Raw genomic sequence first — 57,671 nt, 5'->3', positions numbered from 1 at the left:
GGTAAGGCTGTAACGCCCCGGCTTGGTTAAAAAAGGCTTTAACTCGACTTCCTCTATCCCCATATCCATTTCTACATGGCTAAAGCGCAACAATACGGCGGTGGTATTTTGAATCGGCTTATCGCTAGTATCCTTTAACTCTACTTCAAAGATATTATCCCCCACTTGGTTGGGGCTAATCGCCAGCACATATTTAATATCAGCCGCCTGACCGCGTAGGGTGAAAAGGTCTTTAGAGGAACTCATATCCTGAGAAGGCGGTCCGAAACTGGTCAAGAGCGCCACCCATACCAGCAGCACCAACGCTAACCCTGCTTCTATCATCACCGAACGGCGGAAGAACCGCTGTAAACTGCCCGCCTCTAACGAACCCGCTGCCCCTTCGCCATCCCCTTTACGGCGGGCGAATTTTTTCATTCGGGGGCTTACATTTAACAGGTTGTACGCCCCTATGAGTAAAAGAGGCGCGGAAAAACATAATTTGATGAATAGCGCGATGCCGTAGCCGCTACTAAAGAACCCATCCAGCGAACCGAGTTGAACGGCTGCCTGAATCGTGCCGCTGATGAGTAGAAATGCCACGCTCAGTATCGCCACAAAGGAAAATTGAGGGATTAAGGCTGCCAACAAGCGGGTGCGATCACCCGTACCGGGTACTAAAGCGCGTAATGCCACCGGAAGCCCCAAAACCATAAAAAATAAACCGCCAATCCAGAACCCGGTGCTGAGTAGGTGCAGCATATCATTTGGCACCAGCAATAAGGGGTAGCGGGTGGCAACCGCATGGGAATTGAGCGAAGTGGTGAGCATAATGCCCGCGCCGAGTAGCAGTATTACCCAAAGTATCCAGCCTCGCAACGGGCGGTTGCCTTCATCCGCTACGATTACAGAAGACTCGGTTTCAGGTACTAGATTGGCGCGTTTCATGCCCGGTATTTTCACGCGCCCCGAACCTCTCGCAAAAGCCCACAGCAAAAAAGCCACCAGTATCAAATCCAAGCGCACTAACCAGATATTGCCGAAGCGGCTTGAAAGCAGCAAATTGCCAAGCGTATTATTTTCAAATATCTGCCAAGGATAGACATTCCCTACTACAGTCGCTTGAAAAACCAGAAAGGCTATCCAGCCGATAAACAATAGACCAAGACTCCAACCTAGAAACTTATAGGCTAGGTTGTATAGCTTTGTAGAACTTTCCTTTAGCTCAGCACCAACCTTGCTGCTCAACTTTTGGACGGTGGGTTGCCACACCAACAATAGAAAAACAAGGCTACCGACTACGGCTGACATGGCGATATAATTCAGCCAGCGCAAAGGAACGCCCCACGGGTTAGCATCCATGTCATTGCTGCTTACCCCATCCAAAATACTCTCGGCGGTAGCAGGCAAAGCCCCCGCGCCTACCACAAAGCTAAAACTCCCCTTAACCGCATGCCCGTCCTCTCGCGAAACGTTCTGATAGCTAACGGTATATGCGCCGTCCGGTAGGTTGGGGGGAAGCGAAACCGCCATTGTAGTGTCATCGGCTTGGAAAAAGCGCAATTGGTTGGTATCCACGCGCGTGCCGCTTTTATCATAAACTCCCAAACTGCTGAATTTTGGCTCGATCCCTTCGCTGAACCAAACTTGTACCTGAGTGGGGGGGTTGCCGGAGGGGAAGGAAGAATTGGTAGGCGGGTTGCTATGCAAGTATTGGGCATGGGCAAAAACAGTGCCGGGTAAAATTGCCAGCACTATACCCAAGGCAAGCGCTATGATTAATCCTTTAAACAAGGTTTTATATTTGTGGTTAGGCATTGTTTTCTCGCAAAATATAGGAATCGCGGGTTTATTGTATATAAAAAAACTTCAGCAGGTCTTTCAACCTGCCTGAATAATACACCTTGCAAAAAACAATGGCTAGAGGAATTCGAAAAGATGATAGGACTAAAATCGCGCTATTTTAAGCTACCGCCGATACCCTTACGATAACCTTGAGACGTTCCTTAACATTACCCTTGTAAGTACCGCGCACCAGCGTTACATCCGAATAATCCCTGCCTGCGCCGATGCGGATATAGCGTTCATCCACGAACAGCGTGTCATGGGTAGGGTCAAATGCCGCCCAACCTATCTCCGCGCCACAATAAATCTCGCACCAAGCATGGCTTGCCATGTCGAATTGTTCGCGGGTTGCGCCCCCGTAATAATAGCCGCTAACATAACGCGCGGGTATTCCCAGATAGCGACAGGTGGCAATCATAATATGGGCAAAATCTTGGCAAACCCCTCGCCCCAGAGTCATTACCACCGCTGTGGTGCTATGCACATCGGTAACGCCCGGTTCATACACAAAGGTGCTATTGATGGTGCGGCACACCTTTTCACTAAGCTTGTAGGGGTCGTTGATGAGCGATTGAAATTCCGCCGCAAACTTCTGAATCTGAGGGTCAAAATGGATATACTTGCTCTCGTTCAGAAATTCATACAGCATTATTTCGTTTTCTTCCCCCGGATAGCAATGCTCAGAGGTTGTATCCACTACCGCTATAGATTTTATTTCCACTCTTTTATGGCTTTGGAGCAGGTTAAAATAATGGACAGTATTGCCATAAAAATCGGTATATTGGAAAAAATTAGCAGTTGGGTCAACTTTAAGCTCAAAGCTGAGAACTTGCTGTGGGATAGTAGGGTTTTCGCCGGGCTGTAGGCGCACTTCGGTAAGAGTTTCGTAAATCGGCGCGTCATATTCGAACAGCGTCGTATGTTCGACTTTAAGTTTCATATTCTATTTTCAGATAATTTCCTTGGTTCAATTCTCCAATGGTTAGATTGTAACACAATTGAACCGGAGCGTTTTATAAATTCCGATAGACAACCAACGAGGGTGTGTCGAACCTCTCACCCATTCCAAGAGAATTTACCAACCCCACGCGGGCGTGTCGAGCCACGCCCTTATTGCTGCTGCTGCTGCTGCGCCTGACTCCACTGCGCCCTACCGCCGGAAAGCCCGGTGAACGGTAAAGCGGGTTCAAGCTCGTCATCACTGGAAATCGGCACATGGTAGGCGAAATAGATTTGGTGAATTTGGTCGCCAACCCTCGCAAGGTTGAATTGCACATCCTCAAGGAAGCGATGCAAATCACGCTCATGAATATCTCCTAGCGTAGTATATGCCATCTCTGCTTCCATTTTACCGATTAAGCGGTCGGCATTATTGGTGTAATTGCGGCGAGAACTACCCGAAATACGCCAGAGCGCCTGTTCAAGCGCGACAATTGAGAAATAGAGGCTGCGCGGAAATTCTCTATCCAGCATCAGGAAGTGCAAGATAATGTCAGGTTCGATTTTGGCGGAATGGACTTTGCGGAAAGCTTCCAACGCGCTGCAACTTTTCAAAACCGCCATCCATTGGATTATGTCCACCGACTCGTAACGCTCGCCGCTACGGGGACGCAGCATATGGTATTTCACATCCAATATGCGGGAGGTATTGTCGGCACGTTCCACATACTTACCCGCTTGTACAAAGTTCCAAGCCTCGCTGCGCGACATAGTGCAATCGGTTATGCCCTGAAAGGTCTGTGAACCGGTCTTAATTACCTTATAGAAATTATAGGGGTCGCCCTTAACCTGCTGTGGAGTAGCGCGTAACAGAAAATGATGGAGGTCGTTAATCTGTTCCCACATTTCGCTGGAGATACTCTCAATAATACTGCGCGCATTCTCTCGCGCCAGATTAATGCAACTCAGGATAGAGTTGGGGTTATTGCGATTGAACACCAGAAAATCGGTTACGGTATCGGCGGTATAGCGGTCGTACAGCTTGTTATAACGCGCTTCATCGCTGGTCGCCATTATAAGCGCTTCCCAGTAGCGCCGATTATCTACCTGCGTAATCTGGTTCAGATCGAGCAACAGATGAAAATTGACATCAAGAAACCGTGCGGTATTTTCCGCCCGCTCAATATAGCGGCTCATCCAGAACATTGATTCAGCCACGCGGCTCAGCATGGTGTCTATTCCTTCCTTTAGTTATCGTACAAAACCCAAGTATCTTTACTGCCGCCGCCCTGTGAAGAGTTTACCACCAGCGAACCCTTCTTCAGCGCAACGCGGGTTAAGCCACCCGGTACAATAGTAATTTTTTTGCCGTACAGAATATAAGGGCGAAGGTCAATGTGGCATCCGGTCAGGTCGGTATCGTTAATATAGCTAGGATGCCTTGAAAGAGAGATGGTCGGTTGCGCGATATAGTTGCGAGGATTTGCCAGCACCTTAGCGGCAAATTCTTCGCGCTCTTCTACGGTAGCGTGCGGCCCGATTAGCATGCCATAGCCGCCCGATTCATTGGCAGCTTTTACCACTAACTTATCGAGATTTTCTAGAATATATTTACAATCAGTCGGGTCGCTGGCAAGGTAAGTTGGCACATTCTCGATAATGGGTTCTTGATCGAGATAGTATTTGATAATTTTAGGTACAAAGCTGTATATAACCTTGTCATCGGCTACGCCCGTACCGATAGCATTTGCCAACGCTACGTTACCCATGCGGTAGGCATTGACCACCCCCGCCACGCCTAGCATTGAATCGGGACGGAACACTAACGGGTCGAGAAAGTCGTCATCCACGCGCCGATAAATAACGTCCACCCGCTGTAAGCCTTTGGTAGTGCGGGTATAGACCTTGTTATCATTTACTACCAAATCGCGCCCTTCGGTGAGTTCGATACCCATTTGCCGCGCCAGAAAGCTATGTTCAAAATAAGCCGAGTTATAAATGCCGGGGGTAAGTACCGCCACGTTTGGCTCACGCTGCTTCACCGGGCTTATTTCCTGAAGAACTTTTAACAGTTCTTGGGGGTATTCTTCGATGGGGCGTACCTTGTAATGGTCGAACATGGTAGGGAAGGCGCGTTTCATTGCCTGACGATTTTGGAGCATATAGGAAACCCCGCTAGGGCTGCGCAGGTTATCCTCCAGCACCATATACTTGCCGTCTCTGTCGCGAATAATATCGGTGCCGGTTACGTGGATATAAACCCCTAACGGCGGGTTCACCCCGACAAATTCACGGCGGAAGTTTTTGCTACTCAATATTAGCTCAGTCGGAACAACCTTATCTTTCAAAATCTTCTGGTCGTGATAGATATCTTGAAGGAATAGGTTAAGGGCAGTTATACGCTGTTCCAGACCCTTTTCGATTTGCTGCCACTCGCTGTCAGGCACGATTCGGGGCAACAGGTCAAAGGGAAAGATACGTTCAATGCCTTCTTCCGCGCCATATACTGTAAAGGTTATACCTTGATTTAGAAAGAATACATTGGTAGTCTGACGGCGAGCGCGTAGCTCGGCATGGTTCAGATGGCTAAACCGTTCCACCAATTGCTTATAGTGTAGGCGAGGCTGGTTATTTTCATCGAACACTTCATCATAGAAACGCGATGAATCAATTTCATAACGAGAAAATGTCTGGGACATAAAGAAACCTTGTTTGATTAATGCTATTTAGCAATAGGGATAATTTAGAGAGGCTTTTCTTTGCTGGAAGTTAGGAGATAGAATAAAACAATTTCCCAAATTTTGCAAACTGGTTTAAAAACTACCAAAAAGATTCGTTTTGTAAGCAAAATAAAAGGGTATCTCGCAGGTTTGCTCGGCAAATTACCTTCGTACGAAATACCCGCACACAATTAAGTGTTATACCATTTGGATTTTATTTGAAACGGTACGTAATACGACCTCTGGTAAGATCATACGGGGAGAGTTCCAAAGTCACACGATCTCCCGGTAAGATTCGGATGAAGTTTTTGCGAATTTTACCGCTGATATGCCCTAAAACGCTATGTCCGTTATCCAATTCAACCTCAAACATTGCATTGGGAAGCGCTTTTACCACCTTACCATCCACCGCTACTGCATCTGGATTAGATTGAGGGGTTGAGGAGGTAGTTGGCGCGGGATTGGGTTTTTTGTTACGGTTATTATTATTATAGTTATTTCTCGGTTTGTTCAAAATTGAAATATATCCTTTCAAGAATATTTTTTACGGTTTTAAATAAACGAGCGGAACGGCAAAACGCCGCCCCGCCAGCATATTTCTACAAAATATTAGTAGCGATATCCACCGCGACCACCGCCGCCACCACCGCCGCGACGATCCTGCGAGAAACCACCACCACCGCCACCGCCACGAGATTCCTGCGGGCGGGCTTCGTTTACGATGATAGCGCGACCATCAAGTGAAAAACCGTTTAGCATGGTTATAGCCTGCTGCGCTTCTTCATTGGTGCTCATTTCGACGAAACCAAAACCCTTGGGGCGACCGGTATCGCGATCCATAATCAGACGTACGGATTCGACCCTGCCAGCCTGTGCGAATACTCGCTCAAGTGTTGCTTCACTGGTACTGTAGGAAAGGCTTCCTACATAAAGTTTCTTGCCCAAAATACTTTCCTTTCTTAATCCGGCGCACCGGAATGGAACATAAACCTGAAATCTGGTCTTAATTGCAGCAACTGTGCAATTAACAAGTGGCACTTGAAAAGGAGAGGAACTGACAGGAATAATTGAGGTCTGTTCACAAACACCAGTCTAAGTGGCTACATGTCGAATGAGTATGAATGTCTTTAAAAATACAAACTCATTTCAACCTTACAATTGTAATACATAACAAGATTTTATACAAGATTTTCTGTGTACAGAATTAGTGCAATAGTGCGTTTTCACTTTAATACTTATTTAAATCCTCTAGTTTTTGCCTGTATTTATAGCATGTCGTAGGTGGAACGTCTGTCGGGGTCGCAAGAGGTGTCCCCTTCCTACTCTCAGCAGATTATTGCCCTAAAAACGTTTCTTGCAACCGCCCTGTAGGTTATAGCGTTTTGGTAGCAACGATAATATAATATGCACCAAGAAAAGAATTAATTTTCACTTTAGTGGGGAGTTTCTTAGTATGGTAGAGCGGATTTTACTGGCAATAGGCTATGAAGCGGCTGCTATTATTTTTCTGCTCGGTATTTGTAAAAGAGTAGGTCATCATAAGTTTGAAGAAAAATATTACGACTGGCTCTATTTTCTGCGTATAACAATGGGGTGTGTGTTAGCCGTACAGCTTGGTTTTGTAATATTGGTTTCGGCTTTTTTCTGGAACCAACATTCAATGGCAGTAGGGTTAACTGCGCTCGTAGGTATTCCGATGGTCTTATTACTTACAATGCTAATGATGCGCAGTTTTGCCGACAGTTATCGTGCAATCCCCAATCTTATCCACCGCCTTGAGCAAATGACTCCAGAAGAGCGTGAACATGTGCTGGAATCTTTGCCCCCTCAAACTTTCCAGCAATTACCCGGTGACTATCGCTTTGTCAGCAAGAAGAGCGACAGATGAACGCCAAAATCCTATGGCTTGTACTAATCATCTGGCTTGGTTTGTTTTTGCTAATTCGAGAAACTTTCAAGATTGGGCTTAATCCCGCCTTTACTTTTATATTTCTGGTTATTTTATTTTTCATAGTCCTGTTTGCAGTTCGGATTAGCGTATTTAAATTGCGAATATGGTGGGAAAGGTTCAGGGTCAAATTCAAACGGCTTTTTCCGCCACGTTAATATTTTCTTGTTCGCGTTCAAGCAAGGTGCGCTTCCGCTCTAACCCCCACCGATAGCCGCCCAACTCACCGTTGCCGCGTACCACCCGATGGCAGGGAATGAGCAAGGCAACCGGATTTGAAGCGCAAGCCCGCGCCACTGCCCGCGCTGCTTTAGAATTACCCACTGCCCGCGCCACTTCGCGATATGAGCAAGAGCTTCCATAGGGAATTTCTCGCAACTTCTCCCAAACTTTTCCTTGAAAGGGCGTAAAGGAAACGGCAAGCGGTAGGTCGAGTTTGGGGGTTTTTCCTTTAAGATGCTCTAAGATCAATTTAATCCATTCGTGCAAATTAGCCTCATCGCGTTGTAAAATCGCGTTGGGATATTCTTTCCGCAAAGCTGCTTCCAAACTCTGTTCATCTTCCCCGAAGCTGGCTACGCAAATGCCCTGCGCAGTTGCTGCTAACAGCAATAACCCCAAAGGAGAATTTGCAATTGTGTAACTGATTTTTACCCCTTCGCCGCCTTTACGGTATCTGGCAGGGGTCATACCAAGCCGCATACCCGCATTTTCGTACACGCGACTGCTTGAACCGAAACCCGCTTCATAAGTAGCATCCGCCACCGCCTCGCCGAGCTTTAGATTACTCTTTAGTTTTTCATGCCTATAGATTTCAACATATTGGCGTGGGGTAATTCCCATTTCCCGCTTGAAAGCGCGCTGAAAATGGAAAGGGCTAACGTTTAAGTGGTTGCTCAACTGCGCCAGCGTAATGGGGCTATCGGCATTTTCTTCGATATATCGGCATGCTTCCCGAATCATCTCGGTTTGTTTAGCAAAAGTTTGTTCCACTTTTTTTCTCCTTATAATTTGTACCGAGAACCATCATATAACTAGCAGTTATTAAAATTCTATCCGTTTCTTGCTGTTTAGATTATAAAACTGTAATTACCTAAAGATAAACGTTTAACTAAAAAAATAACATATATGCTATATAATAAGCCTACTGAAATATATACGTGTTAAGCAAAGTTCTCACTTCTGGTGTTGGGTTTGGGTTAAAGAATAAAATTAGGGGTCAAGAGAAATATGAACCGAAATAATAAACAGCTAGATTTATCATCGCTGATAAATCAGGGCGTAACCGAAGCCTCCGCGGGAAATCACCAAAATGCTCAAAGCATATTTAAACAAGTTTTAAAAATAGAACCTAATAACGAAACAGCCCTATTGTGGATGGGTTGGCTCAATATCGGCAATGTTGAGGCAGTATCTTATCTAGAAAGATTGCTTGCCAACAACCCTAATCATGATGTTGCACGGGCTTACCTGACACAGGCAAGAGCGCGTTCTTTGGGAACTGGTTCGCTTACAAGCGGAAGCACTTTTTGGCAGCGGGCGTATAAGGGAGAAGCAGCTAAAGCGACCACAAACGCTTCAAGCGTTGTGCCTTTTCTGGGCGAATTTCTGATGCGTCAGGGCTTTATTACTTTCAAGCAACTCCAGCACGCTGTGAAATACCACGAAGAATGTTCTCTAGTGGGTGATGACAGACCGATAGGGCAAATTCTGGTGGCGTTGGGCTACCTAACACGGGAGCAGCTTGAGCAAGGTCTAAAGATGCAAAAAGAACAATATTACAGATATAAGGCTAGTTAGTTACTACCTAAATGACTGGCTTTCAAATGCCCCTTGCCGCAGTAATAGGCGAGGGGTTTTTGTTTAATATCTTCGATTGTTTAGAGCCTTTAATAAAACAATCAAGCCTACCGTGATAATGGTAATCGTCAGAAGCGCTGAAATAATCGCAAATACACCTTTAAATAGCTGAGCAAGTACCACCAGCGTTATTAGCGCAATCAAGCCCTTTACCACAAGCTCTACCGCTCGACTATTACGATAATTCATAGCTAACCCCTGAATCCCCTGATACAACCTTTACATAAGCAGTGTTTGTATATTTCATCCCTAAATCTACGCAAATTTGGCATGGATTGTTTCAGGTTCGCGTTTGGTCGGGATTCGTAAGGGCGTGGGGGTAGCAATAAATCTTATGGGATGGGGGGTTCGGGTTTGGTAGGGGCGTGGCTCGATACGCCCGCGTTGGGGTGGTAAATTCATTTGGGTTGTGGCAATAAAAGAAGGGCGTATTTGATTGAATACGCCCCTACGAGAACGGGTTCGGGTTGGTAGGGGCGTGGCTCGACACGCCCGCGAGGGTTTGGTAAATTCCTTTGGGTAGGGGCAACAAACGAAGGGGCTTAGCCTTTGACCGAACCCGCCAATGCGCCGCTAATAAATTCGCGTTGCATCAGCAAAAATACTACCATAATGGGCAGCACCGACAGGCTTGTAACCGTCATGATACCGCTATAATCAATCAGACTTGCGCCGGAAAGCGCCCCGATCCGAGTCGGAATGGTATCCACTTGCGCCACTAGGGGCCAGAAGAAATTGTTCCATTGGCTCATAAACATGAAAACTGCCAACGCTGCCAGCGAAGGACGCATTACCGGAAGCACCAATCGCCAGAAAATACCGAACTCCCCTGCGCCGTCAATCCGCCCGGCATCCATCAACTCATCGGGAAATTGCCCCATTGATTGGCGCATTAGGAAGATACCAAAGGGGCTTGCCAAACCGGGCAGAATTACCGCTTGGATAGTACCCAACCAAACCAAATCAAAGGGATTTCCCCCCGCAATAATCTTAAACAAAGGCACATAGGTAACTTGGCTTGGAATCATCAAGGTAGCCAAGAACAAGCCGAAAATAAGATCACGCCCACGCCATTTATATTTGGCAAAAGCATAGCCGGAAAGCGAGGCGATAAACACGCTCAGCACCATGTAAAGCACCGCGATTATCACCGAATTCCAGATGCCTTCTGCCAATTTAAGGGAAGAATCCGACATTAGGCGGTCTATATTTTCAAAGAGCTTATCTTGCGGTAAAAGCTTAGGTGGTTGCGCTAACACGTCCGATTTAGTCAGGGTCGAAGCCATGAACATATAATAGAACGGGAACAGCGATATAATTGCACCGATTATTAACACGGCATACATCAGAACCTTGCGCACTACCCATAAAGTGCCGCGCTGCCCAACCTCTCTGGGCATGGCGTTACTTCGCATATTGACTTCCGCTTCCATCTTAACTTGCCTCCTCTCGACCTCCGGTAAACCGGAATTGCAGGAATGATAGCACCGCGATAATCACCAGCAAGCCATAGGCGATAGTCGAAGCATAGGAGAAATCTGCCTGCCTGAAAGCGGTACGGTAAAGGTAAAATCCAACCGTCATTGTGGCATTTTGCGGACCACCATTGGTTAAGAGGTAGCTTTCATCGAAAATCTGGAGTGTGCCGATTGTTGATAAAATCGTGGTGAATAGAATTATCGGCTGCATCAACGGAATAGTGATGCGGAAGAAGCGGGTGCTACGGCTTGCGCCATCCACTGCCGCCGCTTCGTATAAATCTTCGGGGATACCCTGCAAACCCGATAGATATATAACCATGTTATAACCTGTCCAACGCCAAGTAATTGCCAAAATTAGCAATACCCGGTTCCAGGTTTCATCCAGCGTCCAGTGGATAGGCCCAAAGCCGAACACCGATACGAATGAGTTTACGAAACCGTCCGGGTCGGCGAACAAAATCCTAAAAATTACGGAGGCAGCCGCCAGCGAGGTAATCGCGGGTAAGAAATATACTGCCCGGAAGAAGGATTTCATTCGCAAAAACTTGGAATTAAGTCCAACAGCTAATAGCATTGCCAGAGAAAGCTGTATCGGAACTTGGATTATCAGTATTATGAAGGTATTGAAAAGGGCTTTGCGAAAAAGCTCATCCCCTAGCAAGCGGCTATAATTATCCAGCCCTACCCATTTTTGTTCTCCCGCTACGTTCTTTTGCAAACTTAGCAAAAAAGAGTAGATGATAGGGTAAATCATAAAAATAGAGAACAAAATTAAGGCAGGCGCGACAAATACATATGGCGCTACTTTCGGGCTAAGCCGGAAGCCTTTCCAACCTCCCGAACCTTGTTTCGGTCGGGTTGAAACGTTTTGCATGGGTTATCTCCTTCGCAGCGGGTACATTCCTCTTACGAAAGCTGCTCTATTTGGGAATTTTGCTTTGAAGTGGCGTATTTAATGAGTTTGAAAGAGCGCACCGCAATGGCACGCTCTCCCCTATGTGAGTAACTACTTCAGAATATCACGCCCGGTTTGTTGCTTGAGCGCGTCCGCCCCTTTCTGCAACGCCGCCGCCGGATCGGTTCCGCTCAATACCGCCGCTTGCGCATCCGCTCCCACCGACAAACCTTTGTCGTTGTCACCGGTGTAATACGCCGCTTTCAACTGAGGGATTTGATCGGCGAACATCTTCCAAATCGGCTTATTGTTGAAGTAAGGCTGATTGGCAGAATAGAACGGGTCACTATACGCCGGGATGTAGCTGGGCCAGATACCAAAATTCTTGATAATGTTATTCTGACCATCTTTGGTAGCCATGCTATATTCTACGAAAGCCCATGCCGCATCCAAGTTCTTGGTCTTGGCAGGAATAGCCAAAGTAGAACCACCCAAATTGCTGGCGCGAGAGCCGCCTTTGGTCAGCGCAGGAATAGGCATTACATCCCAAAGACCTTTTTGCTCAGGCGCTTCCGACATAATGGTACCACTCCACCATACGCCGAAGATTTGGGTAGCAACTTTGTTGTTCTTGTTGGCGGCAACCGTACCGTCCCAACCAGAGCTATTGAGCAACAAGCCCGCATCGTTCAACTTCTTGACAACGGTCATCGCGCTTACAGCTTCAGGAGAGGTCAAGGTAATCTTGCCGTCTTTATTGAAGTAATAGCCGCCCTGCTGTCCCAAAATCATGCGGAACAAGCCGTCATCTTTGGTGTAGTCGATAGTATTCATCTTCACGCCGGGGTTAGCCGCGACAACCTTCTTGCCAGCTTCGATATAATCATCCCAAGTTTCGATTTTGGTAGCGTCAACGCCCGCTTTCTGGAACATATCGGTGCGATAGAATACGCCTACCGGCCCCGAATCCCACGGGATTGAGCGAATCTTGCCGTTAATTTTGGATTGTGCCCACTTGGAAGGGTCAAAATCCTTCTCGTACTTGGTGGCTTTTTCGGTCAAATCGGCGAAGCCATCGGGGAATTTGGAAGTATAAACATCCATGTGATCGCTTTCTACCTGTACAACATCGGGCAAGCCTACGCCACCCGCTGCCAATCCGGTAGTCAGTTTATCGTAAACATCCAGACGACCAATGTCCTGAACGGTAACTTTGACGTTAGGATAAAGTTTGTTGAAGCCTTCTACGTCCGCTTGCAGCGATTTAGCCGCAACGTTCCAACCCCAAACAGTAACATCACCTTTCACGGTGGTATTTACTGTTCCGCCACCGGCAGCAGCAGCAGTTGTGGCAGCGCCAGCGGCAGTCGTAGCAGCAGCGGCGGTTGTAGCGGGTACCGGAGTAGCAGTGTTATCACCGCAAGCCGCCAGTATCGCCATTGATAACAAAGCAAGTACCACCAGTAGCGACAAACGTTTAGCCGCACTAATAGTTCTCATAAATTTTCCTCCTCTTTGAGTTGAGTATCTGGATTGATTGCCTAAAATTCAAACAATTTAGCCCAGAATCTGTCTTGTAACAAGAGAGACAAAACCTGTCGGTAGAGTTCAGCTATTTGCTCTACCCCAATGGGGCGCGGCGGCTGAACTTCTTATAATCAGTTCAGCCGGTAGCACTATAGACTCAAACTCTCGGACATCTGCATTGATCATTTCCAGTAGTTTCTGAGTAGCACACCGCCCCATTTCCACAGCAGGTTGCCTGACAGTGGTCAAGGGGGGTTCAACCAACACCGCCATCGGTATATCGTCGAACCCTACTAGAGACAGATCATGCGGTATATGTAGTTCATATTCTCTGGCACAGCGCATAGCGCCCATAGCCATTCGGTCATTCATTGCAAAAATAGCGGTGGGTCGATTCTCAGATGAAAGTAGCTCATTACAAGCTTTGTAGCCGCTATCTAAAGTAAAATCCCCGTAGGTGAGCAAACTGGAATCCAACTCAATCGCATGAGCTTGCAGCGCATCATTTATACCGCGCATCCGTTCTTCCAACGCGCTCATAAAATGGGAAGGCCCGCATATAATTCCGATACGGCTATGCCCTAGCTTTATCAGATAGGAAATTGCTTCATACGCGCCGGTGTAATCTGACGCGCTAACCGAATTATGGCGATTTGGAGCATCGCTATACCCGATTGAAACAAAGGGTATTCCTTGCTCTTCCAGCACTTTACTGGCAATGTTGCCCTCAAAGGTTTCAAGTGTAACTGCGCCATCCACATAGCCGGTACGCACCAACTTGGTATAGGCGCTGCGTTGGTCTGCGCTTTTTGCCATTGAGATTAATACGTTATAGTCATTATCGTTGGCGACACTCTCCACCCCCCGTATGACTTCCAAGAGAAAAGGGTCGCTAAAAAGGTAATCGGGGTCGTAGGGTACTACCAGACCGATTACATAGGTGCGACTTCCGGTTAAGCCTCGCGCTGCTAAGCTAGGGCTGTAATGAAGCTTCTCAATTGCTTCTAGAACACGTTTTTTGGTGTGTTGACTAACATATGGGGTGTTGGATAGAACTTTTGAGACGGTTGCAGTAGATACTTTAGCCAGACGAGCAACGTCGTAAATGTTCGCCATCGAACAATTTCCCCTGTTTTGACAAAATAGCTAACCAATAGACAAATATAAAACCTTGGCAGTTGGTGCAAATGCCTTATGGGTACGAGAAATTTAGATGCCAAAAATGTTGTGTGAAAAATAGTAAAGCGCTTAACTATTTTATACGCTACTTTTACGAGCTTGTCAATAGTGTTTTCCTTTTGGTTTTTATTTTGTAACGATTCAGATAAAAGAAGGGTGTTTTCCAATGCGCCCGCGAGGGTTGGTAAAAGGGTTTGGGGGTTCGGATTTGGTAGGGGCGCATCGGAATCATTTAGACCAACAAATACGAATGTTCTAAAAAGGAATGGATAAAGTCGTTGCAAGGGATGGGGAATTTTGGCATAATCTTTCCAATTTCTATGTTTTGCTTTAGAAAGAAAGGATTGTGCCTTGCCTAGCCTGCAATATCAAGGTTCAAAGCCCGACCCCGCGCTCGAACCACTCCTTACTGACATCGAGACTTTCCTCCAAACCGCACTCTGCTCATTTGCCCCTGAACCTCAGCGTAGCGAAAGAAGAGGACGTCCCGCCATCATACCCCATCTGTGCTTATGGTCTGGTTTGTTGGTGTGTGTCTTGCGGGGCTTTTCCCAACAATTATCTCTGTGGCGGATGTTGTATCTGGGTAAACTCTGGCATTATCCACGCTTTCCTATCAGCGATGAAGCGGTGTACAAACGGCTAGAACGTGCCGATATTAAACCCTTGCAAGCCTTGTTTCAACATATTTCCCAGTTGTTGCAGCAACGTCTTGAAGTCTGGTCAACTTGTGCGCTGGCACCTTTCGCCGCCGAAGTGCTGGCTTTGAATGAAACCACCCTCGACCAAGTAGCGCGCTATTTGCCCTCCCTGCGTCAAGTGCCCCAAGGAGATGAGCGCTTGCTGCCCGGCAAACTCAGCGCCCTGTTTGACCTCCGTCGGCAGCAATGGCGCACTATTGAGTACCAAGAAAAGCCTCACCAAAACAAAAAGGTGGCAGCCCGTCAAATGGTTTCAAACTTGCCCAAATACAGTTTGGTGCTGGCTGACTTGGGCTATTTTGGCTTTGAATGGTTCGATTGGCTGACCGAACAGTCCTATTGGTGGGTAAGTCGCTTGCGTGAGAAAACCAGTTATACCCTGCTGCATTCCTTCTTCGAAGAAGGCGATACTAAAGATCAGCTAATCTGGTTAGGGGCTTACAGAGCCGATCAAGCGGCGCACGCGGTACGCTTAGTTCAATTCCGAGTGGGAAAGCACTTACACCGCTATATTACCAATGTAACCGAACCGCAGCAGTTGCCGATAATCGAAATAGCCCGGCTCTATGCCAGACGCTGGGACATCGAACTCGCCTTCAAAACTCTCAAAGTGCATTTGAAACTGCACCTGTTATGGAGCGCTAAAAACCAGGTAATCTTGCAACAGGTCTGGGCGACTTTGATCATAGCGCAAATTCTGCAAGCTTTTCAAATGGAAATAGCGGGACGGGCTGGGGTAGATCCATTTGAGGTCTCGTTAGCCTTAATGATCGAATATTTACCTCAATTTGCCTATGACGGCAATGACCCCTTAGAAAGCTTCATAAAGTATGGACGGGAGGTGCGGTTTATTCGCCCCTCCACTCGCACTAAAATCCTTGCACCTACGCCTGATTGGGACTTGTACAAGCCCTTACCACCTGATTTATGTTTCATTAGAAAGCCCCGTTATGCTCATAAACCTTAGAACAAACGTATTTGTTGGACTCAATGGGCTCGACACGCCCGCGAGGGGTTGGTAAATTCATTTGGGTAGGGGCAATAAAAGAAGGGCGGTTCACACCCTCTACGGGGCGCAGGCGAACCGCCCCTACGGGTTCGGAGGTTCGGGTTCGTATTCCCCATCCGGGGATACAAAAACGATATTCTTAACGTTTGGGGTGGTCGTTGAAAATGGAAATGCCGACCTTGCAACTGTTCTGCCGGAGGTAGGGTAAAGGCTTATCAAACTCTAAGCATTCCGGGTAATGCTTGCTATTCCAGAAGGGCGTAACCCGCATTATAATGTGGCTGAGCCTATAACTAGGAAAGAGGAGAAATGAGCCAGAATAACATGAACCGGAATACGCGCCGCCGCTTTCTGAAAAAGGCAGCCGGACTTGCCTTTGGAGGGCTTTCGCTAGGTTGGTTGTCGGCTTGTGGGGAAGTTGCCACTCCGATACCGCCAACGCCACTTCCCACTGCTATTCCAACTTCAGTTGTACCCACGACTACGGTTGCAACTTCGCAGTCGGTTGCCGCTACCACCACCGTGGCGCTGCCGATTGCCTCGCCTACGCCCGCCTTCCAACGCTTTGGTTTTATTGTGTATGGCGATATTAGAACCGCAGGCTTGAAGCCGCCGCCTATATTTGATAAACTGCTCGCGCTTTCCAAAGAGTATAAGCCGCAAGCCGCGCTGTTGGTTGGCGATATCATCAACGCTGAGGACAATAATTCGGTGGTAAAGACGCAATGGGAAGGGCATCTAAAACCTTTTGCCGCGCTCGGCAACATCCCCATTCTGCCCACTATCGGCAATCATGAGACGAACTATCGCAAAGCTGCCACGCCCCTATATTTGGAAGCTTTCCCCGATTTGCCCAAGAACGGACCCGCAGATTTTAAGGGCTATGCTTATTCGCTGGATATTGGTGCGGTGCATTTTGTATCGGTGGCTTCCGAACTACCGAGTCAGCCGCACCAATTGGGCAAGGTTCAGTTAGCTTGGCTGGAACAGGATTTGAAAGCCACGCGCCAGCCCTATATTCTGGTGATGAGCCATGACCCTGCCTATCCGGCAGGTCCGCATGTGGGCAATAGTCTCGATGCTTACCCGGCAGAGCGCGATGCTTTTTGGAAATTGCTGATGGATAATAATGTCACCGCTTATATCACGGGGCATGAACATCTGTATAATAAGAGTGTTCGTAACGGAATTTATCAGCTTATAATCGGAACGAGCGGTTCTTATCCCTATTCCGGGTGGAGTGGCGATTTCTATCATTTTGCCAGTTTTGATGTAACGCAACAAGCAATGAACGTACAAATTATTGATGAGACCGGAAAAGAGCGTGACAAGCTTACTTTGAAACCGCGCTAATCAAAAATAATTAGTAACAATTCAGCCAGAGCGGGGTTCTCAGGGGTGCAACCCCTGTGCGGGGTGGCAAGGGGTGTCCCCTTGAACTCCTCTCTCCTATTCCCCACTTGAGGGGGATAACGAATCCGAGCGGGGTTCTCAGGGGTGCAACCCCTGTGCGGGGTGGCAAGGGGTGTCCCCTTGAACTCCTCTCTCCTATTCCCCACTTGAGGGGGGTTAACGAATCCGAGCGGGGTTCTCAGGGGTGCAACCCCTGTGCGGGGTGGCAAGGGGTGTCCCCTTGAACTCCTCTCTCCTATTCCCACTTGAGGGGGATAACGAATCCGAGCGGGGTTCTCAGGGGTGCAACCCCTGTGCGGGGTGGCAAGGGGTGTCCCCTTGAACTCCTCTCTCCTATTCCCACTTGAGGGGGTAGGGGGTGAATAATTACAATAAGTAATCGGGGAGTATTTATTATGGCGGGTTCGCAGGCAAATGATTTAATGGTACAGAAGTACGATTTTTCTTTGAAAGAAGAAACCAAGCTATACCACCGCGCTAAGCGTGAGCAATGGGATGCCGCTGATCTGCCGTGGGAGCTTGGTACTGCCCTCGACCCCATTCAACGCGCTGCCGGGGCGCAGGTGCTGAGCAATTTTCTCTATGGCGAACAGGCGGCGATGCTTATTGCCAGCCAACTAGTCTCGCAAGTGCAAGATATGGAGATACGCGCTTGTTTGGCAACTCAGGTTATGGATGAAATCCGCCACATAGAGGCTTTCAATCGTTATATCGTAATGCTCGGCAAGGTGCAGAATCCTAATGAGCATATCCGGGAATTTGTAGAGCGACTATTGGCGGTGCAGAATCCGGAAGAAAAATTCATCGGCTTGCACTTGCTGCTGGAAGGATTGGCTTTAGAGGTTTTTCACGAGGCAGCCCAACGCATTGCAGACCCGCTGCTCAAGATAATGCTCAACAAAACTACCCATGATGAAAGCCGCCATATTGCTTTTGGTACAACCTATTTAAAAAAGCTCGTCAAAAAGCTCGATGAAGAAACCAAAGCGCAACTTGTCACGCGCCATACTGAGTATAGTATGCTGCTGGTAGGGTTGGTTATAGATGAAGCGGAAACTTCTGCTCAGTTTGGTTTGGATTTGGCGAAGATTACAGAGCGCAACATAAACGGACATTTGCATCGAATGGCGGGAATAGGCTTGTGGAAAGAGGAATAAAGGTTTAACCCAATGATAACATCTTTTTAAAGAGACGTTATTACCCCCTTAATATTTATCCCCTAGAATACAGTTACCGGAAGATAGTTAACCGGCATAGATAAGATCAACTATTACCATTAGTCATCGAAGTAACAAACCAACTCCTCCTGGTGAGTTACTTCAAATCTCTTCCCCTACCCCCTCAGGTGTGGCTGCCAGAATTGTCAGGCTGGTAGCCCACTTTTTTTTTGTAATTATTCGCCACCTCAGAGGTTTCATCTCTGACTTGTTCTGCTAAGAATTGAGCCTGCGCATTGATCCAGTTAACCCCACTTTGATGATTAACCGCATGGCAAAAAGGGGCTGTTATCTCTCATTTTGTTGTCTCCTAGCAAGGAAGCCGTAGTTGTGTGCTACACCTTTAACTTATATATTTGTTTCTCGGTAGCTGCCCACAAATATCCACCGTCCCAAGCAAGCCCTACTATTTCCTGTACGGGAGAGGGAAAAGTAGCCAAAATTTTACCTTCAATAGAAACCGTACTAATTACCATATCGAAGGGGGTTTTATTTTCGTGCGCCACCCAAAATTTTTTGCCATCCCAGGCAAGCCCCAAAATATTTTTTGGGAAAGCCAGATTAGTAAGAATATTTCCCGAAGCATCCAACTTTCGTATAACATATTGATTTGAGTACCATAAATTTTGGTCTACCCATTCAAGGTCGGTTATAACTCCGCCACCAATTACTCCGTCTCTAGAAGCGGGGTATTTGCTTACTTCCTTCAAGTTTACGCCGTTAACTTGAAGGCGGTGAATGAAGCTGTAATTCCTAGTAATAAGCCATAGATTAGACCCTTCCCAGGTCAAACCCTCTGGGGTTGCATCAGGCGAGCGGAAAGAACCCAATGTGTTACCTTGAGTATCAACCTGAAAAATTGTTGCATCGTTGTTGGATAGCCACAGATTTTTGCCATCCCAAGCTATTCCCATAGTGTTGCTGCCGGGAGCAGCAAAATCAAACGCTACTGCTATTGCGGTGGGGCTGGTAGTTGTACCGGGCTGAGGGGTAATTGTGCGACTCGGTGAGAAGGTGGGAGTAGCCGTTAGTAAACTTGTAGTGGCGCTCCCTTCTGGTGCTGATACGTTAGTAGCGGTCGTAGGGATAACAATTGTGGTTGGAACTGATGTCGAGGTTACCCTTACTGGAGTAACTGTGGTTGTAAGTTGAGCAAAGATGGTGTTGGTAGGATTAGCAGAAGAGTTTGAACCAAAGGGATTAATTAAGGTAAAAGATACTAACAATACTAATATGATGGGTAATAAGATTAAAAGAATTGATTTAGAAGGTATGAATGGTATGAGCGATATACGAGATGCTTCTATGGGCAGTGTACGGGATAGAGTAGGGATTGAAGGTGCAGTAGGGATTGAAACGGCTACATGCGCTGGTTTCTCCAGTTTTTTGGCTCGTAAACTCAAACCTTTTAGGAGTTTTTCGTAACCTTGGTTCTCGTAATAGTTGACGTATTGCCATTTGCTTAGCCTTCGTGGGATTTTACACTCCGTCAATTTCAAAGGTATGATATTACTCATTCCTTCGGGCATATATTTGGCATAGTCAAGCGCGGTTTCTATTTCATACTGAACATAGCCTTGTTTAGCCACAGATTGGGGGGAGAGGCACACCAAAATGAGGTGACTCTCTTCCAAAGCCTTTTCAACTTCGTAGCGCCAAGGTTGTCCGGGTATCAGTTCTTCCTCGTCCAGCCATGGATGAATCCAATTCTCGGTTTTCAGACGCTCATAAAGCGCGCGTACGGCAAGTTTATCTTCAGAGGCGTGGCAGAGAAAAACCTGTAATTTTAGCGAGGGAATGGTTTCGGGCATAGTTATATTCCCACTAATGCGCTTAAGCTGCCATTATCTCTTTAATTATAACTGAATGTCCTGAACCTGACTATCTTGTTTCAATCTATATGGTATGTAAATAGCTATGGGTTTTTCGCAACTTAATGCTTGCTCTCGACAGGCAATAAATTCACGAGAAGCAATACCATCAGTATCAATTGGAGTCAACCCTCTATGACCCCGCACAGGGGATGCACCTCTGAGAGCCCCACTCGGATTCGTTTTTTTGTAAAAAAAATGCGGGGCAATGAACCCCGCTTGCCATATATAAGCATTTTATTATTATGCTGCGTCCCGATCGCCTTTTGGTAAGCGTGTGCGCAAACGCGGGCCACGCCGATTATCACGAAAGAACATTTCATCTTCAGGGGGCGTACTTACACTATATTCCCGCTTTTCATAATACGGGTCTTTTTCATGGCGACGCTTTTCCCATAGATCAGCTATTCTATCGCGGAGTTCTGTAAGCCTTGCTCTGTCAGTACGAGAAAGATAATCTCGCATTAAAAGTTCGGCGCGTTCTTCTTCAAGGCGATTGATTTCCCACAACACTGGATTTTCTTTTGCGGCTCTAATTATAAAGTTCATTTCAGACCCCTTCTCTACTATAAAGAACGATTCCTCTGGCAAAGGAGATTTTATTCGTATTTAAAAACATACTTCATTATTAACGGATAGTAATTATTAGATACCTTCATGTTTTACTACGAAATTACTATCATAATGTTTCTTTTTTATTCCATCTCCATTAATTAGAATTGTACAAAACCAACATAACAAAAAAGATTAAAATGTCATCGAATTTTAGAAGAATCTAAAATTTAAATGATATTTTAATACTATTATTTGTTTTGCTATTGAATTAGGGAATAATTTGCCAACTAAGTTGGTTTGAAGGGGTAGATTAGACTCGCCGTTTTGGGTTGAGCATAAAAGGTTGCCCGCTAACAAACTTTCGGGGCTTGCCACCCTTATAAACTGTTACCCAACCGCGCCCGTAAACGCGCCAATTGTTATCATAGCCGATAGCCGAAGTTTTATCATCAACGCCGAAAACATACGCAGTGGGCAGTAGTTCCGCCAACCGCTTTGCCCATTTGCGCCCCTTGCTGCTGTGATACGGGATGAGGCAACCCGCCGGGATTAATCCCAACCCGGCAACTAATTCGTCCCTATCTTCAAGGTACACATATTGCGCCAATACCGCTGCCCCGCTGCCGCTACCGCCCAACACTCCGTTGCGGGTCAGGCTTTTGGTTAAGACAACCTTTAATTCTGAGTCTTGAATACATTCCAACATAAAAGCCGGGTCGCCGCCTACCAGATAAAGCAAACTCGCTTTTTCCAGCTTTGCCAGATTTTGAGGGTCATTACAAGCTTCGAGGCTACTCAGCACTAGCCTTTCGCAGTTGCGCGCGCCCATGTTGCTGAACCAAAACGCGCCCGCCTGACTCAATTCCTCGCCTTTGCGCTGACTATTAGTAATAGCCACTACCAAGCATAAACCGGGTGAAGCTGAAGCTGCCCCGGCAAGCGCAATAGCTTCTTGATCGGCAAACTCCAGCCCCTTCTCAAACTCGTTTCCGCCTGTCAAAATGAAAGTTTTGCTGCTCATCCTGCGAATTGTTTCCTAACTTCGAAGTATAGACGGTGCATCTCAGGATTTCCGGTTACTACCGAAGGCTGGTAAATATCGAGTGGTTCGCCCATATGGTTGCTGGTGATTGCCCCCGCCTCTTCCAAAATTACGGCAGCCGCCGCCAAATCCCAGGCATGTAAAGCCCCGTGATAGAAAAGGTCAAACCTTCCGCAAGCTACATAGCATAGCGCCAGCACAGCGCTTCCCAGAATGCGCATAGTTCGCACGCGAGATCGCCAGAAAGCCGCCTCTCTTAATTGCTGTATGGCTCTTTCTTCGTTATAGCCGAGGTCAAATGCCATCAGCGATTTCTCTAATATGGCTTCCCGACTAACCCGGATTGGCTGGTCGTTTAAAAATGCGCCCCCACCTTTTATACCTACAAAAAGCTCATCCCGGAAAGGATTGTAAACCACACCGAGAACAGGAGTATTACCGTCCAACACCCCGATAGAAACACAACTGGCGGCGAGGTCGGCAGCGTAGTTAGCTGTGCCATCAAGGGGGTCAATCACCCAAGTGTAAGGAGATTCTGCCGAACCTTTCAGCAAGCCGCCTTCCTCACCTAGAATGGCATGTTCCGGAAATTTCGCGCGGATATGGCTGATTATAAGGTCTTCCGCTTGCTTATCCACTACGGTAACCACATCTTTGGCGCTTTTATAATCCACTGCGGCGGGACCGGGCGGGAGAGCCTGTCGCCAATCCAGCATTAATTTTCCGGCTTCGCGGGCGGCGAGAATAGCTGTTTCTTTCAATTTATATGAGCCTCCTGATAATCAGGTTTCTATGCAATTTTGGTTATTCCTAAACGCTCAATAGTATAGCACAAAGCAAGCCCTTAGCTTTCAGCAAGGCTGTTGCAAGAAACGCTGCTTCCGCCGGAGAGGAGGAGAGAAGGTGAGTTCAAGGGGACACCCCTTGCGACCCCGGCAGGCGTTCCACCTGCACTTCCTTTCCGAACTTGCAACTGCCCTTTAGCTTTCAGTGTAGTATTTGCTACAGACGGTGTTTAGCCACTATGCGATACTTTTTTTATATTCATTATTGTGTTCTGCCTAAAACACCATTTGTAGTAACTATAGTACCGGAATTGTTCTGGTTAAACAGGAGACTTTCGCCTTATGGGAGATTTAGTAGGGGTAAGTGGGGATTTCCGTCGTTTAATCCGGCTGGAGGCTCCCGTTGAAGTCGTATATGACTATTTTACCGACTTTAATTATGTGTTGCCACGTTTGCCAGAAGTAAATAGGGTACTGCATTTTAAGGATGGGCGCTATCGCATGATTTTTTCCGCCGATGATGGGCGTGGTCATGACATGGGCGTGGTTTTTGATGTACGGCACGAAGTAGTAGAAAATCATATTGTGAAAATGGTGCCTGTTCCCATAAACCCGCAAGAATTAAAAAAGAGCATGGGACCAAATGCGGGCGTGATGTTCCCCGGAAGTTTCGGTGGAGAAGCGATATTAAAAGCGGACGATAAGCACTGCGAAATTATATATAAGGTAAACCTTCAAATAGAGATTGAAGTGCCACAATTCTTGTCTTTCCTGCCTATGCCAATGTTACGCAAAATGGGCGATGGTTTGATGTCCTTAAAGCTGAATAAAGTAGGCGAGGGTATGAGTCAGAATGTGCCGTCAGATTTCAAGCATTGGGTCGATAAAAACCATACGCGGGTACAACATCTCTTTGAGAGAGCTGAAGAGAAGGTTAAAGTCGCGGTTCATCATCATGACGGAAACTCCAGTTCACCAAAAGCGTACTATGTGAAACCGGATAGATCAAGTTTTGATGTGAATTGAGCTAGCTTAACCAAATCAACCCCTTTTATTCCCAATAGCTGCCGCAAATTCCGGTAGTAAATTGTTGAACTTTGTCCTGCCTTTGGTTATTATCCACTAGGACAAGAATGGGATAAATAGGCTAAGGGGTTTCAATTGTGAGTGAAACTTTTCAGGCTAAGGCAGATTCCGGTGCGACACCACTGGCTGCCTCCGCCCAAAATGAACAACACCAACACGGGCATGACCGTTTTGACCCGACTGAGCTTGAGAAAGCCTACGAACTCAGCCGCCGCATAACACGCAAAGGCTCGAAAACATTTTATTTCAGCACTATTTTTTTACCCAAAGAAAAGCGTCGCGCTATGTGGGCGATTTATTGTTTCTGCCGTTTTACCGATGATATGGTGGATACGGCAGATACCGCCGACATGGAAGAGCTAATTTCTAAACTTGACCTTTGGGAGCATGAGTTAAAAACCTCTTTCCAGCAATCCCTCCCTCCCTCCCAGCCTCATATGCTGGCATGGCAACATACTACCAACTTCTACAAAATACCCTTGCATCCCCCCCTTGATATGATAAAAGGGGTGCGCATGGATTTATCCCAGAATCGGTATAACTCTTTTGAAGAGCTACGGTTGTATTGTTACCGGGTTGCCAGTACGGTAGGGCTAATGACCTCGCAAGTAATAGGCTATAGCGAGCCGATTGCGCTCGATTATGCGGTTGAGCTTGGGATTGCTATGCAACTTACCAACATTCTGCGGGATATTGGCGAAGATACCAAGCGGGGCAGAATATACCTTCCATTGGACGAAATGGCGCAATTCGGCTATACTGAGGAAGAGTTACTGCGAGGCGAAATTAACGAACGCTTTATTAATCTGATGAAATTTCAGATTGAGCGCGCCCGCAAATTCTACGCTACCGCCGAATTGGGAATTGACTATCTTAATAAAGATAGCAGGTTGGCAGTTGCAACCGCGGCACATCTCTACAGCCGTATTCTTGATGTGATTGAGCGAAATAATTACGATGTGTTCAATCGTCGCGCTTTTGTACCATTAGATGAAAAAATCGGCGGATTAATCCGGGTATGGCGTAAGAGACGCAAAACCTCTAGAAGTTAGGCGTTTGAACCCTGCCCCGATTGGTAGCCGTTTGAACGCTGCAAATGAAAACCCGACTAATTGCTTTTGCCGTAATTTTTATCGTAGTGCTTATTGGCGCTTTTTTTATTTTTTCCACTGCGCCAACAAAAGACAATCCCACTTCTTCCGCTCTTCCTACTATTAATGTTGGCGAAAAACTGACCGGAGAAAGCCTTGATGGGCAATTGTTGTTCAGCAGAGGCGGTTTTCTGTGGGCTTGGCGAGGCGATACAGGCTTGCGAATGGCGATTGAGCCGGGCGCATCGGTTATAGCCGGAAATCAGCCTATTCTTTTGCAAGCGACCCTTTCCCCCAATGGCGCGACGATTGCTTATATCCGGCAAGATGAGAGCTATTCTGATTTGTGGCTGATAAACGCTGACGGCAAAAACCCTCGTCGCCTGACCAATAATCGTGGTCCCGGTTTGCCCCGTTCGCAAGGTTTCTCAAATGATAGCTTGTGGGCTTTTAACCCGGCTTGGTCACCGGATGGCAACATAATTGCTTACCTAACCGATCGCGGTACCGATGATTTAACGCTTTGGCTCTGGTCTTTGAAAAATAACAACGCCGCGCGGGTTACTATGTTGGGCGCGGGTCAGGGCGGGGTGGGAAAGCCAAGCTGGTCGCCCGATGGCACTCGCCTTGCGATTGCGGCATACCAGAACGGCAAGTCCCAGATTTTCCGCGTCAATGTTCAAAACGGGCAAAACGCGCAAATAACTGAAAGCGATAGTGGCGCATATGACCCGGCGTGGTCACCAAACGCCCAATCCATCGCCTATGTAGTGCGCAAAGGTAATCTCTCGGAGTTGTGGGTAATGAATGCGGATGGCACAAACCCGTTGTTGGCGGCTTCTGTTCCATCACGCTATCCGGCATGGTCTCCTAAAGGAGACAAGATTGCGTTTCTAGGCTTGAAAGATGGCGCGTTTGAACTCTACACCGTAGATTTTGCCGGAGGAGTAACCAGTAATATCAAGCAGATTACAAAATCCGCTCACCTCGATAGTAACGGCGGCTTAAGCTGGAGCAAATAGTTAAAACCGGGCGCATCGAACCTCTCACCCATTCCAAGAGAATTAACCCGTAGGGGCGTATTTGAATACGCCCTTCGCCCGTTGCCACAATTTCCCACGAATTTACCCAACCAAAAAGGACGCATCGGAATGCGCCCCTACCAATTAAAACCTTCTCACCAATGAATGCTCCGAACCCGATTATAACAAGGGGTTTAAGCCCCTTGCCCCCCATGTTTATTTGCCCCCAAGTTCGCGGCTCATCACCCGAAACATGTTGCGCAACTCTAGATCATTCGGGAATTTTTCAATTGCCATATCCAGCAACAAAACCCCAAATTTAGTACGCCCCACCGCTTGGTAAGCGTTAGCCAAAGCTTTGTAACCCAGTACGGGCATTTGCTCAAATTCAGGAATGTTGCCGAAATCGAAAGCCGGGTTGTGTTCTACCACGCGCCGGAACTCATCGGTACTGGCTAGCATACGCCCGGCAATGGCATAGTCAATGGCATGGCGCGCTCTTGCGGCTAGGTTGTCGGCTGTAGTTGGCACCGGCTCAGGGTCTTTACTATAACTTGGTATGGCAGGCGGAGGAGTAGCAGGACGTGCCGATGTGGGTGGTCGAGTCGATAAGGGCGGGGGCGGCTGCAAACTTGCCTCGTATGCTTGGGAAGGCTGTTCGTTCAAAACAGGATTCCCAAAATTCGGCACTTCCGCTTCGTCAAAAATATTTTCCAGCGGGTTAGGTTTTGGCATTCTACTTCTAACTTTGGTATTGTCATTAAAAGTATAGTCCGCTGTATTGGTTTGCGTGGTTGGCGCGCTTTGTATCGGACGCTTAAGCGGCGGTTCGGTAGGCGCGGTTCTGTTACTTTGGACTCGGTCACGCAAACTTTCCTGATTGCGCACAGGTTTTTCGGGTGGTGCTTTCTCAGGCTGGTCGCTATCACCCGGCTTTAGGTTGTGCCACAGCTTTCCGGCATATTTTCCCACAATACGACTACCGCTTACCACGCCATCCTGAACCATATAAGCAAAGTCTCTGCCATTATCGCCCGCAATCAGTCCCATTCGAGCAGCGAACCACACTGCCACGAGTACCAAAATCAATAGCAGTACAATCAAAAAGAAATTCACACCGCCATCCTTTTTTTGGGAACTATTATTATCACTTCCTCCGGGTGTCCCTGTGCTTAGTTGCGAATCGGGAGAGACTGTGCCGCTGATTACCTGCGCATTTATCGGCGCACCAGCAAGATTGAAGTCGCCTCCAATTACTTGTAAAGGATTCGCTGCATTGGTAGCTTGGGTGGACAGTAAAAGCTTGTTGCCGCTAACTTTGCCCAGATAATCTACCGTGTCGCTTGCGCCTCCGGTAGTTACGACTCCCTCTTGTATTTTTGCGAAACCATAATCGGTAAGAATAGCAGGGTCGGAGTTGTACCCGGCGCTATCTTCCTTCAAGACTACCGCAATCACGGTGCTACCGTTGCGGGTGGCGCTGGAAACCAAGCAAAGCCCTGCGGCATCGGTTTGACCCGGCTTGATGCCGTTTGCTCCCCGATAGCTTGAAAGAAACTTGTTCAAACTGCGTAGGTCTTTACCGGCGCGAGTTGCTGCCGGAGTCGCTACAATTTTGGAAAGAAGCGGGTCTTTGAGCAGATACCAGCCGGTTACTGCCAAATCAAAGGCGCTGCTGTAATGCCCATCTTGATCCAAGCCATGCGGGTTAGCATAATGAGAATCGTGCAATCCGTATTCGGTGGCTTTCAGGTTCATTTGTGCCACAAACTTAGCAATCGGGTCGCCGTTGCCGGGCAATTTACCGCCGGAATAGCGGGCAAGCGCTACAGCCGCGTCATTCCCGCTGTTTAGCAACATCCCATAGAGCAAATCCAACACTGTTACGGTTTCGCCTTCGCGCAAACCCATGCTGGCTTCGCCTACTAGGTCATCCTTTATCGTCTTATATTTATCGTCTAGGTTGAAACCGGGAATACTAACTGCCGTTAGCGCGGTCATTATTTTGGTAGTGCTTGCCATCGCCGAACGCTGGTGAATGTCACGCCCAAATAAAATGCGCCCATCAGCAACATCTATCGCAATCGCGGAAGGGGCGTCTATTTTGGGTTCAGCAGTAGCAGCATATGCCTTGGGTGCGGTAAAACTTGCAAGCCACAACTGTAGGAGGAGCGCCAGTAATAGCCCGATAGCGGCGTAATATTCAGGTTTGGCGCGCCTGCGTCGGGAGGCGTTCTGGCACGGAATCCTTCGGTTCAAGGACAATTCTCCAACCTGGGAATAAAATTCAGGAGCTATTTTGCCTTGGATAATAGCACGTATTATTGTTTATGTCTAGTCCGATAGGTTTATTTTACCTCAAAATTATAAAAAAACCAGCCCTTGCAAGCTGGTCAGTTCATTTATATATTTGCATTTTATCTAGCGTGCCAGTCTCAGAAAACCCATTAAAGGCTTGCGTTGCGGCGTAGCTTTGTATTCAGAATTTTCTTTAGCGGGTTTCTTTTTGGCTTCGCTTGCTTTGCGATATTGTTCGGCTTCTTTTTGCAATTCTTGGATACGATAATTGTTTAACATTTCAATTGAGTATTCGTAATTCATTGTCATTACCTTTCAAGCAATCTTTTATTTTTTATTATTTACCGGAGGCTTTTCCCTCACAAGCTAATGATAGCAACTATCACGCAAACCGATAACCGTCGCTGGAACGATTTAGCGGCGGTACTATTGAATAGGTGTGTTCTACGCCCAATGACCTAGACAGGCAGAGGAGGACGCATTCAAACACGCCCGCGTGCGGTTGGGATTTTCTTTAGGGCTGTGGCAATAGAAAGAAGGGCGTATTTGAATACGCCCTTACTTAATCTTAAACTTAATCTTAAACTAACTTGCTGAAACTACCGTCAGAATGTTCACCTCTGTAACTTCCGAGCGGTTGCCGTAACCCACGATAGCGTAATCGCCTGACAATCCGGCGGTATCCACCACGATGGTCACTTCTCCGTTTGCGTTGGCGCGTTGTACGCCGAGGCTCACGCTCTTGCCGTCCGGTGCGGTGTACCACTGCGAAACTAGTTCGTCCGCTAGGTAGCCCTTCTGCACGATGCTGACTTTCTCGCCCACATTCGCGCTTACCCCTGTACCGGGCTGCACAGCCCCTTTGCTCTCATCGCGATTGCTCTCGGCTTCCCCGAACACAAAGCGTTGGCTGTTGCTGTTGAGGGCTTTGCCTCCATTGACTTCATCGTCGTAAGTCAGCGCGTAACGAACCTCGATTTGAGTTCCGACAACTGCGTTGGCGTTCGGGCGAAATACCAGCGTTCCGCTTACTTCCTGATTTTGGGCAAGGCTAGGCAGGGAAATCGTCACGCCCGTAGCGGTCACTTGTTTGACCCACACGCCCGAACTTGCGCCCTCAAGGTAGCCCACGTCCAGCCCTTGCAGTACCGGAATAGTGATTACAATATTGCCCGCGCTGCCTATGCCGATGTTCTTCACCTTGAAGCTGAAAGAAATAAGATTCTCTAGGTTGTTAGCTACTACCCTATCCGGGCTAACCCGCAACTGCGGTATCAGGTCGGCGGGATGCGCTCCCACAATCGGAGTAGGTGTAGCTTCATACGCGCCGATGTCGCAAGCCGCACCTTGCGGTCGGGGTGTCCCGCGCTGGTCAGTGTAAACATTATTACCATTCGGCAAGGCTGACAACAGCCCGTTAACGGGAGGTCTCATGCCAAACGCGGCGTTGCAGAAACTCAACGGAATTGCGTCTATCGCCGGGCTGCCGGACAGCAGGGCGATGGTAGGGGTTAGTCCGCCGTTATCGCCGGGAGTACCAAGTTTCGCGTCGGTGGTGGTAAAGCTGCCGCGCGCGCTGATGAAATCGCAACTGTAGCTGCCCGCTGCGCCCACTTCTAGGTTATAGCCCCCATCGGTGATGTTGCCGTCACAGATATTGCTGCCCTGTAACAGGCTGTTCTTTATATCGAACGCCCCACCATCAGTGTAGAGAGTGCTGCCATTGCCGCTTCCTGTGTTATTAAGGAAGGTGGTGTTGCTCACACTTGTGTTGCCACCGTTAGCAATTGCTCCACCGCTGTTATCCGCGTTATTGTTGTAGAGGCTGGAATTGATCATTATGAGCGTACCGCTGCCATTAACAATAGCCCCGCCGCTCCAATCAGTGGTATTGTCGTAGAGGCTGGAATTGGTTATCGTGAGCGTGCCGTTGTTGTTATAAATAGCTCCGCCGCCACTTTCACCGCCGCTGGAGGTATTGTTATACAGACTGGAATCGGTTATCGTGACCGTGCCGCCGATGCTAACAATGGCCCCGCCTATATCTTTTGAGGTATTGCCATACAGGCTGGAATTGGTTATCGTGAGCGTGCCGTTGAAGTTAAAAATAGCCCCGCCAGCCCAAATAGTGGTATTGTTGGACAAGGTGGAATTGGTTATCGTGACCGTGCCTTTGTTAATAATAGCCCCGCCGTTTTTACCAGCGCTGCCATTGCTCAGGGTGAGATTGGTGAGGGACAACTCGGCAGTACCGATGACATTGAAAATCAGGTACTTGTTATCCCCGCTGATGGTCAGCTTGCCTGCGCCGGTGTTGGTCAGAGTCACAATCAGACCTGCATCAACGGTTTGAGTTCCAGTTAGGGTGATGGTGGTATCGGTGGCGCAAGCGAAGTCGAGCGTACCGCCTGTGCCAACGATCGTTGTCAGCGCCGTCAAGGTGCAATTATCCACCGCCCGCACCGAGATTAAGTTTACAGAAAGTAGCAGGGCAATAGCCGCCAACGCTGCCGCTAATCGTCCTGTAACACCTGCTTTTTTCCATTTCGTTACTACATTGGTTTGATTAAACATTACTGATTCCTTCCCATGACTCCTTAATTTTCCCTTTCAAACAACCACGTTTGGTCGTACTGGAACAAGTTTGAGAATGCGCTACCCTGTCGCCCTCAACTCAAGCAGGCGCATACAGTTACAAAGTGAAAGCAGTTTTAAGAACTGTATAGCACCAAGTTATTAAAATAATTTAATTATTTGTGGATTATCATTAACATCCTAAATATATTATACAAAAATACAATTATTTTGTTATTAAAACAATATTAAATTGCAACAAAGGGCAGAGGTTGGGGGAGTTCTGGGGAACTATCAAGCGCAATAGCTCTTTCCCACAAGATGCGCCCTTGTTCGGTTGTGTAAATTCGGGGAATTGGGGGTAGGATTCAGACAAGGGGCTTGAGCAAATTGTTACAATTCGGGTTCGGAGATTCGGGTTCTGTGGGAGAGGGTTTCTATCTAAGGCGATAGCCCCTCTCCCATAGGGTGCCGACTTAAACTACCGTCAGAATGTTCACCTCTGTAACTTCCGAGCGGTTGCCGTAACCTACGATAGCGTAATCGCCTGACAATCCGGCGGTATCCACCACGATGGTCACTTCACCCTTGGCGTTGGCGCGTTGTACGCCGAGGCTAACGCTGTTGCCATCAGGTGCGGTGTACCATTGCGAGACTAGTTCGTCCGCTAGGTAACCCGTCTGCACGATGCTCACCTTCTCGCCCACATTCGCGCTTACCGCTGCACCGGGCTGCACTGCCCCTTTGCTCTCATCGCGGTTGCTCTCGACTTCCCCGAACACAAAGCGTTGGCTGTTGCTGTTGAGGGCTTTGCCGCCATTGACTTCATCGTTGTAGGTTAGCGCGTAACGAACCTCGATTTGAGTTCCGACAACTGCGTTGGCGTTCGGGCGAAATACCAGCGTGCCGTGCGCCTCGCTGTCCTTCTCAATGGTCGGCAGCGCAATCGTCACGGATGAAGCGGTCACTTGCGTAACCCACACGCCCGCGCTTGCGCCCTCAAGGTAGCCCACGTCCAGCCCTTGCAGTACCGGAATAGTGATTACAATATTGCCCGCGCTGCCTATGCCGATGTTCTTCACTTTGAAGCTGAAGGAAATAAGATTCTCAAGGTTGTTAGCTACTACCCTATCCGGGCTAACTCGCAACTGCGGTATCAGGTCGGCGGGATGCGCTCCCGCAAACTCAAACGCGCCGATGTCGCAAGCCGCGCCTTGTGGTCGGCTTACCCGGCGTTGGTCGGTGTACACGCTATTACCATTCGGCAAGGCTGACAACAGCCCGTTAACGGGAGGTCTCATACCAAACGCCGCATTGCAGGCACTCAACGGAATTGCATCTATCGCCGGACTGCCTTCCAGCAACGCGATGGTAGGGGTTGGTCCGCCGTTATTGCCGGGAGCACCCAGTTTCGCGTTGGTGGTGACAACGTTGTTATTGCTGAACCCGCAAGAAGTGCCAGCAACCTCTAGGTTATAGCCCCCATCGATGATGCTGCTATTACAAATGTTGCTGCCCTGTAACAGGCTGTTCTTTATATCAAACGTCCCACCACTGTTGTAGATGGTTCTGCCATTGCCGGTTCCAGTGTTATCAACGAAAGTAGCGTTGATTAAACTTACATTGCCGTAGTTAATAATAGCTCCACCGCTATTGTTGGCGGAATTGCCATACAGGCTGGAATTGGTTATCGTGATTGTGCTGCTGGTGTTGTTAAAAATAGCTCCACCGCTAGTGCCGACGGAATTGTTGTAGAGGCTGGAATTGGTTAGCCAGAACTCGCCGCCGCCATCGTTAACAATAGCCCCGCCGCTATTGTTGGCGGAATTGTTGGACAAGGTGGAATCGGTTATCGTGAGCGTGCTGCTGCTCCCACCGCTATAAATAGCCCCGCCGATCCCACTAGAGGTATTGCTATACAGGCTGGAATTAGTTATCGAGAGCGTGCCGTTGTTATTATAAATAGCCCCGCCGCCAAAAGTAGAGTTATTGCTGTAGAGGCTGGAATTGGTTAGCGTGAGCGTGCCATTGTTATAAATAGCCCCGCCAGGCCCGGTACCAGCGCCATTGCCGTTGGTCAGGTTGAGATTGGTGAGGGACAGCGTTTTGTTGCTGTTGACGTAGAAAATCCGGTACTTGGTATCCCCGCTGATAGTCACCTTGCCTGCCCCCGTGTTGGTCAGGGTCAGGTCGTTGGTAATCGTCAGCTCAGCAGTTAGGGTGATGGTGGTATCGGTGGCGCAAGCGAAGTCGAGCGTACCGCCTGTGCCAACGATCGTTGTCAGCGCAGCCAAGGTGCAGTTATTCACCGCATGCACCGAGAATAGGTTTACAGACAGCAGCAGTGCGATAGCCACTAAACTTCCAGCTATGCCTTTCATCTTTCGGGTTGTTAATACTTTGTGCAAAGTATCCTCCTAATCTTACACTTTAACTTTATCAATTTTATCAATGACGCTGGTCGGGCTATTGGTAGCCTTCCAGTAGGACTAAAATGTTGTTATGGCGTGTGGCATAGCGCGAGATATTAAAGTATTAATTAAAATATATTAATCTTTTATATATTTTTATAGATTAGGATTAAAATTATACCTTTAAAGGATTTTCATGTCCAGTAGACTTTGGTAAAATTTTAACAAACTTTGGTAAAAATTGGTTTGTTTTGTTTAGTAATTTCATTGGGAATGTGGCAGGGGTTAGGACAAGGGGTTTTATCCCCTTGCTTTGATGCGCCCTCGTTGGTTGCACAAATACATATTGACAATTATCAATATGATGGCTATAATCTCCTTATATCGAACATTATCAATATGATATAAAACTACTTTTCATTTACAAACAGATGATGCAAACTTTTCTCAAATTCAAGGCATGAGGAGACAAATTATGACCACTCAAGACAATAAGGCTATTACCGAAGCGGTACGTTCTCGCTATAGCTCTATCGCGCTCACCGTTCTGGACACTCAATCGAGTAGTAGTTGCTGCGATAGTTCGTGTTGCAGCGATACCGGAAGTGTAAATACTATCTCAGATCGAATCTATGAAATTGACCAACTCGATGGCTTGCCGCTCAAATCAAAGCTCGCTTCGTTGGGCTGTGGTAATCCTACGGCTTTGGCTGAACTAAAAGCGGGTGAAACTGTGCTGGATTTGGGCAGCGGCGGCGGCATTGATGTGTTGCTATCGGCGCGGCGGGTCGGCGCTACTGGCTTTGTTTACGGGCTGGATATGACCGATGCAATGCTCGAACTGGCGCACCAAAACGCTGCCGAAGCGGGCGCACAAAACGTTAAGTTCCTTAAGGGCGATATTGCCGCTATCCCCTTGCCGGATAATACGGTGGACGTTATAATTTCCAATTGCGTGGTCAATTTGGCAGCGGATAAACAGCCGGTGTTGCGTGAGGCATTCCGCGTGCTTAAACCGGGCGGACGCTTTGCCATTTCCGACATCGTTATTCACAAGGGCTTGCCCGAATGGTTGGTGGACGATACCGCTTTCCGGCGTGACCTTTCTTCATGGGCTGGTTGCATCGCGGGTGCGCTCACCGATACCGAGTACCTGAAGTATTTGGCGACAGCCGGCTTTGTCGAAGCGAATCTGGAAGTCACCCGCCGCTACAGCCTTGCCGATTTGGGTACGCCCCTCCCTGAGTGGGTGGCATCTTTAGGCGATGAGTTGAGCAATGATTTGGTAAATCGCTTCGCCAGTACCTTTGTACGTGCCACCAAGCCTTTATAAAGGACTGGGTACGCGCCAATGTTCGGTTGGTTGTATTTTGTAAGGGCGTGTCGAGCCACGCCCTCGTTGGGTGGCAACGGGCGTATTCATGAACAATAACAAATTAATCCGTAAATAAATTTCAGAAGGGCGGCTCTAGCGCCGCCCCTACTACGAACCAAATCTTATGAGAGTTAATTCGTAGGGGCGCATCGTGATGCGCCCGCGTTGGGTGGTAAAATCTGGTGGATTTACCCCAATCCTCGTTTTACGGTTTTAATTGTTAATCGTAACAATTCAGCCAGGGTCAGTTGACGAGGCTGGTAGACTAAAATAATGACACCTGCGCAAGAACTAGAACAACTTAGAATAGAAAATGCCCAATTGCGAGAACAACTGACTTCACGGGATGCCTTGGTTACCCAACTGATAGAACGAATTCAAACCCTTGAAGCCCGGCTCTCTCAAGATAGCCATAATTCATCAAAACCACCCTCTTCCGACGGGTTTAAGCGCTCGCCCAAAAAACGCAGCTTGCGCAAATCCACCGGTAAGAAACCGGGGGGTCAACCTGGTCACGAGGGTCAGGCTCTTAAACAAAGCGAAAACCCAGATGCAGTGATTGCGCATCTGCCCACCACCTGTGAAAAGTGCCAGACTGACTTAACCAAAGAAGCAGCGCTACCTCACTTCGAGCCTCGTCAGGTTTTTGAGCTGCCTACTCAACTCAAACTGCACGTCATCGAACACCGCACTTACAGCAAAAAGTGTCCTACTTGTCAGACTGTTACCAAAGCCAAATTCCCGCAGTCCGTCAAGAATTGGGTGCAATACGGACCTGGGTTTCGGGCTCTGGCAGTTTACCTGATCACTTATCAACTGCTGCCTTATGCCCGGGTGTGCGAGCTACTTAATGAAATCTACAGCGAAAGTCTTTCACCCGGCAGTTTGGTCAATATGATAGCGGAGTGCTACGAGCAATTGGCTGAGCCAGAAAAAACCATCAAGACAGCGCTTACCCAGGTCAAAGTGTTACATTGCGATGAAACCGGGTTGTATGTAGAAGGCAAGCGCCACTGGCTGCACGTAGCCAGCACTCCACATTTAACCCACTATGCTCACCATTTACGGCGAGGTAGTAAAGCCACAGACGAGATTGGGATTTTACCGACTTTCCAGGGAGTAGCGATCCACGACGGTTGGTCTAACTATCTGCGCTATGCCTGTACCCACGGTCTGTGTAACGCCCATCATCTCAGGGAACTTGCTTTTGTCCACGAACAACTCAAGCAGGCGTGGGCGGCTGAGTTCACCACCCTTCTTGTGGACTTGAAAGAAGAAGTGGAAGTCGCCAAGGCCAGGTCTGAAACCAGTTTAAGCAGTGCACGGTTAGCGCATTTCGAAGAGCGCTACCAGCAATTGATCACACAGGGTCTGGCAGCTAATCCTCCTCCGGAGGGTGGTTGGCCTTGTGGAAAACGGGGCAAGCCCCGGCAGAGCAAGCCTAAGAACTTACTGGATCGGCTGGATAAACAGCGTCATCAAGTGCTGCTGTTTGCCTACCGTTTTGATGTGCCTTTTGATAACAATTTAGCCGAGCGTGATATTCGGATGGTTAAAGTGCAACAAAAAGTTTCAGGTTGTTTTCGCAGTCAGGAGGGTGCCAGCTTCTTTTGTCGGATAAGAGGCTACCTTTCCACCATGAAAAAGCAAGGTGAAAATTTGTTGGTAGCACTCCTTGACACTTTTTGTGGGCATCCTCCCCTTCCCAAGCTTTTGGTCTGAACTGTTACTGTTAATCTACATAAATACGCCCTTACGGGTTAATTCTCTTGGAATGGGTAGGGGCTGGAAACGCCCACATGGGATTTTGAAATGATCAAGAAACTTATTGCCACAATTCAAAATGAAGGGTGTTGCACCCCCGCCAACCGTTCCAATGTAGATTCCGGTCAGATTGAGGCAGCCGCCCAACTGTTCGCTGCGCTGGCAGATTCTACCCGCTTGGGTATCCTTAATTTGCTGGCGCAGAATCCAGAAGAAGTGTGCGTCTGCGACATCACCGACAGTTTCAAGCTAGGGCAGCCTACTATTTCGCACCATCTCAAAATATTGAGGGAGGCGGGCTTAGTAATGGGGGTAAAGCGCGGGAAGTGGGTACATTATTCGCTGATAAAGGAAAAGTACCGCGAAGTACAGGCAATATTAGAGCGCGTTTATAACACTATCGGCTAGTTTTTTTGTCCGCACGTATTGACGTTTATCAATGTATCTTTACCAACCGAAAGGAATCTTTGATTGGAAACTGTAAAAACCAGCCGTCTTTCCTTCCTTGACCGTTTTCTAACCCTCTGGATTTTTCTCGCAATGGCGGTGGGCGTTGGGATTGGCTATTTCATACCCGGCGTGGAAAACTTTATTAATACCTTTCAGGCTGGCACAACCAACATTCCGATTGCAATCGGGCTGATTCTAATGATGTATCCTCCGCTGGCGAAGGTGAAATATGAAGAACTGGGCGATGTGTTCCGCAATTGGAAAATCCTGTTACTTTCGCTGGTGCAGAACTGGATAATCGGACCCGTTCTGATGTTTTTTCTGGCAATTCTGCTGCTGGCGGATAAGCCCGAATATATGACCGGGCTAATTATGATTGGGCTGGCGCGTTGTATAGCGATGGTTATAGTGTGGAACGAACTGGCGAAGGGTGATAGCGAGTACGCTGCCGGGCTGGTGGCTTTTAACAGCATCTTTCAGGTGCTATTCTATAGCGTGTATGCGTGGGTTTTTATCACGGTGCTTCCCCCAATTTTCGGACTCAAGGGCAGCGTGGTACAGGTTGGGATTGGGGATATAGCCCAAAGTGTTTTTATCTATTTGGGTATTCCTTTCTTGGCGGGAATGCTTACCCGCTTTGTGCTGCTAAAGGCTAAGGGGCGGGAGTGGTACGAGAAGAAATTCATCCCTAAAATTAGCCCTATGACGCTGGTGGCGTTGCTCTTTACCATTTTGGTGATGTTCAGCTTGAAGGGCAATTTGATAGTACAGATTCCGTTGGATGTGTTGCGTATCGCCCTGCCGTTGGTGATTTACTTTGTGGTGATGTTCTTGGTCAGTTTTTGGATGGGGAAGCGCATCGGGGCGGATTATTCCAAAACCGCTACCCTCTCTTTCACCGCTGCCAGCAACAACTTTGAACTGGCAATAGCGGTGGCGGTGGCGGTCTTTGGTATCAACTCCGGGGCGGCGTTTGCAGCGGTAATCGGACCCTTGGTGGAAGTGCCTGCGCTTATCAGCTTAGTGAGCGTGGCGTTATTTTTCCGGCGGCGGTACTTTGGCGGCAATGCGGGAGAAATTAGTCCGGTGGCAGCTAAGCAACTTTAGAAAATAAGGGCGGGATAAATTATGACCAATGAAAATAAAATTAGAGTCCTGTTTCTATGTACTCACAATCAGGCTCGTTCCCAAATGGCGGAGGGAATTCTTCGCCACTTGGGCAAGGCTAGATATGAGGTGTACAGCGCGGGAAACGAGTTAGCTTCTGATGTACATCCCTTAGCTATAAAAACCTTAGCAAACATGGGAATTGATATAAGTAATCACTATCCTAAACATTTGAACCAGTTTTTAGACCAAGAATTTGATTATATTATTACCACTTGCGATCGTATCAAAGAGTCTTGTCCGGCTTTTCCCGGCGACCCTGAACGTATCCATTGGAGTCTGTCCGACCCGGCTAGTGTTGAAGGCAGCGAGGAAGAAAAGCAGGCAGTATTTAATGACTTGGCGGTAGAATTGGGAACTCGCATTCGGATGCTAATGCAACTACATCGTTTTAAATAAACATAATTCAGGAGCAAAATACTAGGATGGAAAAAGTTTTATTTCTCTGCACCCATAATTCGGCGCGTTCTCAGATAGCGGAAGGGCTGTTGCGGGCGATGGGCGGCGATAGGTTTGAGGCTTTGAGCGCGGGTACTGAGGTTACTTTTGTGCGTCCGTTGGCGATTAAATCAATGGAAGAGTTGGGAATTGATATTTCCGGGCATCGCTCTAAAGTTTTGACCGAATACCTGAACCAACCGATTGATTATGTGATTACGGTTTGTGATGCGGCAAACGAAAGCTGTCCCGTTTTCCCAAACGCCCGCCATCGTTTGCATTGGAGTTTTCCAGACCCCTCCCGCGCTACCGGAAGCGAAGAAGCGCAACTGGCAACCTATCGCGAAGTGCGTAACGCAATTCAGGCGCGTATTGCCGATTGGCTCAAAACTGTTTGAAAGGAGTGGCTATGGATACCGCCTCACTTTATAAACTCGAAATGGCGAATTTGTCGGATGCTGCGGAGATTACCCGCTTATTGGCGGAGAACAATCTGCCGGAGGAAGGCGTAATCGCACGCTTGCCCCTAACGCTGGTGACAAAGCAAGGTGATAAAATTGTTGGAAGCGCGGCGTTGGAAATATACGGGCGTTCTGCGCTCTTGCGTTCGGTGGTTACTGCCGAAGAAGCGCGGGGCAGGGGCATCGGGCAAACGCTGGTGAAGGCAACGCTGGAGTTAGCGCGCCAGAACAACGTTGCTAACCTTTACTTGCTGACCGAAACTGCCGCAAGTTTCTTTACGCGGTTGGGCTTTGCGCCCGTCTCTCGCGCTGAGGTTGACCCCGCGCTGCAACAGTCGGACGAGTTCAGCCATGCTTGTCCAGTTAGCGCACAAGCCATGTTGCTACAACTTTAAGAGAATTAAAGCTTGCGGATGTTGCGACAAGTGGGATAACCACTGCATCCGTAAAACTCGCTATAGGGTCCCTTGCGCTTGACCATTGGTTTGCCGCATTTATCGCACGTCACTTGCGCTTCTTCGGCAACAACCGCTTTCTGGCGAGGGGCGCGTTTTACCGCTACTTTTTCGCCAGACGGTTCACCGTTCGGCGTGGCATAATCGGCTTTTTTTTCGGCGGTTTTCCGGGTGCGGGGAGTTTTAGCAGCGTAAGAGCTACTGCCGCTTTTGCGGGTATAGGAACTCCGCCCGGTAGTTTTGCGCTTCTCTGCAACGGGAAAATCGGGCGATTGCGCCACCTCGATTTTAGCCACTTCTCGTTCCGCCAAAGCCAAATGCTGCATCATAGGGTGATACACTTCCGCCACCAGCGGAACCCATTCGCGCTTGCCCTCCGCCACTTGGTCTAATTCGTCCTCTAGCTTTGCGGTAAATTTCACGTCCAGCAAATCGGGGAAACGCGCCACCAATAGCGTGGTAACGGCGCTGCCAAGCGGGGTCGGCACGAACTTTTTCTCACGCCCCACGCCCTGCACCACCACATAGCCTCTATCTTGGATGGTGGAGAGAATGGTGGCGTAGGTGCTAGGTCGTCCCACTCCCAATTCTTCCAGCGTTTTTACCAGCGTGGCTTCTCCAAAGCGTGGGGGCGGTTGGGTGAAATGCTGTTCCGGCAGAAGCTTTACCGGGTCAAGCGCATCGTTTTCTTGCAAGCGCGGCAAGCCTTTAATTTCTTCCGAATCTTCGCTATCGCCTACCGACTCGCGATAAATCGCCATAAAGCCGGGGAAAATCGTTCTTTCGCCGCTTGCCCTGAACAAGTAAGGTTGCTTTGTACGCTCGCGGGGTTGTGCGTCAATGTCGTAGGTGGTAACTTCCAAACGCGCCTCCGCCATTTGGCTGGCGATAAAGCGTTGCCAAATCAGGCGATACAGGCGATGCTGATCCGCGCCGAGAAATTGCCGGATTCCATCGGGCAGACGCGCCGGGTTGGTAGGGCGGATGGCTTCGTGCGCTTCCTGCGCGTTAAGGGCTTTGCTCTTATAAAAGGGCGGCTTGCTAGGCAAATATTCCGGGCTGAACTGCTGCACTATCACCGCTCGCGCCGCTTCCTGCGCTTCCCGCGATACGTTCACGCTATCGGTGCGCATGTAGGTGATAAGCCCGGAGTTACCTTCCGAGCCAAGCGAAACCCCTTCGTAAAGCTCTTGCGCCACCTTCATGGTGTGCTTGGCAGCAAAGCCGAGTTTGCGGGCGGCTTCTTGCTGCAAAGTGCTGGTGGTAAAGGGGGCGGAGGGATGCTGGCGTTTCTCTTTGCGGGTGATTGCAGCCACCTTCCAACTCGCCGCCTCTAGCTCTTTTACGACTTGTTGCGCTTCCTCGCCTTTCTCAAATTCCCACTTGCGGGGCGACTTCTCGCGGGTGAATAATACGGCGCGAAACAGGTCGTTTTTTTGCTTGCTCCATGGGCTACGGGCAAGATCGGCTTCCACCGTCCAAAATTCGCGCGGTACGAAAGCCTCGATTTCCTGTTCCCTATCTACCACCACCCGCAACGCCACGCTTTGTACGCGCCCTGCGCTCAAGCCACGCTGCACCTTCTTCCATAATAAGGGGCTAAGGCGATAGCCCACCAAACGGTCTAGCACACGCCGCGCCTGTTGTGCATTGACGAGGTTCATATCCAATTGGCGCGGGTTAGCCACCGCCTGTTTGATGGCGCGTTCGGTGATTTCGTGAAATTCTACCCGGCTCACTTTAAGACCGCGCCTGTTTAGTCCCGCCGCGCTGGCAATGTGCCACGCGATTGCTTCCCCTTCCCGGTCGGGGTCGGTGGCGAGCAATACCGCGCTTGCCTCTTTTGCCAGCGTGCGAATTTCGCCGATTATTTTACCGCGCCCTTTTACCGATTCGTATTCGGGCAAAAAGCTGCCGTCCTCAACATTTACGCCGAGTCGTTCTGGCGGCAAATCCCGCACATGCCCCATGGTGGCGCGTACCGTGTAGTCGCGCCCTAGATATTTGCCGATGGTTTTCGCCTTCGCGGGCGATTCAACGATTACGAGTGTGCCAGCCATAAAAAAGTAATCTGCCTGTTTCCGTTATTGTGCCTAAAGCGTAACTGATCACCCCTTGCCCCCTCAATGGGGAAGGAGAGAGAGGAATTTAGGAGTAATTGCAACCCTGAGAACCCCGCTCGAATACTTAATTTTCTACCCGAATGAGTTGTTACCTTATTTTAGCATAGTCAGTATGCTGACTGGATTTTTGCTTTTGAGGTAATAGCTTAGGATTGGGCAAAATTCTCAGCTACTCTCCTTTAGAATTATCTTACCTAACTCTAAACATCTTCCAATTAAACTCACTTTGCAGATTTATAAACGCTGCTTTATAATAACTTCGCCTTCTATTAATATTATCACAATACCATCGGTATCTTATAGTAAAAGAAAGTATTCCTGAACAAGCTCGCTTCGGTCTATTCGGAAGCGGTCTATAAAGTTATGGGAATGGGGTACAAGCTTGGTTGAAAGGACTTTAGGAAATGAACATGTTTGAAACCTCTTCCATTTTTTTTGCTACCGTACACAATTAGAAATCCTCTAAAAGAAAAGGGATAAAGGCGACTGGTAAGGGTAAATGTTCATTCAAAAAATGCTCAAGCAGGTTCAAACCTAAATTGAACAGGCTCAAATCCAGTCGTTCGGTGCGATGAATGACCCGGTTCCAGCCTTCAGCTAAAGCTATCGTACCCAGATGTACAATCCAAAGATAAGCCAGACAAGCCGCTAACAATAACCTTTCTAGCCGTTTAGGGTCATCCAAATGGCTCTTGTCCAGCCGAAACCCTCGGCTCTTGCTATCGGAAAAGAAGGTTTCAATCCTAAACCTCTTTTTGTAGTACCGGATTGCTTCCTGGGCTAGAGCCAAATTACTCACCAGATAAAGTGGCTCACGGTAAGGCTTTTGCCAGACCGCTATGACCAGTACTGGTCCGTACTCGTGTTTGCTGAATGCTACGCCGCTCTGACTCACTACCTGACCAGGCTGAACCCCTAACTTACTGATGGCATAATGAGCTTGTTCATCCAACCAGACCTGGCTATTTTTAGCAGTACGACAGACATACTGCCAACCGTAATAATCTAACCGTCTTAACAAACGACAGCCATCGAATTCACCATCACCCAAAAAGACTACTTGGCTACCAGACGGAACCAACGAGTGAACTTGCTTTAACAATCTGATGTGCAAAGCTTGAGCTAAATGTCCCTTTTTAGCCTTAACCACCAACCAACCCAAAGGTAAAGCCCGCCCCTGATATACTACACTGATTACTAAGCCCATTCCACCAGCACCAACCTGACTGCCATCTATCACCAGTACCAGTGGACAATGACACAGGCTACTCAGCAATTGTTTGGCGAAAGGAGCATACACCACTTTTTGGTTAAAGTTATCATTTTTGAGCAATCGGCGCATTCGGATGATGCGGCTTTCCCGTTTAGTTTTATCTGGCACTTTGGCGGCGATATTAGGCAACGCACTATGCCGACTACCTACAATCCCACTGATCACCATCGCTAGAATCGTTAAATATTGTAATTCGCGCCCCTGCGCTTGTGGGTGGAGTTGCAACAATTGCTGTTTTATGGCACGATGTCGGCGAAGGTTGTCACTCATTTTGGTATCCTTTTGCTTTCTACTTTGGTCGGTAAGAAAACTACAGTTTACCACTCTGCCTCAACCTTCTCCTCCTTTTCCTCTCCTTTATATCTGTACGGTAGCAAACCATTTTTCAGGAAATGGCTCGTTTGGTCAAGGTAGAGGATGTTTGTAAACCGTTTGACACTGTGAAGGCGCGATGGTCGGGAGACGAAGTACAATTTGACTGGGATGAATGTTACTGTTTCCCAAATGGGATTGATATTTTAGAAGAAATAGCGCTAGTAGAAGATGATGACGGAAGAATTATAGGTTATTTTGAGTGGACTGAAACTGCATGGGGAAATAATGAGGTGGGCTTTGTTAAGAAATACACAAAGCAAATTTTGCCTTATACCGTAATATCTGCTGATACCCCATTATTGGAAGCGGTTAAGCTTTTTGCGAAGCCGAAACCGACTTTTTATCTGGTAATAAAAGGGGCTGAGTATATTGGATGGCTTCCTTTTTCTGCTTTATACTCAATGCAGTTTAAAATATGCCTTTTCGCATTGTTAATTGACCTAGAGCAGTGGCTACAACTGGCTTGTAAGGCTTTTGGAGAAAATTCATTAGAGCGTTTCTTAAAACTGAGTAAAGAAGAAAGTTGAAATAAAAAAGAATAATGGGTAAGCTCGTATTATGAGTACAAGAAAAGCTTACCCTACCGACCCGAGCGATGCCGAGTGGGAAATCATTATGCCATATTTCCCCCCTAACAGTCGAGAAGGTCGTCCCAGAGTACATCCCTATCGTGAAATAGTCTGCGCCATCTTCTACTTACTCAAAACTGGTTGCCAATGGGAAATGCTTCCACAAGAGTTTCCTCATTGGAAAACAGTCTATCACTACTACCGTCTGTGGCGCTGGAACGGTCTTTGGCAACGTATTTACGAGGCACTACACCAAAAAGTGCGAGTTAAGGCAGGACGAAATCCCCAACCCAGCGCTGGTATCATCGATAGCCAGTCAGTAAAAACCACCGAAGTTGGAGGAATACGGGGTTACGATGCAGGAAAAAAGGTGAATGGGCGCAAGCGGCACCTGCTGGTGGACACCTTGGGCTTTCCGATCGTGGTCAAAGTACAAGCTGCGAATATACAAGATCGAGATGGGGCAATAGAAGTGCTGGCCACTGCTGAGAATAAATGCCGTACCCTGAAGTTGGTATGGGCGGATGGAGGTTACAGCGGAAAGTTGGTAGAGTGGGTGGCTGGAATGTTCGATTTTGAACTGGAAATAGTCAAACGCACCGACGATATTAAAGGTTTTAAGGTACAACCGCGTCGTTGGGTAGTAGAACGGACGCATGCCTGGATCGGGCGGAACCGACGAATGGCGAAAGAGTATGAGCGTTTACCACAGCATTCGGAAGCCAATATTTACATTTCTATGATCCGTTTGGCTCTCAAAAGGCTTTCTAAACTTTCGCCTTGATCTAGTTTTAAGAATGGCTCTTAGAAAAGCTACCAAAGGGAAGACGGGATAAAGCAGAAATTGTTTACAAGTCACGCGGCTACAAACAAAGGGAAAATGAAGAGAAAGCAAAGAATGAGAGAATGCTGGATTGCATTACATTTGGGGACAAAATTATCATCTTGCGAAAAACTACGGAGTTAAAAGGAAAACTCCCCTATTTGCAAAGTCACTTTTGTAAAGAGGCTGAAAAGCTTCGCAACAACTTGGCACATCCAGTTGGGTATCAGGAAAGCGCCATATTAATGGAGCGTGAAAAGCTGGTGCCCTTTATTGAATGGGCAGAGGAACTCAAGTTCCAATTAATGTATAGCCATCGCTCTGTTGAGCAGGTAACAGAAGATTTAAATAAGAAAAAAGCAGAATCTGGCAATAATTATCGGTAATGACAGAACGAACCACTTTGGCAATTGCAAAAGCGTGAGACTCGGCAAGTTTCCTCTTGTCTATTCAATAATAGGAAATAGAGAAATGAGTAATAAAAAGGGATACTTCTAAGAGGGGTTACACCCTTGATAACCCCTCTGGGATAGTTACAGGTTGTTACCTCAATGCAATGCCGGGGTCTTCATTGCGCGGGATGCGATACCAGATGCTATTGCACATCTTCATTTCTTCCTCATCCAGCGACATTTCTAGACCTTTGAGGCTATCGGTCAATTGCTCCGGTTTGCTCGCGCCAAGTATAGCGGAGGTAATGCCTTGCTGCGCCAGAACCCACGCCAACGCCACATGGGTTAGCGACTTTCCGCGTCCGGTGAAAAATTTCTTGAGATTTTCCACCGCTTCAAACATGTAATCATTCCAGTAACGCGCCTGATACAGTTTGCCCGAAACATTCAGGGTAAAGCGCGTGCCTTGTTCCAAAGCCTGACCGGGATTATAGCGTCCGGTTAGAAAGCCCCCCGCCAACGGGTTATAGACGATTACGCCCACCCCTTGTTCGCGGCATAGCGGCAAAATCTCATTCTCGATTTCACGGTACAGAATGTTATAGCGCGGTTGGTCGCTATCGAAACGGGCTAAACCCAGTTTATCGCTCGTCCAAAGCGCGGTAGCAAGTCGCCATGCCGGGAAATTGCTGCACCCGATGTAACGCACCTTCCCCGCTCTAACCAAATCGTTCAAGGCGGAAAGCGTTTCTTCAATCGGGGTTTCCGGGTCGGGGAAATGCATCTGATATAGGTCAATATAATCGGTTTGCAAGCGGCGCAGACTGGCATCAATCGCCTCAAAAATGTGCTTGCGGGAAAGCCCTTTATCGTTTGCGCCGCTGCCCATCTCTCCGGCGCACTTGGTGGCAAGTACAATCTTGTCGCGCATCTTGCGTTCTTTGAGCCAATTGCCCACCACCACTTCGGTATTGCCATGCATCTCAGGGGTTGCGCCGAGCGGATACATATCGGCGGTATCGAAGAAATTAACGCCCGCTTCGGCGGCAATATCCATAATCTTAAAGCTGGTCGGCTCGTCCGCTTGATTGGCAAAAGTCATTGTGCCGAGGCAAATTTCCGTTACTTTTAAGCCGGTGCGTCCCAATTTTTTTATTTTCATTTGCTTTTTTCTCCTGTATTGCCACAAGCCCAACGAATTTACCCACCCAACGAGGGCGTGTCGAGCCACGCCCCTACGAATTAAAACCGCCTAGCGGTAGGCTTCGGCTTGCAAGTTGAATAGTTCAGCGTAACGCCCATCCAGCGCGATCAACTCATGATGCGAACCGTTCTCGATGATTTCGCCGTTTTCCAGCACAAAGATACGGTCTGCTAACCGCACCGTACTAAAACGATGGCTGATGAAAATGGCGGTCTTGCCTTCGGTTAGCTCGCGGAAACTGGCGAATACCTCATACTCCGCCTGTGCATCCAGCGAACTGGTCGGCTCATCCAATACCAGAATCCGAGCATCGCGGATGAAGGCGCGAGCAAGCGCGATTTTCTGCCATTCGCCCCCGCTCAGTTGCGTGCCTTCGGTAAACCAACGCCCTAGCATAGACTCGTAGCCTTTCGGCAATTTATCAATGACCGCATCCGCGCCGCTCTTGTGGGCGGAAGCTGTTACCAATTCGAGGTTTTCGATTTCAGCCAGTCGCCCCACCCCGATATTTTCCCTCGCGCTCATAAAATAGGTGGCGTAATCTTGGAATATCACGCCCACTTGCTCGCGCAGTTCTTTCAGGTCGTATTCCTTGATATTGCGCCCGCCCATCAGGATTTCGCCCTCGTCCGGGTCGTATAGGCGCGTCAGCAGTTTAACGAGCGTGGTTTTGCCTGCGCCGTTGCGCCCTACCAGCGCCACCGCTTCCCCCGGCGCAATTTTGAAGCTGACGTTTTTCAGCACCGCCTCGCGCTTGCCGGGATAGGTGAAACTGACGTTGCGGAACTCCACATCCAACCCCTTTTGCGTATCTGCTACCGTTAAATCAGAAGGCTTTTCTGGTGAGGAAATGTTCGGCTTGTATTCCAGAAACTCGAATAGCGTTCCCACAAACAGGTTATTTTCGTAGGTGCTGGAAATGCCGCTCAAGATGGATTGGAAACTCTGGCTGACCTGTACCGCCGTTTGGGTAAAGAGCGTCAGGTCGCCCAAGGTTATGCGGCTCAACACTGCTTGCCACGCTACGTAAAGATAAATCGCCGCGTTGGCAATCACCGAGAGGGACAACCACAGGAAGCTGGTCATATAGCGGCGAATGAGCAATGCCTTATTCTCATCGTAAAGCTTATAGCCTAACTTGCGATATTGATCTATGAAGAAGTTGCCCAGATTGAACAACTTGATTTCTTTGTTGTAGGTATCGGTGGTCATAACCATGTTGAAATACTGCATCTGGCGGCGTTCGGGCGATTGCCAGCGCATGCGTTGGTAGCCCATCCAGCCGTAGCGCGAGTCGGCGATAAACGCGGGGATTGGCACAATTAACGCCACCGCTGCCAGCCACCATTCCAAACGCAAGAGCAAGAAAATCATGCTGACAAAAGTAATCAGCGTTCGCCCCAAGTCGAAGGTTTGCGAAATCATCTGCACTGGGCGAAAAACCGATTGCTCCGAAGCTTGCCGTAGCTTGTCGTAAAATTCGGGGTTCTCAAAGAAAGATAAGTCTAAGGTATTGGATTTTTCCAGAATTAGCACCTGTACTCGAACCGAGACTCGTTCCTGCAAGAGTTGCTGCACTATGTTACCCAAAGTGTTGAGCAAGCGGGAAAAGACCTCAATAATAAGTTGGAGTAGCACCAATTGAAAAACCGGGAAGAAATCCTGAGTTTTTATGGAATTTACCACGCCGTCAATCAGCAATTTGGTAATCCAGATGCTGATGGCTGGCATGAAGCCCCGCGCAATGCTGAGTATTCCCATTGCGACGGTCAAGGTGGGGTGGGTAGCCCATACCAATTTCAAAACGCGCGGTAGGCTGGTGAAAGCAGAAAAGACTTGGTTAAGTTCAAACTTATCGCTTTTATTATTTTTGCCGCCTCCCCGCATAGGCGACCCCATATTAATCATGTGACCTTGCATTTATATTCTCCCTCATTAATATACGATGATTTTTTTTATTTTTTGAATACGCCCTTCGTCCGATTGCCCCCACCCTAAAGATATTACCAACCCAACGAGGGCGCATCGGAATGCGCCCCTACCAATTAAAACCCTCTCCCCAACGAACGCCTAGAATCCGAACCCGTAGGTGCGTTTGAATACACCCTTCACCCTATTTTTATATGAAGCAGTATAGATGATTTGCTTAGATTTTACTAAGAAAGCGGCTTAAAAACAGCGGTTTGAAAGGAGATTGCGCTAGAGTTGCGTTAGATTTACGGGCTATAACGCACGGCGGTACAAACGGTGCGATTCGGGGCGTTCCCTGTGCCCGGTGTGCGCAGCTTCACTAGGGGGATTTGGGGCGTAGCAGTACTATCACCACGCCCTACAAAGGCTATACCGTAGATGGTGACACCCGACCAACTGAGGTCGAGCGGTGCATAATTAGGGCTGGTAATAGTGATAGTCGGACCGCTCGCGCCACAGCCACCCACCAACAATACGCCTTGCTTGGGCTGGATACCCAAAGTGCTGGTAAGGGCAAAACTCCCCGTAATCTTTATTACCTGATCTGCTCCGGCGGTATTCAAAGCGGTAACAAACGACTCTGCGCTACTAGCCATAGAAACTTGGGTCGGCATGATGATACTAATGGTATTGCTTGAACCGGATAATGTCGGCGAAGTACGTGTTGCCATAACCTTATAGGAATAGGTATTTCCGGCTAAAGCAGTGGTATCATCAAAAACGGCATTGGCGGTGGTAGTAGTTAGCGGTGAAGAATTGCGTACTATCGTGAAGGTAACGGGCTGTCCGGGCAGGTTGCAAGCGTTATTTTTCCAAGAGAGGCGCACCTGTGTGGTGGAATAGGCAAAACCGCTCAGGTTGGTGGGGGCTTCGCTAAGGGGCAAAATTGAACTAACAGGTGCAGTATTGCTGTTGCTAGAATTGCCGAATGCGTTTTGAGCGTACACCCGATAGTAATACGAACCGCACAGCGTTACGGTGGTGTCGGTGTAGGTGGCAATATTTGTCTTAGTCCAACCGATAGTTGACCAGTTGACATTATCATAGCTGCGTTGGATGACAAAGGTATCCTCGTTAGAGGAATTATCCGTCCAATTCAGCGTCACTTTGGGGTCTGAAGCCGGAGTGGCAATCAAGTTTGATGGAGGGGCTGGAGGCAGCGGATTATTTATGGCGACCCGAAAGCCCGTAGCAGTAGCGGAGTCGAGCTTGATAATGTCCCCCGTCTCCGGGATGGTATAAGTATCGCCGGGGTTTACCAACGCCTTCACAAACCAAGCATCCTCACTACGGGTTGTATTCACACTATGAATCACCACCGCGCTACTAGGCAAGCCCACATCGTAGGATGTCCCGCTATAACCGCTGACCTTGCGCGCTTCGATAGTGTAGAAGTAAGTCGTTGAAGTGACCGGAATTTGCGCCATCAGGTAATCGCCGGTGGTGGGCTGTGTCAACCGCTCTAACGTTACATATTGGCTGACTCCAGAAGTGGCAATTTTTTTCTGCGCCGGGGGTATCCAGCCCAACATATCCATATGGTAGCTGATGGTGTGTTGCCCTAGACATTTATAAGTAGCATTATACATTTGTATGGGCGCACTACAGGGATACCAAGAGTTGCTCATCACATCCCAAGGATTTGTGTAAGGTTTGTTAGCGACTATCGCCGGGTCTTGGGAATGGGGTAATCCAAAGGAATGTCCTATTTCATGCGCCAGCACATTCTGGTTTCCCCAGCCCCACGGCGGTTCCCATGTGATGGGCCAGTTTTTGCTGACTCCATCCAACGTCAGCGGTGTACTACCGCCCCAAGCATAGTTTTGGTTAGGATCGGAACTCAACAAGGAGTTAAAGATCATATTGATGCCAAAGACACCGTTTGAGAAATCTATCGTTGAGTCTGCTACTCCGGTACAGTCGCCTGCCAGTATGTCTAGCTTAGTTGAATTATCGGAATATAAATAATATGAACGTGGATGGGGTAGGGTGAAGCCTAAGCCACTAGCGCCTGTATAACTCGCGCTACCGAGCAAATTGACGTTGTTGTAGGATAATTCGCGCCAAAAGTGGCTTAATCCGGGATAGGTATCGCCCACCAACCCGTTCAGATAAGAAGCGGTAGCGTTAGTGGTGGCAATATCAGGGAAATTACAAGCGATATTTACATACGCTTTTGAGCCGCTAACCAACGCTTCGGGCGCAGGCAACGCTCCTTGCGCTGGTGCGGGTGGATTAACCAGCGCGATGGAGGTAACGTTAAAGGCGGGTGTTTGATTGCTGCCCGGTTGTGTGTTGCCCTGCGCCCCCGTGACGGTTATGCGCTGCTTGTTGAGCGCGGTGATGCCGCCGGAAGCCTGTAACACCGATTCGCTAATAGCCAGAGGGGTTGTTGTACCGCTAGCATCGGTGAGGGTGTAGTTGGTGCGCTGCGTGCTGTTGCCAGAACTGGGATCGGGGTCGCCCCATTGGACGTTCAAAGTTCCGGTTAGGCTGGCTTGCCCGGCTTGCGTTTGGTTCACTCCCGCGAAAGCAGCAGAACCAGCAACTACAAGCGCCCCTCCCGCCAATAGCAAAAGAGCCGCCAGCAGTAGATATATGAAATATTTGCTTTTAGAATTAGAGTTCAGCTTTTTACATTCCCAACGCTTATTAGAACACTTGCTAGTTCACTTACTCTATTGTAACAACTAATGCTAGATAGTCCAAGTAGGATATTACCGCTATTTGTGGCACAATTGGGGGAGAAATCGCGACCTACGAATTTAACTCCCTTTTCGTTAATTCGGTGTAGTTACCTATATTTTTGAACTATCCTTTATGCCCCTGAGCATAAGCCATAGCCCGATGGTTAATTCAAACGGGAGGAGTGGAAGGTAAACAAATATCGGAACTTCAGCGCCTAAAAATTCACACACAACTCCAACCAATCCCAAAGAGGCTGCTATAAGACCAAAGAGAGATATAGCACTTGGGATAAACTTTGATTTATAAAACAAGAAATACCACAGTATGCCACCTAAGCAATAGAACCACATGTGTATCGTAACTGCTTGCTTGTCAACCCCAAAATACAAGAAATCACCCAAAGTTTGATAGAAGGAATGCTCTGGAGTTCCGGCTTTAACGAAATCTTGGCTTAGGGGTATCAGGGCAAATGCTCCTATCTGGCTGATGGCATAAAATATTGCTTCTGACAGCCACAATCCCAAAGCTACAAGCGCAATGATTCTGTTCTGTTGGTTTAAGACGGTATAAAGCAGACTTGCCAGAGCAACAATTCCGAGGCTGTTAAGCAGCCCAAACAAAATGCTGATTCGCATCAAGGTAAGGTTATCTGAAATCTTAACAAGAATATCGGATATACTACCGGATAGACTGAGCACAACACCACTAACCAAGCTGATAACAATAACAATCAAAAACATCGCGCCTAAAATTCTGGGAGCGCTCTTAGCGGTTTCTTCGTTTGAATACATTTCATACTCCTTTGAAGTTCCTACTACATTTTTCTTGTTAGACCACTTGAGAAGCTTTGGATTTGCCCCAACCCAATCGGTAAAAGTCTCGCGCCAATAGGATGTTCCAAACTGCGCCACCGATTGTACTCAGCATCAAGGCTATGCTACCTATCACAGGAATAAGAAAACAAAATCCGGCAAGAGTGTTGGCAAGACCCACGTAAGCGGTGACTTTACTAAAGATTTTGCCCCGAAACATGAGCAGAATACTAATAAGATAGGAAATGCCGATAAGGAATTGAGATAACATCCAGTTTGTACCGTTGAAGAGCGCGTTGAAAGCTTCTCCGGCTGCCAGATACTGACTTTTCGCCGTATCGCTGGTCGCGGCGGCATATTTATCGCTGAGGTTGGTCATTTCAACTAGCGGTCTTGCGGTAAACCATAATACGACACTCATTAACCCCAAAACTAAAGCAATTAAGGCATACGATTCATTAACCCGTTTGAGCGCAATGTACAAGGCAAGAAATTGCAGAATCAAAATTGGTAGGATGATTGGCACGGTAAGATCCAGTTTTACCAAGCCTGCTAACCTGTTGTTTTGAAGGTCGGTAAAGATGTTTGCCACATCGGTCGTTCCCGGTGTATAAGGATAGATGAAATAGGCGATAACCGCGATTAGAATCATTAGCGGAAAAGCAACACTCGCTATAAAGCCGATGCGGTAAAGCTCTTGCCAGCGCGTCTCAACAATTCCGGTCACGTTGCGCTGGTTTTGTTTTGTTTCTAACATGCTGATTCTCTTTTCCTATTGTCGGTGGGCGCACAATTAAATGTCACACTATTTAGACCCTACTTTTCAGGCATTGTTTCAGGGCATTTTGTCGGTATCGCCTAACTCTTTGTGGGTTGCATGCCAGTCGCTCGGAAAATATAATTTTCCCCCTTGCCATAATAATCAAACCGAATGTAAGAGAAGGTAAAATGACTCTCCAAGAAAAAACATTGCTCGATTTACTGGCAGGCGCGGATGAACAGCCCGCGTTGGTTGCGCCCGATAAACCCTCCCTGACCTACGCGCAATTGAAAGGGAATATCACCGCTTTGGCGGCAACCCTCAATGGTTATGGCTTGGGACGAGGCGACCGCATTGCGATTGCCATGCCAAATAGCCCCGAACTAATTATTGCTTTCTTTGCGGCGGCGATGTGCGGGACGGCTGCGCCTCTAAACCCGAAGTACAAACAGGATGAGTTTGCTTTTTACTATGAGGATACCCAAGCAAAGGCATTAATCACTTTTCCCGGTACGTTAGAAGCGGCACATGCGGCGTTGTTGCCCGGCATGGCGGTGATTAGCGCGGTTTCCGATGAGGCGGGAAGCGTTTCGTTTCGGCTGGAAAGCGGGGGCGCAGAGGCGCGTCCGGTGGAACTGGCGCAATCCGAAGATGTGGCGATGATTCTGCACACCAGCGGCACTACCAGCCGCCCCAAGCGCGTGCCGATTCGCCATCGCAATATGGCGGCTTCTGCCCGCAACATTATCGGCACATACAACCTGAGTGAAGCCGATACCGCCCTGTGTGTGATGCCGCTTTTCCACATTCACGGCATCATTGCCTCGATGCTCTCCACCCTTGCTTCAGGCGGTACGCTGGTTTGCCCGAACGGTTTCAATGCAATGGAATTTTGGGGCATCGTGGATAAATTCAAGCCCACCTGGTATTCGGCTGTCCCCACCATGCACCAAATGTTATTGGCGCGTGCTGAGCGCAATCTGGAGGTAATCAAGGCGAACCCTTTCCGCTTTATCCGCTCTAGCTCTGCGCCTTTACCGCCCATTATAATGGAACGTATCGAGGCATTATTCGGCGCACCTGTGCTGGAATCCTACGGCATGACGGAGGCAACCCACCAAATGGCATCCAACCCGCTCCCGCCCGCTCCTCACAAAGGCGGTTCGGTGGGCTACGGCTTTGGGGTAGAAATCGGGATTATGGATGAGGCGGGCAATCTGCTGCCAAACGGTACAATCGGCGAAATCGTGGTAAAGGGGGCAAATGTGGTGGACGGCTACGAAAATAATCCTGATGCCAACGCCGCCGCCTTTGTGAAGGGTTGGTTTCGCACGGGCGACCAAGGGCTTATTGATGCGGACGGCTATCTATCGCTGACCGGGCGCATCAAAGAGCTTATCAATCGGGGTGGGGAGAAGATTTCACCGCTCGAAATTGACGATATTTTGCTGCGCCACCCCGCCGTAGCCGAAGCGCTTGCCTTTGCCGTTCCACACAAAACTTTGGGCGAAGAAGTGCATGCAGCGGTGGTTCTGAAGGGCGAAGCAAGCGAAAGCGAGTTGCGCGCCTATTGCCAAACCTTGTTGGCGGAATTCAAAGTGCCGCGCAAGATTTATTTTGTGAGCGAAATACCTCGCGGTGCAACCGGAAAATTGCAGCGCATAAACATGGCGAAACTGCTCAACATCACGGGGGATTAATGAGAATCGCGATTGTGGGCGCGGGCGCGATAGGCGGCTATCTTGGCGCGAAATTGGCTCTTTCCGGCGAGGAAGTGACGCTAATTGCGCGAGGGGCGCACCTTGAGGCAATCCGGCGCAACGGCTTGAAATTGCTAGAGGCAGACGGTACAGAATATTTGGCAAAGAATGTGCATGCCACCGCCGATATGCGCGAAGCCGGAGAGCAAGAGGCGGTTATTGTGACGCTCAAAGCGCATAGCCTTTCTGCCATTGCTCCGGCAATGCGCGCAATGTATAGCCCCACTACAATGGTGGTTTTGGCGCAAAACGGCGTGCCTTGGTGGTATTTCCGCAAGTTGGATAGCCCCTATGAGCAGTACCGCATCGAGGCGGTTGACCCCGGCGGCGTGATAGAAGCCAATATCGAGCTTGAGCGTGTGATTGGCTGTGTGGTGTACCCGGCAGCAGAACTGGCAGAACCGGGCGTGGTGCGCCATCTGGAAGGGGATAGGTTTTCGCTAGGCGAACTTGACGGCGCAAAAACCGAACGGATTGCTAGGCTGGCGCAAGCGATTAATAGCGCGGGTTTGAAAGCGCCGATTCGTCCGCGTATTCGCGCTGAGTTGTGGGTTAAGCTGTGGGGCAATCTCGCCTTTAACCCTATCAGTGCGTTAACCCGCGCTACGCTGGAGGATATTTGCCGCTATCCCCTGACCCGCCAATTGGCACACGACATGATGTATGAAGCGCAGCTTATCGCCGAGAAATTGGGTATAGATTTCGGGATTTCGCTTGAGCAGCGCATTGCGGGCGCTGAGAAAATAGGGGCGCACAAAACTTCGATGTTGCAAGACATTGAGAGCGGACGACCCACCGAAATAGAGGCTATCGTGGGGGCAGTGGTAGAGTTGGGCAGGTTGGTGGGCGTACCAACTCCACACCTAGAGGCGATGTATGCGGCGGTAAAATTGCTCGAGCGCACATTACAAACGCCCCCGCATGTGGGTTAACGCCATTAAATCTAGTTGCGGTAAATCCATCAGAATTTGCCAATCGCACGCAGGCGTATCAGAATGCGCCCTTCGTTTGTTGGGTCGTACCTATTAATATTGGTAATTATTCACCCCCTAACCCCCTCAAGGGGGAAAAGAGAGAGAGGATTTATAGGGGACATCCCTATTACCCCGGCGGGGAATTTCCCCTGCACCTCTTTTCATTAATTCTGTGTCCGGACTGTGTACTACTAATATTGTTTGCTAAGGTGACTTGATTATGCTAAAGTAACAGCCATAATTGATACCATATTCTTTCTGAAAGCTCCAAAATGATATGTTGGAAGAGTGCAGAGAATAACCTCAAAAACCCGGTATTTCGGCAATTCCGAATGAATTCAGGGTAAGGGGAAAAAATGTCTAGCAAAGGAGACCGAGGCGAAAGCCTTATGGACAACGAACGCAGCAAATGGCGAAACCTTAACAAGGCTGAAGTAAATGAGCTTAAAACCCGCTTGGCACAAGTAGGACTTGACTTGGCGCGGCTTGAAAATAAACGCGAGTATCCCGAAGATAATGATATAGAAAGTAAAATTGATAGTTTACTGAACGACATCATCGGAAAGATGAGTGGAACCGCCACTATAATTACTACCGAACCGCAAGCGGTGTTAGCCGATTCTGGCGAAAAAGAAAAACGGCGCGTAGTAGTTACCGGGCTTGGCACTATCAACCCACTAGGCTATAGCGTAGAAGAGTTTTGGGCAGGGCTTCGCAAAGGGCAAAGCGGTATCGCCCCCATGACGCTGAGCAAAACCGAGGGGTATCCTACCAAAATAGCCGGAGAAGTAAAAGAGTGGGATCCAAAGAAATTTATAGATACTAAAGATGCCCGCCGCATGTCCAGAGCCAGCCAATTTGCGGTCGCTGCCAGTTTCCAAGCTATCAAAGATGCCAACTTAAAAATCGAAGATGATGTAGCCGAAGATTATGGGGTTTTACTGGGAGTAGGTAACTGCGCTTTCCCTGAAGTTGAACAGGGCGCACGTACTCTAATGGAAAAAGGCGGGATGCGCCTTAGCCCTTTCTTCATCCCCATAATCTTGCCGAACATGTCCAGCAGCCAAGTGGCTTTGCAAGCAGGCATAAAAGGTTATAACGGCACGATAGTCACCGCCTGCGCCAGCAGCACCCAATCAATCGGAGAAGCGGCGGAAGTAATCCGGCGTGGGGATGCCGAAGTAATGATTACGGGCGGTTGTGAAGCCCCTATCAGCGAATTAGGGCTTGCCAGTTTTAGCGTTATGCGGGCGATGAGCAGCAAATACAACGAGCGACCTACTCAAGCCAGCCGCCCCTTTGATCGAGACCGCGATGGATTCGTACCCAGTGAAGGCGCAGGAATTGTAGTTCTGGAAAATCTGGAACATGCGCTGGCAAGAGGGGCGCGAATCTATGCGGAAGTGATCGGTTTCGCCGCCACCAACGATGCTTATCATCTGACCGACCCCGACCCCGACTCCTTCGGCGCAGTCAGAGCAATGCGCCGCGCCATTCATCGTGCCGGATTAGCCCCCCGCGACATAGATTACATCAATGCACACGGCACTAGCACCGAAAAAAATGATAAAATGGAAACCGTAGCGATAAAAAAGGTTTTTGGAGATTACGCCTACCAGATTCCAATCAGCAGCACCAAATCTATGATTGGGCATCTATTGGGCGGAGCGGGAGGCGTAGAAGCTATCGCCACGATTACCATGATGCAGGAAGAGTTGATACATCCTACTATAAATCTAGACAATCCCGACCCGGACTGCGACCTTGATTATGTACCAAATCGCGCCAGACCGTTTAAAATCAACATTGGAATGAGTAATTCCTTTGGGTTTGGTGGTCAAAACGCTTGTCTAATTTTCAAGAAATATACACCTGAGAGTCCTGAGGCTAAGAGGTGATTCCCAATGGCAGAAGGTCATTTTTACACTATTGTTATCTGGGAAGTGCGGGCGGGCGCACGCGCTAGCGACCTAGAAGAACTAACCAGAAACGGGATTTTGCCCCAGTACAGGGAAGTGCCGGGAGTGTTATCAGTAAAGCTTTTCCGTATTCAGGAAGGCGAAGATGTCAACAAATACATGGCGATGACGATCTATGAAAGTCGTGAAGCCTACAATAATTGGTGGGCTAAAGGCGGGCAAGCGTTACTTACTTGGCAGCAGCAAAACAAGGCAGTTGTAGAAAAATGGGTGGATACTGCCACTCCTGCCCGCCGCCATAACATGACTTTATTGATTGATGCCGAATTCCCGCCCGGCACGCCTAAGATCAACTTTATCCCAGAAAATTGAAGCAATCGGCGGGTAGTTGCTTTCTATATCAAATGAAATCGGGAGTCTGGCTGTGTTTGTTGTAACCAATAAAGCCGAATTAAACAAACGAATCCGCA

51 protein-coding genes (2 of these 51 running past the window's edge) are annotated in these 57,671 nt (G+C 48.4%); 23 read left to right on the top strand and 28 right to left on the bottom strand.

The annotated features are described in order from the left end of the window. The 6 genes from OZ401_RS22275 to OZ401_RS22250 all read right to left on the bottom strand — a co-directional run. Positions 1-1,797 carry the 5' portion of a copper resistance protein CopC gene (locus tag OZ401_RS22275; RefSeq protein ID WP_341470730.1) on the bottom strand. The gene continues 105 nt to the left of window position 1, outside the view, so 1,797 of the gene's 1,902 nt are visible here — the first part of the coding sequence; it begins with the start codon at positions 1,795-1,797; the stop codon falls past the left edge of the window. Positions 1,798-1,942: 145 nt separating this feature from the next. Next, on the bottom strand, positions 1,943-2,764 hold the full coding sequence (locus OZ401_RS22270) for a transglutaminase family protein (protein ID WP_341470729.1): 822 nt from the start codon (positions 2,762-2,764) through the stop codon (positions 1,943-1,945). Positions 2,765-2,934: 170 nt separating this feature from the next. Then, the gene (locus OZ401_RS22265; RefSeq protein WP_341470728.1) at positions 2,935-3,993 is read right to left on the bottom strand and encodes an alpha-E domain-containing protein; all 1,059 of its coding nucleotides are present in this window, start codon (positions 3,991-3,993) and stop codon (positions 2,935-2,937) included. A 17-nt stretch (positions 3,994-4,010) separates the two neighbouring features. After that, a complete protein-coding gene (locus OZ401_RS22260) occupies positions 4,011-5,462 on the bottom strand; it encodes a circularly permuted type 2 ATP-grasp protein (protein ID WP_341470727.1) in 1,452 nt (483 codons plus the stop codon). A gap of 235 nt (positions 5,463-5,697) precedes the next feature. Further along, entirely contained in the window at positions 5,698-5,892 is a 195-nt protein-coding gene (gene infA, locus OZ401_RS22255) for a translation initiation factor IF-1 (protein WP_341471847.1), read from the bottom strand. A 200-nt stretch (positions 5,893-6,092) separates the two neighbouring features. Next, complete coding sequence (locus OZ401_RS22250; protein WP_341470726.1) at positions 6,093-6,428, bottom strand: RNA-binding regulator; 336 nt, start codon at positions 6,426-6,428, stop codon at positions 6,093-6,095. Between the two features lie 508 nt (positions 6,429-6,936). On the opposite strand from OZ401_RS22250, the gene OZ401_RS22245 reads away from it, so the two are divergent. Continuing rightward, positions 6,937-7,371 (top strand): hypothetical protein, encoded by a 435-nt coding sequence (locus tag OZ401_RS22245; protein WP_341470725.1) that lies wholly within the window; start codon positions 6,937-6,939, stop codon positions 7,369-7,371. A gap of 192 nt (positions 7,372-7,563) precedes the next feature. On the opposite strand, the gene OZ401_RS22240 is transcribed toward OZ401_RS22245, so the two are convergent. Next, positions 7,564-8,424, bottom strand: a complete 861-nt coding sequence (locus OZ401_RS22240; protein WP_341470724.1) for a bifunctional transcriptional activator/DNA repair enzyme AdaA — start codon at positions 8,422-8,424, stop codon at positions 7,564-7,566. A 237-nt stretch (positions 8,425-8,661) separates the two neighbouring features. Here OZ401_RS22240 and OZ401_RS22235 point away from each other — a divergent pair, with 237 nt between their 5' ends. After that, complete coding sequence (locus OZ401_RS22235; protein ID WP_341470723.1) at positions 8,662-9,231, top strand: tetratricopeptide repeat protein; 570 nt, start codon at positions 8,662-8,664, stop codon at positions 9,229-9,231. A gap of 63 nt (positions 9,232-9,294) precedes the next feature. Here the strand turns inward: OZ401_RS22235 and OZ401_RS22230 are convergent, their stop codons facing one another. The 6 genes from OZ401_RS22230 to OZ401_RS22205 form a co-directional block, all read right to left on the bottom strand. Beyond that, positions 9,295-9,480, bottom strand: a complete 186-nt coding sequence (locus OZ401_RS22230) for a hypothetical protein (protein ID WP_341470722.1) — start codon at positions 9,478-9,480, stop codon at positions 9,295-9,297. Positions 9,481-9,546: 66 nt separating this feature from the next. Beyond that, positions 9,547-9,693, bottom strand: coding sequence for a hypothetical protein (locus tag OZ401_RS22225; RefSeq protein ID WP_341470721.1), 147 nt, complete (start codon positions 9,691-9,693; stop codon positions 9,547-9,549). 140 nt (positions 9,694-9,833) lie between these two features. Further along, positions 9,834-10,724 (bottom strand): carbohydrate ABC transporter permease, encoded by an 891-nt coding sequence (locus tag OZ401_RS22220; RefSeq protein WP_341470720.1) that lies wholly within the window; start codon positions 10,722-10,724, stop codon positions 9,834-9,836. 1 nt (position 10,725) lies between these two features. Then, positions 10,726-11,646, bottom strand: a complete 921-nt coding sequence (locus tag OZ401_RS22215; RefSeq protein WP_341470719.1) for a carbohydrate ABC transporter permease — start codon at positions 11,644-11,646, stop codon at positions 10,726-10,728. A 132-nt stretch (positions 11,647-11,778) separates the two neighbouring features. Next, positions 11,779-13,167 carry an ABC transporter substrate-binding protein gene (locus OZ401_RS22210; protein ID WP_341470718.1) on the bottom strand — a complete coding sequence of 463 codons (1,389 nt, stop codon included), beginning with the start codon at positions 13,165-13,167 and terminating at the stop codon, positions 11,779-11,781. A 108-nt stretch (positions 13,168-13,275) separates the two neighbouring features. Continuing rightward, a complete protein-coding gene (locus OZ401_RS22205; protein WP_341470717.1) occupies positions 13,276-14,310 on the bottom strand; it encodes a LacI family DNA-binding transcriptional regulator in 1,035 nt (344 codons plus the stop codon). Between the two features lie 414 nt (positions 14,311-14,724). Between OZ401_RS22205 and OZ401_RS22200 the strand changes: the two genes are divergently transcribed. The 3 genes from OZ401_RS22200 (at position 14,725) to OZ401_RS22190 (ending at position 18,653) form a co-directional block, all read left to right on the top strand. Next, positions 14,725-16,041 (top strand): IS4 family transposase, encoded by a 1,317-nt coding sequence (locus OZ401_RS22200; RefSeq protein WP_341470716.1) that lies wholly within the window; start codon positions 14,725-14,727, stop codon positions 16,039-16,041. Positions 16,042-16,392: 351 nt separating this feature from the next. Beyond that, entirely contained in the window at positions 16,393-17,436 is a 1,044-nt protein-coding gene (locus OZ401_RS22195) for a metallophosphoesterase family protein (RefSeq protein WP_341470715.1), read from the top strand. A gap of 455 nt (positions 17,437-17,891) precedes the next feature. Continuing rightward, positions 17,892-18,653, top strand: coding sequence for a ferritin-like domain-containing protein (locus tag OZ401_RS22190; protein ID WP_341470714.1), 762 nt, complete (start codon positions 17,892-17,894; stop codon positions 18,651-18,653). Positions 18,654-19,048: 395 nt separating this feature from the next. Here OZ401_RS22190 and OZ401_RS22185 read toward each other — a convergent pair whose 3' ends face one another. The 4 genes from OZ401_RS22185 to OZ401_RS22170 all read right to left on the bottom strand — a co-directional run bounded on the left by OZ401_RS22185 (position 19,049) and on the right by OZ401_RS22170 (position 22,942). Further along, the gene (locus OZ401_RS22185; protein ID WP_341470713.1) at positions 19,049-20,524 is read right to left on the bottom strand and encodes a toll/interleukin-1 receptor domain-containing protein; all 1,476 of its coding nucleotides are present in this window, start codon (positions 20,522-20,524) and stop codon (positions 19,049-19,051) included. A 303-nt stretch (positions 20,525-20,827) separates the two neighbouring features. Next, positions 20,828-21,133, bottom strand: a complete 306-nt coding sequence (locus OZ401_RS22180; protein ID WP_341470712.1) for a hypothetical protein — start codon at positions 21,131-21,133, stop codon at positions 20,828-20,830. Between the two features lie 316 nt (positions 21,134-21,449). Beyond that, complete coding sequence (locus tag OZ401_RS22175) at positions 21,450-22,160, bottom strand: Type 1 glutamine amidotransferase-like domain-containing protein (RefSeq protein WP_341470711.1); 711 nt, start codon at positions 22,158-22,160, stop codon at positions 21,450-21,452. Then, on the bottom strand, positions 22,157-22,942 hold the full coding sequence (locus OZ401_RS22170) for an inositol monophosphatase family protein (RefSeq protein ID WP_341470710.1): 786 nt from the start codon (positions 22,940-22,942) through the stop codon (positions 22,157-22,159). Before OZ401_RS22170 ends, OZ401_RS22175 begins: the two co-directional genes overlap by 4 nt. A 366-nt stretch (positions 22,943-23,308) precedes the next feature. Here OZ401_RS22170 and OZ401_RS22165 point away from each other — a divergent pair, with 366 nt between their 5' ends. The 3 genes from OZ401_RS22165 to OZ401_RS22155 all read left to right on the top strand — a co-directional run bounded on the left by OZ401_RS22165 (position 23,309) and on the right by OZ401_RS22155 (position 26,165). Beyond that, positions 23,309-23,992, top strand: coding sequence for a DUF1997 domain-containing protein (locus OZ401_RS22165; protein WP_341470709.1), 684 nt, complete (start codon positions 23,309-23,311; stop codon positions 23,990-23,992). A gap of 137 nt (positions 23,993-24,129) precedes the next feature. Next, complete coding sequence (locus OZ401_RS22160) at positions 24,130-25,104, top strand: squalene/phytoene synthase family protein (RefSeq protein ID WP_341470708.1); 975 nt, start codon at positions 24,130-24,132, stop codon at positions 25,102-25,104. A 44-nt stretch (positions 25,105-25,148) separates the two neighbouring features. Then, complete coding sequence (locus OZ401_RS22155) at positions 25,149-26,165, top strand: TolB family protein (protein WP_341470707.1); 1,017 nt, start codon at positions 25,149-25,151, stop codon at positions 26,163-26,165. Positions 26,166-26,381: 216 nt separating this feature from the next. Here OZ401_RS22155 and OZ401_RS22150 read toward each other — a convergent pair whose 3' ends face one another. The 4 genes from OZ401_RS22150 to OZ401_RS22135 all read right to left on the bottom strand — a co-directional run bounded on the left by OZ401_RS22150 (position 26,382) and on the right by OZ401_RS22135 (position 33,445). Then, positions 26,382-28,424, bottom strand: a complete 2,043-nt coding sequence (locus OZ401_RS22150; RefSeq protein WP_341470706.1) for a D-alanyl-D-alanine carboxypeptidase family protein — start codon at positions 28,422-28,424, stop codon at positions 26,382-26,384. Positions 28,425-28,586: 162 nt separating this feature from the next. Further along, complete coding sequence (locus OZ401_RS22145) at positions 28,587-28,766, bottom strand: hypothetical protein (protein WP_341470705.1); 180 nt, start codon at positions 28,764-28,766, stop codon at positions 28,587-28,589. Between the two features lie 282 nt (positions 28,767-29,048). Beyond that, positions 29,049-31,037 carry a choice-of-anchor Q domain-containing protein gene (locus OZ401_RS22140; RefSeq protein ID WP_341470704.1) on the bottom strand — a complete coding sequence of 663 codons (1,989 nt, stop codon included), beginning with the start codon at positions 31,035-31,037 and terminating at the stop codon, positions 29,049-29,051. A 476-nt stretch (positions 31,038-31,513) separates the two neighbouring features. Further along, a complete protein-coding gene (locus tag OZ401_RS22135; protein WP_341470703.1) occupies positions 31,514-33,445 on the bottom strand; it encodes a choice-of-anchor Q domain-containing protein in 1,932 nt (643 codons plus the stop codon). Between the two features lie 478 nt (positions 33,446-33,923). On the opposite strand from OZ401_RS22135, the gene arsM reads away from it, so the two are divergent. The 7 genes from arsM (at position 33,924) to arsN2 (ending at position 39,498) form a co-directional block, all read left to right on the top strand. Then, the gene (arsM, locus tag OZ401_RS22130; protein WP_341470702.1) at positions 33,924-34,781 is read left to right on the top strand and encodes an arsenite methyltransferase; all 858 of its coding nucleotides are present in this window, start codon (positions 33,924-33,926) and stop codon (positions 34,779-34,781) included. Between the two features lie 315 nt (positions 34,782-35,096). Then, positions 35,097-36,545 carry an IS66 family transposase gene (gene tnpC, locus OZ401_RS22125; protein WP_341470701.1) on the top strand — a complete coding sequence of 483 codons (1,449 nt, stop codon included), beginning with the start codon at positions 35,097-35,099 and terminating at the stop codon, positions 36,543-36,545. 90 nt (positions 36,546-36,635) lie between these two features. Then, a complete protein-coding gene (locus tag OZ401_RS22120; protein ID WP_341470700.1) occupies positions 36,636-36,995 on the top strand; it encodes an ArsR/SmtB family transcription factor in 360 nt (119 codons plus the stop codon). 63 nt (positions 36,996-37,058) lie between these two features. Next, positions 37,059-38,144: an ACR3 family arsenite efflux transporter gene (arsB, locus tag OZ401_RS22115; protein ID WP_341470699.1), complete on the top strand. Its 1,086-nt coding sequence runs from the start codon at positions 37,059-37,061 to the stop codon at positions 38,142-38,144. A 21-nt stretch (positions 38,145-38,165) separates the two neighbouring features. After that, positions 38,166-38,603: an arsenate reductase ArsC gene (locus OZ401_RS22110; protein ID WP_341470698.1), complete on the top strand. Its 438-nt coding sequence runs from the start codon at positions 38,166-38,168 to the stop codon at positions 38,601-38,603. A 26-nt stretch (positions 38,604-38,629) separates the two neighbouring features. Next, positions 38,630-39,040 carry an arsenate reductase ArsC gene (locus tag OZ401_RS22105; RefSeq protein WP_341470697.1) on the top strand — a complete coding sequence of 137 codons (411 nt, stop codon included), beginning with the start codon at positions 38,630-38,632 and terminating at the stop codon, positions 39,038-39,040. Between the two features lie 11 nt (positions 39,041-39,051). Continuing rightward, a complete protein-coding gene (gene arsN2, locus OZ401_RS22100; protein ID WP_341470696.1) occupies positions 39,052-39,498 on the top strand; it encodes an arsenic resistance N-acetyltransferase ArsN2 in 447 nt (148 codons plus the stop codon). Between the two features lie 5 nt (positions 39,499-39,503). Here arsN2 and topA read toward each other — a convergent pair whose 3' ends face one another. Together topA and OZ401_RS22090 are read right to left on the bottom strand one after the other, a co-directional pair. Beyond that, positions 39,504-41,618: a type I DNA topoisomerase gene (topA, locus tag OZ401_RS22095; RefSeq protein WP_341470695.1), complete on the bottom strand. Its 2,115-nt coding sequence runs from the start codon at positions 41,616-41,618 to the stop codon at positions 39,504-39,506. A gap of 514 nt (positions 41,619-42,132) precedes the next feature. Beyond that, positions 42,133-43,224 (bottom strand): IS4 family transposase, encoded by a 1,092-nt coding sequence (locus OZ401_RS22090; RefSeq protein ID WP_341467879.1) that lies wholly within the window; start codon positions 43,222-43,224, stop codon positions 42,133-42,135. A 131-nt stretch (positions 43,225-43,355) separates the two neighbouring features. Here OZ401_RS22090 and OZ401_RS22085 point away from each other — a divergent pair, with 131 nt between their 5' ends. The 3 genes from OZ401_RS22085 to OZ401_RS22075 all read left to right on the top strand — a co-directional run bounded on the left by OZ401_RS22085 (position 43,356) and on the right by OZ401_RS22075 (position 45,107). After that, the gene (locus tag OZ401_RS22085) at positions 43,356-43,856 is read left to right on the top strand and encodes a hypothetical protein (RefSeq protein WP_341470694.1); all 501 of its coding nucleotides are present in this window, start codon (positions 43,356-43,358) and stop codon (positions 43,854-43,856) included. A 31-nt stretch (positions 43,857-43,887) separates the two neighbouring features. Next, positions 43,888-44,682 carry an IS5 family transposase gene (locus OZ401_RS22080; RefSeq protein ID WP_341469196.1) on the top strand — a complete coding sequence of 265 codons (795 nt, stop codon included), beginning with the start codon at positions 43,888-43,890 and terminating at the stop codon, positions 44,680-44,682. A 122-nt stretch (positions 44,683-44,804) separates the two neighbouring features. Further along, positions 44,805-45,107, top strand: coding sequence for a hypothetical protein (locus OZ401_RS22075; RefSeq protein ID WP_341470693.1), 303 nt, complete (start codon positions 44,805-44,807; stop codon positions 45,105-45,107). Between the two features lie 157 nt (positions 45,108-45,264). On the opposite strand, the gene OZ401_RS22070 is transcribed toward OZ401_RS22075, so the two are convergent. From OZ401_RS22070 to OZ401_RS22050, 5 genes are all read right to left on the bottom strand, one after another. Then, on the bottom strand, positions 45,265-46,275 hold the full coding sequence (locus OZ401_RS22070) for an aldo/keto reductase (RefSeq protein ID WP_341470692.1): 1,011 nt from the start codon (positions 46,273-46,275) through the stop codon (positions 45,265-45,267). A 90-nt stretch (positions 46,276-46,365) separates the two neighbouring features. Then, the gene (locus tag OZ401_RS22065) at positions 46,366-48,237 is read right to left on the bottom strand and encodes an ABC transporter ATP-binding protein (protein WP_341470691.1); all 1,872 of its coding nucleotides are present in this window, start codon (positions 48,235-48,237) and stop codon (positions 46,366-46,368) included. A gap of 296 nt (positions 48,238-48,533) precedes the next feature. Then, on the bottom strand, positions 48,534-50,864 hold the full coding sequence (locus OZ401_RS22060) for a hypothetical protein (protein ID WP_341470690.1): 2,331 nt from the start codon (positions 50,862-50,864) through the stop codon (positions 48,534-48,536). A 222-nt stretch (positions 50,865-51,086) separates the two neighbouring features. Next, positions 51,087-51,767 carry a DUF4386 domain-containing protein gene (locus OZ401_RS22055; RefSeq protein WP_341470689.1) on the bottom strand — a complete coding sequence of 227 codons (681 nt, stop codon included), beginning with the start codon at positions 51,765-51,767 and terminating at the stop codon, positions 51,087-51,089. A 37-nt stretch (positions 51,768-51,804) separates the two neighbouring features. Beyond that, on the bottom strand, positions 51,805-52,545 hold the full coding sequence (locus OZ401_RS22050) for a DUF4386 family protein (protein WP_341470688.1): 741 nt from the start codon (positions 52,543-52,545) through the stop codon (positions 51,805-51,807). A gap of 191 nt (positions 52,546-52,736) precedes the next feature. On the opposite strand from OZ401_RS22050, the gene OZ401_RS22045 reads away from it, so the two are divergent. The 5 genes from OZ401_RS22045 to OZ401_RS22025 all read left to right on the top strand — a co-directional run. Continuing rightward, positions 52,737-54,248 (top strand): acyl--CoA ligase, encoded by a 1,512-nt coding sequence (locus tag OZ401_RS22045; protein ID WP_341470687.1) that lies wholly within the window; start codon positions 52,737-52,739, stop codon positions 54,246-54,248. After that, positions 54,248-55,240, top strand: a complete 993-nt coding sequence (locus OZ401_RS22040; protein WP_341470686.1) for a 2-dehydropantoate 2-reductase — start codon at positions 54,248-54,250, stop codon at positions 55,238-55,240. Before OZ401_RS22045 ends, OZ401_RS22040 begins: the two co-directional genes overlap by 1 nt. Positions 55,241-55,638: 398 nt before the next feature. Beyond that, complete coding sequence (gene fabF, locus OZ401_RS22035; RefSeq protein WP_341470685.1) at positions 55,639-57,180, top strand: beta-ketoacyl-ACP synthase II; 1,542 nt, start codon at positions 55,639-55,641, stop codon at positions 57,178-57,180. Positions 57,181-57,186: 6 nt separating this feature from the next. Beyond that, on the top strand, positions 57,187-57,573 hold the full coding sequence (locus OZ401_RS22030) for an antibiotic biosynthesis monooxygenase (RefSeq protein ID WP_341470684.1): 387 nt from the start codon (positions 57,187-57,189) through the stop codon (positions 57,571-57,573). A gap of 52 nt (positions 57,574-57,625) precedes the next feature. Beyond that, positions 57,626-57,671, top strand: partial view of a nuclease-related domain-containing protein gene (locus OZ401_RS22025; protein WP_341470683.1) — the 5' portion only. 998 nt of this gene lie beyond the right edge of the window; the window shows 46 of its 1,044 coding nt (coding positions 1-46); it begins with the start codon at positions 57,626-57,628; the stop codon falls past the right edge of the window.

It is taken from the genome of Candidatus Chlorohelix allophototropha, from assembly GCF_030389965.1.
GTDB classification, from domain to species: domain Bacteria; phylum Chloroflexota; class Chloroflexia; order Chloroheliales; family Chloroheliaceae; genus Chlorohelix; species Chlorohelix allophototropha.
Note: the sequence above shows the minus strand (reverse complement) of the source record. Positions and strands in the feature narration are given on the sequence as shown.

Coding starts and splice junctions, on each gene's coding strand:
- OZ401_RS22270 (WP_341470729.1), bottom strand. CDS start 2,764: ATGAAACTTAAAGTCGAACATACGACGCTGTTCGAATATGACGCGCCG.
- OZ401_RS22265 (WP_341470728.1), bottom strand. CDS start 3,993: ATGCTGAGCCGCGTGGCTGAATCAATGTTCTGGATGAGCCGCTATATT.
- OZ401_RS22260 (WP_341470727.1), bottom strand. CDS start 5,462: ATGTCCCAGACATTTTCTCGTTATGAAATTGATTCATCGCGTTTCTAT.
- OZ401_RS22245 (WP_341470725.1), top strand. CDS start 6,937: ATGGTAGAGCGGATTTTACTGGCAATAGGCTATGAAGCGGCTGCTATT.
- OZ401_RS22235 (WP_341470723.1), top strand. CDS start 8,662: ATGAACCGAAATAATAAACAGCTAGATTTATCATCGCTGATAAATCAG.
- OZ401_RS22230 (WP_341470722.1), bottom strand. CDS start 9,480: ATGAATTATCGTAATAGTCGAGCGGTAGAGCTTGTGGTAAAGGGCTTG.
- OZ401_RS22225 (WP_341470721.1), bottom strand. CDS start 9,693: ATGAATTTACCACCCCAACGCGGGCGTATCGAGCCACGCCCCTACCAA.
- OZ401_RS22220 (WP_341470720.1), bottom strand. CDS start 10,724: ATGGAAGCGGAAGTCAATATGCGAAGTAACGCCATGCCCAGAGAGGTT.
- OZ401_RS22215 (WP_341470719.1), bottom strand. CDS start 11,646: ATGCAAAACGTTTCAACCCGACCGAAACAAGGTTCGGGAGGTTGGAAA.
- OZ401_RS22210 (WP_341470718.1), bottom strand. CDS start 13,167: ATGAGAACTATTAGTGCGGCTAAACGTTTGTCGCTACTGGTGGTACTT.
- OZ401_RS22205 (WP_341470717.1), bottom strand. CDS start 14,310: ATGGCGAACATTTACGACGTTGCTCGTCTGGCTAAAGTATCTACTGCA.
- OZ401_RS22195 (WP_341470715.1), top strand. CDS start 16,393: ATGAGCCAGAATAACATGAACCGGAATACGCGCCGCCGCTTTCTGAAA.
- OZ401_RS22190 (WP_341470714.1), top strand. CDS start 17,892: ATGGCGGGTTCGCAGGCAAATGATTTAATGGTACAGAAGTACGATTTT.
- OZ401_RS22185 (WP_341470713.1), bottom strand. CDS start 20,524: ATGCCCGAAACCATTCCCTCGCTAAAATTACAGGTTTTTCTCTGCCAC.
- OZ401_RS22180 (WP_341470712.1), bottom strand. CDS start 21,133: ATGAACTTTATAATTAGAGCCGCAAAAGAAAATCCAGTGTTGTGGGAA.
- OZ401_RS22175 (WP_341470711.1), bottom strand. CDS start 22,160: ATGAGCAGCAAAACTTTCATTTTGACAGGCGGAAACGAGTTTGAGAAG.
- OZ401_RS22165 (WP_341470709.1), top strand. CDS start 23,309: ATGGGAGATTTAGTAGGGGTAAGTGGGGATTTCCGTCGTTTAATCCGG.
- OZ401_RS22155 (WP_341470707.1), top strand. CDS start 25,149: ATGAAAACCCGACTAATTGCTTTTGCCGTAATTTTTATCGTAGTGCTT.
- OZ401_RS22145 (WP_341470705.1), bottom strand. CDS start 28,766: ATGAATTACGAATACTCAATTGAAATGTTAAACAATTATCGTATCCAA.
- OZ401_RS22140 (WP_341470704.1), bottom strand. CDS start 31,037: ATGTTTAATCAAACCAATGTAGTAACGAAATGGAAAAAAGCAGGTGTT.
- arsM (WP_341470702.1), top strand. CDS start 33,924: ATGACCACTCAAGACAATAAGGCTATTACCGAAGCGGTACGTTCTCGC.
- tnpC (WP_341470701.1), top strand. CDS start 35,097: ATGACACCTGCGCAAGAACTAGAACAACTTAGAATAGAAAATGCCCAA.
- OZ401_RS22120 (WP_341470700.1), top strand. CDS start 36,636: ATGATCAAGAAACTTATTGCCACAATTCAAAATGAAGGGTGTTGCACC.
- OZ401_RS22110 (WP_341470698.1), top strand. CDS start 38,166: ATGACCAATGAAAATAAAATTAGAGTCCTGTTTCTATGTACTCACAAT.
- OZ401_RS22105 (WP_341470697.1), top strand. CDS start 38,630: ATGGAAAAAGTTTTATTTCTCTGCACCCATAATTCGGCGCGTTCTCAG.
- arsN2 (WP_341470696.1), top strand. CDS start 39,052: ATGGATACCGCCTCACTTTATAAACTCGAAATGGCGAATTTGTCGGAT.
- topA (WP_341470695.1), bottom strand. CDS start 41,618: ATGGCTGGCACACTCGTAATCGTTGAATCGCCCGCGAAGGCGAAAACC.
- OZ401_RS22090 (WP_341467879.1), bottom strand. CDS start 43,224: ATGAGTGACAACCTTCGCCGACATCGTGCCATAAAACAGCAATTGTTG.
- OZ401_RS22080 (WP_341469196.1), top strand. CDS start 43,888: ATGAGTACAAGAAAAGCTTACCCTACCGACCCGAGCGATGCCGAGTGG.
- OZ401_RS22075 (WP_341470693.1), top strand. CDS start 44,805: ATGCTGGATTGCATTACATTTGGGGACAAAATTATCATCTTGCGAAAA.
- OZ401_RS22070 (WP_341470692.1), bottom strand. CDS start 46,275: ATGAAAATAAAAAAATTGGGACGCACCGGCTTAAAAGTAACGGAAATT.
- OZ401_RS22065 (WP_341470691.1), bottom strand. CDS start 48,237: ATGCAAGGTCACATGATTAATATGGGGTCGCCTATGCGGGGAGGCGGC.
- OZ401_RS22055 (WP_341470689.1), bottom strand. CDS start 51,767: ATGTATTCAAACGAAGAAACCGCTAAGAGCGCTCCCAGAATTTTAGGC.
- OZ401_RS22050 (WP_341470688.1), bottom strand. CDS start 52,545: ATGTTAGAAACAAAACAAAACCAGCGCAACGTGACCGGAATTGTTGAG.
- OZ401_RS22045 (WP_341470687.1), top strand. CDS start 52,737: ATGACTCTCCAAGAAAAAACATTGCTCGATTTACTGGCAGGCGCGGAT.
- OZ401_RS22040 (WP_341470686.1), top strand. CDS start 54,248: ATGAGAATCGCGATTGTGGGCGCGGGCGCGATAGGCGGCTATCTTGGC.
- fabF (WP_341470685.1), top strand. CDS start 55,639: ATGTCTAGCAAAGGAGACCGAGGCGAAAGCCTTATGGACAACGAACGC.
- OZ401_RS22030 (WP_341470684.1), top strand. CDS start 57,187: ATGGCAGAAGGTCATTTTTACACTATTGTTATCTGGGAAGTGCGGGCG.